The following is a 57,671-nucleotide window of genomic DNA, read 5'->3' as shown; positions in this document are numbered from 1 at the left end:
CCTGTTGTTATAACTTCTAGATGCCATTCTGGCCGTGTTTTAGATACTTATGGATATGCAGGTGCAGGCAGAAATTTAGTAGAACTTGGATGTATTCTAGGAAATGATCTTCCTGGGCAAAAAGCCAGAATTAAATTAATGCTAGCCTTAGGGAAAACTAACAATATTAAAGAAATTAAAGAAATATTTGAAAGTGGAGTGTATTAATAAAACAAAATCTTTCTTTGAAAGATTTACAATCTATTAAAGTGCATAATGCCCTATGTGTTATGAAAAAATACCTTAGTAATTACTAAGGTATTTTTGTTGACTATATCTCATTTATATTGTAAAATTATAATATATAGATATTAAATTTGAAAGGAGTGTATTTCTATGTTTAATTTTAATAATAAGATCGAAAATATATCTGTAGATCAAATTGAACAAGAGCTTCAAAATGGAGCTATTTTGATAGATATAAGAAATGAAGACGCCTACAGACAAGGTCATATAAAAGGAGCTATAAATATTCCTATGAAACTTTTACCATTTAAAATCCAAGAACTTGATAAAGATAAAACTATTCTTGTTGTATGTTATATCGGCGGAAGTAGCGTAGTTGCTTGTAAAGCTTTAAGTAAAGCAGGTTTTAAAGTGAAAAATGTAGTTGGAGGTATGAAAGCATTTAGAGGTAATTTAACAGTGGGGAATTAATCCTCATTGTTAAATTTAAAATACTAACTCTAATTTTAATAATCTATTTTTCACCTCATTTATTATTCTTTTTTCATCCTCATAACTATCTGCCTCAAAAGTTACACTAAATCTTAAAAAAGATCCTGCATCATCCCACGGAACTGTAGATATAAATGCATTATTTAATATATAATTTGATGCATCTTGAGCGTTTTTAAATACAACTCCTGATTTTGTTCCTATTGGAATTGGTGCATAACAATAAAAAGTTGCTTTTGGCTTTTCTACCTTAAATCCTACTTCTTTTAGTGCCTCAACTAATAAATCATGTCTTCTTGAATATCTTTTACAATTTTCTTTAGTTATATCTGGATTGTTTAATGCACATATTCCTGCTTTTTGTATAGCTATAAATTGACCAGAATCAATAGTTGACTTCATATCTGCGTATACATCTATAAACCTTTTGTTTCCTACTATAAAAGCAAGTCGCCAGCCTGTCATATTAAAAGCTTTAGATAGTGAGTAAATTTCTACCCCTACCTCCTTTGCTCCATCTATACAGAAAAAACTAAAAGGTTTATTATTATCAAATACTAATGCACTATACGAAGCATCTGATACTACAAGAATATCATTTTTGTATGCAAATTCTATAACTTCTTTATAAAACTGTTCACTTGCAATTTGTCCTGTAGGGTTATTTGGATAATTTATATATAAAAGTTTAGCCTTTTTTAATATATCCTGTGGAATACTAGTAAAGTCAGGATAGTAATTATTTTCTTTGTATAAAGGCAAATTATATACATATCCACCTAAATATCTAGTATGATTTGCTATAACAGGATATCCAGGAACTGTAGTTAATGTTATATCTCCTGGATTTATAAAACAAAGAGGAATCATCGATAATATAGATTTTGACCCTATTCCATGCATAACTTCTGTTTTTGGATCTAAATTAGATATTCCATATACATTCTCTAAATATTTAACAGCAGCATCTTTAAATTCTTGTATTCCATTATCTGCATACCATCTATTTTCTTTTTTTCCTGCTTCTAGTGATAATGTATTTACTACTTGTGAATCTGCCTGTATATCTGGTTCTCCAACTCCTAAGTCTATAATATCTGCGTTAGGGTATTTTTCTTTTAGATCAGTTTTTGCCTTTTTTATACTCATAAACTTGTAACTTTTTTTTGAAGGATCAAAATCCTTTCCTCCCATTCTATTCGCTATCTTTTCACCAATAAAATCCATAATATCCCCCTTTCCTTTTGATTAACTAATATATAGTATTCATGTTTTAGATTGTTTGTGAATTTAAGACAAAAAAAGAGATCTAACATGTGTTAAATCTCTTTTTTAATACCTTTATAATCAAAACAGCTAGTTTTACTTAGGAAAATTATAAACCAACTCGTAAGTATAATACCTTTAAATACACTACTCATACTAATGCTCCACCAAACACCATCTAATCCCAATAGATTTTCAGATGATAAAATATATGCAGCCGGAACTCGAAGACCTGTAAATACTATACTTACAATTGAAGGAGGTATTGTTTTTCCAAGACCATTGAATGCCCCCGCTGTTGTTATTTCTATACACATAAAAAATTGAGATAATCCTAAAATCTTGAGATATACAACTCCATAATTTAAGGCTTCTTGTTCAGATATAAATATAGAAAAAATACTTCTAGCTCCAAATATCAAAAGTCCAGTTGCAAGTAATCCTATAGTACCAACTATCGATAGTGCTGCAAAGTAACCTTTGTAAATTCTATCCCACTTTTTAGCTCCATAATTCTGGCCGATAAAAGAACTTAATGCAGTAGAGAAACCTCCTGCACTCATCCATGAAATAGCTTCTATCTGAGAGCCAACCTTTTGAACTGCTACAGGTACAGGACCCCAATTAGCTATAATTCTAGTTATAAGCATTGCAAATATTGTAAATAGCCCACTTTGAAGAGCTACTGGAAATCCTAGTTTTACTATATTTTTCGTCTTATCCTTATCTATTTTTTTTAGCAAATTAAATCCATCAAATAGTACCATTTTCCCTTTTATATTATATATAAATACCATAGAAACTATAAACTGTGCTGTTATTGTAGCAATAGCTGCTCCTTTAACTCCTAAGCTAGGAATTGGTCCTACTCCAAATATAAGCAATGGATCTAAAATCATATTCACAACCAGCCCTATAGCATTTATAGTAAATGGTGTTTTGCTATTTCCATATCCATTGAAAATACCAGTAAAAATAGGGTTTATAAAATGAAATATCATTCCCATAGATATTATAGTTAAGTAACTAATAGACATTTGTATAACACCATCATCACCCATATTGAAAAAGCTTATAAGGTGTTTTCTAAATAAAATGATAAAGATACTATAAGTTATTGATAGGGCTAAATTAAGTTGTATCCCTGTATTTGTATAACCTTTTGCAGAGTCTATATCTTCTTTTCCTACACTTTGAGCTACTAAAATTTCTGTACCTGTTTTTGATATCATTATAAGAGCCATTGAAAACCATACAAAAAATCCTGCAGCACCTACAGCTGCAACATGTCTACTTCCTATCTTGCCTATCCATATCATATCAGTCATGTTATATGCCATCTGAAGAAATGATGTCCCCATTATAGGAAGAGCTAATTTTATAAGTGCTTTAAATATACTCCCCTCTGTCAACAAACTATTCACCCCCTAACTACTTGAAAGACCATCTTTTAAAAACTTTATCAAATTGTTTATAGCCTCTTCATAATCAGTTATTTTTTCTAACTTTACTATTTCTGTTATATTAGTAAATAAATAAGAAATTACATTTTTGACAAATTCCTTTGGAAGATCATCTCTAATCTCCCCTCTTTCATAAGAAGCTTCTATTAGAGCATTCATGTAGTCATCATTTTGAAAATTAAACCTTTTTGTGACCTTGTTATATATACTGTTTCCTTTTTCTCTAATAAAACTTTCTGAAAATTTGCTTATGCTTGGATTTTCTTTAGCAAACTTTATACCTGCTTTTCCTAGTTCTATAAATATCGTAAATATATCCTTTGCAAAAACATTAGCATCCACATTTTCTATAAAAAATTTCTTTTTTTCTTGTATTAACATCTCAACTAAATAAATATATAATTCTTCTTTATTCTTAAAGTGGTAATAGAAAGTACCCTTACTTATGTTAGCTTTTTTTAATATATTATTTAAAGAGGCTTTATCATACCCATTTTCCCCAAACTCATCTATAGCTACCTTTATTAGTTCATCTCTTTTTTCAAAAGATTTGTCGCTCAAAAAATCACCTCTTTACTTAATCTTTATGTTTATTACACTTTTAGCTTTTGTATAAATAATTTATATACGATTATATTTAATAGTATAACATACACAAGACCTATAAAATAATACTGATTATATGTTAAATATAACGATCCATCTCCTCTTATTATACTACTTATAGCCTTTGCCGGATAAAATGCTGGAACAAAAGAAAAAAACAATTCTCTTTTATCTATAAAAAATAACGATATAATAGGAAAAACTATTAGTGTTCCTAACCCTTTCATTACAGCAAACCCTTCAATCTTGTTTTTAGAAAATAAATTTATCAAAAGCCCTATCATAGGAGCTGATAGTGAAGCTAAAAACGATATATAAACTATGTCTTTAAAAATTAAATTGCCTATGTCAGAAAATTTCATAACATAAATACATCCTAAAAAACTTAAGATAAATACTATTACTAACCTAAACGCTAAAAATCTATGGATATTGAGTGGGGTAACTTTTACTGACATTAAAATATTATCATCTCTATCGTCTAGTATAGAAAAACCTACTAAGGCTCCATAAATTTCAGGAATGAAAAGTGTTAATATAACAATTATTAAGTCTGCATAAATATTTATATTTAAACCTCTATTTTCTAAAGTCCACGGAAGAAAATATCTTCCTATTAAACCAAATACAATTGGATAAAAAAGCATAAATGTCATTAAAGGATCCCTCATATATTTTTTAAATTCACTCTTTATAAAATTTAGGTACATGTTAAACACCACTTTCCTTTATAGAAAATTCATCAAATTTTTTCAAAACTATCATATACAAAATAGCTCCTACTACAATCAAATATATATAAGATATGACTACTTCAAAACTTTCAGATAAACCACTCGAAGCTTTTAACAAAACCATAGCTGCCTTTGTTGGAATAATATATAAAATTTTCTTTATTACCTCACCCTTAATTAGACCTACTTCTTCAAGAAGTACTGGAATCATAAATATAAAAGCATATTTCATCATTCCTACTAAAAGTTGAGTAAAATCTTTACTGTAATAAGTTAAGATAAACCCTATTAATGAGTGTAAAAAACTAATAAGTATAATTGATACTAATAAACTACCTATATTAATATCTATTTCTTTAAATAGTTTGCAATATGAATATAAAACAAATAAGGTTATTATATTTGAAGAAATATTTGCAAAAGATTTTGCTAGTATATATTCAACCTTATTTATAGGACAAACCAATAAACTTTTTAATGTTCCTTCCTGTTTTTCAAAAAACATTGTAACACCAATCATTAGAATACTCATAGATGTTACATCTAAATAGATAAAAAGGGGAAATATATTACTTACATTTTCAACTTTTGTAAAATGTAAAAATCCTATCCAAATCAACGAAACCAAGACACTAGCGGTAAGAATATTATATCTTTTCATTCTATATATCTCGCCTTTGAATAATATTATCAAGTTATTCATTTTTCTCAACTCCTGTTATTTTTATAAATATATCATCTAAAGTAGTTTCTCTGCTGTGTATTGTGACTATCTCATTATGTTTTATTATATTTATAAATTCTTCGTTTTTCCCCAAATTATCAAGGCTAAACACTCTTTTTATCAATTCATTAGATTGTATATATTCTATATCCAATTTTCTCTGACCATATTTTAACTTTAAATTTTTAGGGGTATCTATCTCTGCTATTTTCCCATCAGCCATAAATGCTACTTTATCACAAAGCTCATCTACATCATTCATTAAATGTGTAGTAAGTATAACAGTTCCTCCACTGTTTTTAAAATCTTTTATCATATCTTTTACTATCCTTGCATTTTTAGGATCTAATCCATTCGTAGGTTCATCTAAAAATAAAATCTTAGGATTATTTATAAGAGCTCTTACAAAGTTTAATCTAGCTTTCATTCCTTTTGAAAATTCTCCAACTTTTTTGTCTTTATCTTCGTAAAGTCCTACCATTTTCAAAAGCATATCTATATCGCTATGTGATTTATAAAGCATTTTAAAAAAGTTTAGGTTTTCATAAGCTGTAAGTTTAGAAAAATGAACTGGCATTTCAAAACCTACACCAATTTCTTCATAAAACTCTTTTCCATAAGACTTTAAATCTTTGTTATTATACAAAACTTTTCCTTGATAATTATCTAAAAGCTTAGTTAGTATTTTTTGTGTTGTACTCTTTCCAACACCACTTGGGCCTAAAAGTCCAAAAATTTCTCCTTTTCTAATTTCGAAAGTAATACCCTTTATTGTGTTTTCTTTATTCTTTGGATATTTAAATGTTAAATCCTCTACTATAAACATCTTATTCCCTTCCACTCTTTTAGACTAACTAGTCTAGACTGATAAGTCTATATTATGTCATATTTGATTTTATGTCAATAGGTAAGTCTATATGCAAAAAAGAAGACCTATAAGGTCTTCTCATTTGCACTTAATCCAGCTAGATTTAGTAGATTCCAAGGTTTATTATAGTGAGGTTGAAAGAAAAAGTCTACAAATGCAAGCTCATCTATAGTCATATTATTTTGTATACAAACTGATATAGTATTTATAGACTGAGTTAAATCAGCTTTTGATATTATTTGTGCTCCTACAATTCTTCTAGATCCTTCTTCGTATACTACTTTTAATTTCGCTTCATCATAAGTTGGCATAAATTCTGGTCTATAATTATCAGTTACAACTACAGATTCTACATTCATTCCACGCTCTTTTGCATAGTTTTCTGTAATTCCTGTTGATGCTATATTGTAATCATAAATCTTAATACCTGATGTTCCTTGAGTTCCCATATATTTAGTAGTAGGCCTTACTAAATTTTTCGCTACTAAAGTTCCCATTCTAACAGCATTTGTAGCAAGTGGAATGTATTCATGAGTTCCTGTAGGATTATATATAACACTACAGCAATCTCCAGCTGCATAGACATCTTCTTTACTAGTTCTCATATATTCATCCACTATTATAGCTCCATTCGGTAGCATTTGAACTTTATCTTTAAATAAGATTGTATTAGGTCTAAATCCTATACAAAGTATAACAAGATCTGCACTATGCTCTCCCTTATCTGTTATAACTTTTGTAACTTTTCCATCTTTACCTTCAAACTTAGTTACAGTTTCTCCTAAAGCTAATTTTATTCCTTTATCTTTTAATGCACTTTCAGCCATATCTGTATATTCTTTATCTAAGTATTTACTTAATATTCTATCTTGTGTGTCTATTAATGTAACATTTTTTCCATTCATTTCAAATGCCTCTACAAGCTCTACACCTATATATCCAGCTCCTACCACAACTACATTTTTAGCATCCTTTGATTTTTTTATTATATCATTAGAATGATAGTAATTTTTAGATAAAACTATATTTTTCATATCTATTCCTTCTATATTAGGAACTATAGGCCATGAACCTGTCGTTATAATAAGTTTATCAAATGTATCTTCAACTTCCTCATTTGTTTTTAAATCTTTTGCTTTAATTTTTTTGTTATCTATATCTACGTCTATTACTTCATGAGACATTTTCGTATTTACTCCTATGCTTTGAAGATGCTCTGGAGATGAATAAAAGAGTTTTTTGGGATCTTTAACTATTCCTCCTACATAAAGTGCAATACCACATGACAAAAAAGATATAGTATCATTTTTTTCATATACAGTTATTTGTGCATTTGGATATAGTTTGTTTATATTTAATATAGCAGCAGTACCAGCATGTGTACAGCCTATAATAGTTACTTTCATAATAAAACCTCCTTAGTTTGAATTACCTATATATATAATACCCAATCTAAGATAACTCAAACATTAAGGAGGCTTTGCTAATCTAGCTTACTATAACTTTTCCATCTTGAAGAGATACCTTTATAGTATCACCTTCTTTAAACTTGTTTTGTAGATATTTTTCTGCTATTTCATCTTCTATATATCTTTGTATAGCTTTTCTTAAAGGTCTTGCTCCGTATTTTTCATCATATCCTTTATCTAAAACAAACTCTTTAACTTCATCAGATATTTCTATTTCCATTCCCTTTTCTTTAACTTCATCTTCAACCTCTTTTAGCATAAGATCTATAATTTTTCTTAGCTGCTTTCGAGTTAAACTAGTAAATACTATAATATCATCTACCCTATTTAAAAACTCAGGTCTGAAAATTTCCTTTAATGCATTTTTTGCTTTGTTTTCTAATGTTTCATAATTATCTTTACTAAACCCTATTGTATTAGATTTTACACTACTTCCAGCATTAGATGTCATTATAATAATTGTATTTTCAAAACTCACAGTTCTTCCCTGAGAATCTGTAAGTCTTCCTTCTTCTAATACTTGAAGTAACATATTAAATACATCTGGATGTGCTTTTTCTATTTCATCTAATAATATTACTGAATATGGTCTTCTTCTTACTTTTTCTGTAAGTTGACCTCCTTCATCATATCCAACATATCCAGGAGGAGCACCTATAAGTTTTGATACTGTATGTTTTTCCATATACTCAGACATATCTATAGATATCATAGCTTCTTCAGTTCCAAATAACTCTTTAGCTAATGCTTTAACTAATTGTGTTTTTCCAACGCCTGTAGGACCTACAAATATAAAAGAAGATGGTTTTTTCTTTTTTCTAAATCCTGAACGATTTCTTCTTATAGCTTTTGCTACACTTTCTACAGCCTTATGCTGTCCTATTACATGATTATGTAATATTTCTTCTAAGTTTAATAACTTTTCTGCTTCTTGCTGAGTTATTTTCTTAACAGGAATTTTTGTCCAAGACTCTATTACAGATGCTACATCTTCTATTGTAACTTCTACATTTACTGCTTTGTCTTCAAGAGCTTTTATTTTATCTTTTAATTCACATTCTTTCATCTTATATCTAGCAGCTGCTTCATAATCATTATTTATAGCTGCTTGTTCTTTCATATTTTGTATATTTTCAAGATCTTCTTTAAGATTTTGTATTTCTATAAGGTATTTATTTGCCAAGTTTACTTTAGACCCTGCTTCATCTATTATATCTATAGCTTTATCAGGCAAATATCTATCTTGTATGTACCTTTGTGAAAGCTTTACTGAAGCTTCTATTACTTCATCTGATATTTTAACTTTATGAAAATCTTCATAGTATTTTCTTATTCCTTTTAATATTTCTATACTTTCTTCTATATTCGGCTCTTTAACTTTAACTGGCTGAAATCTTCTTTCAAGTGCTGCATCTTTTTCTATGTGTTTTCTATATTCTTCTAAAGTTGTCGCGCCAATTATTTGTATTTCTCCTCTAGCTAATGCAGGCTTTAATATATTAGCTGCATTCATAACTCCGCCATGTACCTCTCCTGCTCCCATTATATTATGGACTTCATCTATAACTAAAATTACATTTTTACTTTCTTGTGCTTCTTTTATTATTGATTTCATTCTTCCTTCAAACTGCCCTCTAAATTGAGTTCCTGCAACTATTGCTGTCAAATCTAAAAGATATATTTTTGCATCATATAATTTAGGTGGAACTTGTTTTTGTACTACTTTTAGTGCTAATCCTTCAGCTATTGCAGTTTTTCCAACTCCAGGTTCCCCTAATAATATTGGATTGTTTTTATTTCTTCTATTTAAAATTTGTATTACTCTTTCTATTTCCTTTTCTCTTCCTATTACATTATCTATTTCATTATTTTTAGCTTTTTCTATAAGATTCGTTCCATACATTTCTAAATACTTATTCTTTTTTTCTTTTTCTTGTTTCTTTACACTTGATTTTTCATTTATGCTTGATTTTGTCTCTTTTTCATTTTTATAAAGACCTCTTAGATTTCCTAATAAATTATTGAATAAATCATCTTCAATTTCTTCATCAAACTCACTTTCTTCAAACGATGCACTCATATCTTTAGCTAAACTTTCAATATCTTCTTCAGACATGCCTGTTTGCTCTAAAATCTGATCCATAATTGGAAGACCCAATTTTTTAGCACATTCTATACATATACCTTTCATCTCTGTTTTTCCATTTTCAATCTTAGACACAAATGCTATTGCTATATTCTTGTTGCAAACTGAACATTTTTTCATACCGATCATCTCCATTTGTGTAGTAATAATTACATATTATATTATAATTTACCATAAATTCGTAACAAAGGAAAAGCCTCTTTAATATGGTTTTGTTAAAGAGGCCTTTTCTATATACTCGGAGTGTTTATTCCATAAAATATTTCTGTCATCTCTTTATCTAGCATTTGAATTATATTTTCTTTTTCTTGTTTACTCAAATCTTCTTCATTTTTCTCAAATAGATAGTTATCTAAATGTATATCCTTTACTTTCATCTTTGTATGGAATACATTTGACTGATATATATTCATATCTATTAAATTGTATCTGTTTATTGTTTCCTTAGAGATATAATTCTGAATAGAATTAATTTCATGATCTATAAAATGCTTTTTACCATCGACATCTCTCGTGAAACCTCTAACTCTATAATCTATTGTTATAATGTCTGAATCAAAACTGTCTATTAAATAATTTAAAGCCTTAAGAGGAGATATCGTTCCACATGTTGATACGTCTATGTCTACTCTAAAAGTACTTATTTCATTTTGAGGATGAGTTTCTGGATAAGTGTGAACTGTTATATGGCTTTTATCTAAGTGTCCTACTATATTCTCTCTAGTTGGAGTTATTATCCCCCTATTACACGATGTATCTAAGACATACAAAGGAACTTCTTCCTCTGATATTAGTATAGTTACACTTGCTCCCTGAGGATCATAGTCTTGTTTTGCTATATTAAGAACACTTGCTCCTATAATTTCTGTTACATTTTTTAGTATATTCGTAAGTCTTTCTGAGTTATACTGCTCGTCTATATATTCTATATATTTTTTTCTGTCTTCTTCAGTCTTTGTATAGCATATATCATAGATATTAAAACTTAAAGATTTGGTCAAATTATTAAAACCATAAAGTTTTAGTTTGTTTTCTTTTAACTTTTCCAATCTTCATTCCCCATTTCATTTTAAAGTATTCAATATTAGTTTTATTATAACCATTATATCATTTGTTATAACTTTTGTATTATATTGTTATCTAAACAAATATTGTAATCTAAATTTTTTAACTCATTTTCAAATTTTACCGTTATAATATTTTCTTTTTTGTCTATTACTTTTCCTACTTTAAATATATTGTGATATATAATATCTCCTTTTTTTATACATACCCTATCTGAAGATAATAATTCAGAAATTTCTTCTATAAATCTAGATACATATACTTTTTTTCCATATCTACTTTTTAATGATGATATGTATAATTCATCTTTTGCCCTAGTCATTGCTACATAAAAAAGTCTTCTTTCTTCCTCTATAAGCTCATCATCTTCTAATGATTTTTCATGAGGCATAACACCTTCTATAGCTCCGATTATAAACACATATTTAAATTCTAATCCTTTTGCACTATGTATTGTAGTCAAAATTACCCTATCATCATCTTTGCTATTTTTAATAGACAATTCTTGCTTTACTTTTTCTATGTGATCTAAATACTCATTAATTGTTTTAAAATTTTCTGATGAACTTTCAATTTCATCTAATATTTCAAATAAAGACACATTACTTATTTTTCTATTTAAGCAATAATCTATTATGTATCTATCATACTCTAGATTTGTTCTTATATATGATATTGCTTCTTTAGGTGATAAAAATTTCATATAATTTATGTCTATTTCTAAATCTTCTACGGTCTTTAACTGCCATGGCTGTAAATCTTTTTTTATGCTATCTATAAAATTATTATTTTCTAAAGCTTTTTTTATACTTTCTTTTGATATATATCTAAAAGGCCTATTTATTATCCTTGAAAATTCTTCTTTTAAATTTATATTTAGTGCAAGTTTCAAATAAGATATTATATCCTTTGATATCCAATGATCATATATAGTAACTATAGAATCTTTTACAACAAAAGGGATATTCATATCCATAAACACATCTATTATTGCTCTTGATTGCATATTTGTTCTGTATATAACAGCAAAATCTAAAAAAGATGTTTCCTCATTTTTGATTTTTTCTTTTATAATATTTGCTATCTTTTTTGCTTCTTGTTCAGAATCAGTATAAGTTTGAAATATTATAGGCTTATGACTTTGCTTTACTGGTTTTATATGCTTTTGATATCTTTTTTGATTATTACAAATTAATTTATTTGAAGCCTTTATTATTTCACTTGTACATCTGTAGTTTATGTCTAGTATTATTTTTTTTGTTGGATGAAAATATCTTTCAAATTCAAATAAAAAATCTGGTTTCGATCCTCTAAATCCATATATAGATTGATCTTCATCTCCTACAACGAATATATTTTTTTCCTTGTTTGTTATAATTTTTAATACTTCAAATTGAACTTTATTTATATCTTGAAATTCATCTATTAGTATGTATTTATATTTATTTTTTATAATATCTAGCGCGTACTTATCATTTTTTAAAAAATCGTAAGTATAAAGTAACATGTCATCAAAATCTATTTTTTTCATATCTAGCTTGTATTTTTCATACATATTGTAGACCCTTACAAATTCTTGTTTAGACAAATTGTTAGATTTAAAGTCTTCTAAATTTGCAAGGTCATTTTTTACGAAAGACACTTCAGACATTACAGAAAATATAAAATCGTCATCTTCACAGTTTTCTATCTGGCAAGTTTTTAGTATATTTTTAAAAATGTATTTTTTTTCTTTTTCGTCTAATACATTTTCCATTGTATACTTTTTGAAAGTTCTTAGAATATTAAAAAATACTGAGTGAAATGTTCCAAAATTGACTTTACTAACAGCATTTGTTTTAGATAATCTAATTGTTTTTTCTTTCATTTCTACTGCTGAAGCTTTTGTAAAACTTATAGCTAATATATTTAAAGGGTTTATATTTTTATTTTCTACTAAATTTAATATTCTATGTGTAATAACATTTGTTTTGCCTGATCCTGGGCCTGCTAAAACTATGCACGGTCCATCTATATGATTTATGGCTTGTAACTGTTTTTCATTTAAATTAAAACTCATTTTTAATCACCTATAATATAATATCACAAATTTATATCATTAATCTTTCTTTTCTTTTTATATGAGACTTTAAGGCATTTTTAGTATAATATACAAGATCCATATCTAATGCTTGTTTTGGATTTATCCATATATAATCTTCATGTTCACAACTTAAAGTTATATCTCCTTTTAAATATTTAGCTTCATATATCAAGCTTATGTATTGTATTTTATCGATCTCAAACGAAGTATCTACTGAAGCTATATCTAATATTTCTATATCTATTCCCGTTTCCTCTAATACTTCTCTTTTTAAACAGTCTATAGGATCTTCCTTAAATTCTAATTTACCCCCAGGTAGATCCCATTTGTAAGATGCAAAATTACTATTTGATCTTTTAATTAATAAAACTTCGTTTTCTTTAAATATTAAAGTTTTTATCAAAATAACAAACACTTGTCTCACTCCATTTTTAGTGTGATATAATAAGTCATGTTAATATTATAATACATAAAATAAGATTTATTTATTTTTAAGGAGGCTGCTATGGAAATTATTACGCATACAATAGATGAACTCCTTCCTATTCCAGAAAGTTTTTGCGTATTTGATATAGAAACTACAGGTCTTAGCTCTAAGTATAATTGCGTTATCCTTATAGGTCTTTTATATGTCAAAAATAATAAAACTATAATTCAACAATTCTTTGCTCATGATCCAACTTTTGAAAAAGAAATTTTGTTTTATTTTAAAGAGGTTTTTAAGACTTTCGATAAACATATAACTTTTAATGGTATTAGCTTTGATATTCCATTTTTAAATAATAGGTTTTCTTATAATGATCTAGATTTTTTTATCGATAAAAAAGATAATATAGACATATTAAAACTTATAAAGCCTCATCAAAAAAAACTTAATCTTGCTGATTGCAAACTTAAAACCGTTGAAAAATTATTAGGTATAAATCGAAAAGATACTATTTCAGGAAAAGAAAGTGTAAATCTTTATAAAGAGTTTGTTAAAACTAAAAATATAAATCTTAAAGAAAAAATACTCCTGCACAATTATGAAGATATATACTATTTAGCAAAACTTTTTAAGATAAAAGATATTATTTCCTCAAAACAAGATTTTATTGAGGTTAATATATTTGATAATAAATTTAAATTAAAACTAGACTCTTTTAAGGTTTTAAGAAATATTTTATATATTGAATATAGCTTAGAAAATAAATTACCTATTAACTTAGAAATATATAAGGACTGTTATAGTATAAATGGATCTGAAAACAAATTAATTATTAGTTTAAATTTAAAGAAAGGAAAAGATATAAATAGCAATACTGTACTGTTCTTTGAAGGAAAAGATAATATACCTATAAAAGTTGAAAAGTCTTTTGTTTATGAAAATATTAAATCTTTAGGTAAAGCTATAATTAACTATGAAAGTCATAATAACTTTATGTAAAAACGAATAATTTTCAATATATGAAAAAAAGGTAGCTTTAAAGCTACCTTTTTTAATTGGCGGAGAAGGAGGGATTTGAACCCTCGCGCCCCTTTCGAGACCTACTCCCTTAGCAGGGGAGCCTCTTCAGCCACTTGAGTACTTCTCCACGGAAAAATGGAGCGGGTGAAGGGGATCGAACCCTCGCAGCCGGCTTGGAAGGCCGGAACTCTACCACTGAGCTACACCCGCACATTTTTTTGACATGTATAATAATATCATACTTTATTATACATGTCAATATGTTTAAATTATATTCTCATTAATTTTAGTTGCTTTTATTATATTCTTAGCTAATATACTAGTTGTAACAGATCCTACTCCTCTTGGAACAGGAGTTATCATACAAGCTTTTTCTATACAGCTGTCGTAGTCAACATCTCCGCAGAGTTTACCTTTTTCGTCTACATTTATACCTACATCAATAACTATTGCTCCATTTTTTATAAAATCTTTATTAATCATTTTTGCTTTTCCTACGGCACATACTAATATATCTGCCGTTTTAGTTATACCAGATAAATTTTTAGTTTTAGAATGACATATTGTAACAGTTGCATTTTCGTTAAGTAGTAATATAGATAAAGGTTTACCAACTACATTGGATCTTCCCAATACCACGACATTTTTAGACTCAAGATCGATATTATAGTATTTTAATAATTCTATTACTGCTAAAGGAGTACAAGGACTAAAACCAGACTTATCACCTTCTAATAATTTTCCTAGATTTATTGTATTAAAACAATCTACATCTTTATTAGGTGATATTATATGTTTTATTTTATCTTCATTTATGTGTTTGGGAAGAGGTCTTAGTACTAAAATTGCATGAGTTAATTTGTCTTCATTTACATTTTTTATATTTTCTATGAACTTTTCTTCAGTAATATCTTTTTCAAAAACTTTTACATCTACATGTATTCCAATATCTTTACATCTTTTTAAAGCTGCTTTTTCATATGATATATCATCTTCTTTATTTCCTACTCTAATTATAGTTAACTTAGGGGTTATACCTTTTTCCTTTAAAGCATTAACATCTTTTATAAGATCTGTTGTAATTTTATCTGCAACCGGCTTTCCTAGTAAAGCTTCCATTTTTCCCTCCTTATACACAACCAGCTACAAAATATTTGTAGCTGGTTTTTAGCTATATTTAATTAAAACAATCCACTTATAACTCCATTTTCATCTACATCTATTTTTTCAGCTGATGGAACTTTAGGTAGTCCTGGCATTGTCATAATTTCTCCTGTAAGAGCTACTATAAATCCTGCTCCTGCCGATACTTTAACTTGTCTTACTGTGATTTTAAATCCTGTAGGTCTTCCAAGTTTTGTCTGGTCATCAGATAATGAGTATTGAGTCTTTGCCATACAAATAGGGAGTTTTCCAAATCCTAATTTTTCAAGGTTTTCAATCTCTCTTGTAGCTGCTGGTGTAAATTCAACATCATCAGCTCCATATACTTTCTGTGCTATTGCTCTTATTTTATCTTTTATAGGTATGTCAAGATCATACGCATAGCTGAAGTTATTTTCTCCTTCATCTATTAATCTTAAAACTTCATTAGCAAGCTCTTTTCCACCTTCTGATCCTTTTTCCCAAACCTCAGATAATGCTACATTAACTCCTAACTGTTGGCATTTTTCTTTTATCATTTGAATTTCTCTATCTGTATCAAACGGGAATTTATTTATTGCTACTACTGCAGGTAGCTTAAATACCTTTGTTATATTTTCTACGTGCTTTAGAAGATTTGGAATTCCTCTTTCTAAAGCTTCTAAGTTTTCTGTATTTAAATCCTGTTTAGCAACTCCCCCGTTGTATTTTAAAGCTCTTACCGTAGCAACTATTATTACAGCATCTGGTTTTAAGTCAGACATTCTACATTTTATATCTATGAATTTTTCTGCACCTAAGTCTGCACCAAATCCAGCTTCTGTTACAACATAATCTGCAAAATGCATAGCCATCTTTGTAGCTATAACTGAGTTACAACCGTGAGCTATATTTGCAAAAGGTCCTCCATGAACAAATGCAGGAGTTCCCTCTAGCGTTTGAACTAAATTAGGTTTTAGTGCATCTTTTAAAAGTGCAGCCATAGCTTTATGAGCATTTAGTTGTCCTGCTATTACAGGTTGTCCACTTCTTGTATATCCTATTATTATTTTTGATAATCTTTCTTTTAAATCCGATATATCTTTTGCTAAACAAAATACTGCCATAACTTCTGATGCAACAGTTATATCAAACCCATCTTCTCTTGGAACCCCATTTGCTTTTCCGTTTAATCCATTAACTATGTACCTTAATTGCCTATCATTCATATCAACTACTCTTTTCCAAGTAATTCTTCTTGTATCTATATCTAAACTATTCCCATGATATATATGATTATCTATCATAGCGGCAAGTAAGTTATTAGCTGCACTTATAGCGTGAAAATCGCCTGTAAAGTGAAGATTTATATCTTCCATAGGAACAACTTGTGCATATCCTCCTCCAGTTGCCCCTCCTTTTACTCCAAATACAGGACCTAAAGAAGGTTCTCTTAATGCTACTAATGTATTTTTTCCAAGACTTGATAAAGCATCAGCAACACCTATTGTAGTTGTTGTTTTTCCTTCTCCTGCTGGAGTTGGGTTTATAGCTGTAACTAATATCAATTTAGCATTTTTACCACTATTTTTCTTTAATAAATTGTAATCTACTTTTGCCTTATATTTTCCATAAAGTTCTATATCATCTTCTGTTAATCCTATTTTACTCGCTATTTCTCTTATATCCCTTAATTTAGCCTCTTGAGCTATTTCTATGTCTGACTTAAAACTCATTTTTTAGCCCCCTCTAATTTAGAATTTTATATTCAAACCTATATTCATTGTACCACTTTTATAAAATTCTTTCTATAGTATATTTTGAATATTATATTTCTTTAGAATATTTTTGTACATATAATTTGCCTAACTTTTTTACTGTTTTTAGTTTTAATGTTCATAATTTTATATAAAAACAAGATAGCTATTTGGCACAAGTATCTACCTTTTTTATAGCTATCTTGTTTTTTTAAATTATATCTGCATTCCTGTTTCTATAGCTTTTATATTTAAATCTACAAATTTTTCTTTTACATTTTCTCTAACTGCCTTTTGCCAATCAACATTTTCTATACCTAATGCTTTTATAAGTCCACCTAGCATAACTATGTTCTGAGCTTTTATGTTTCCAAGTTTTGTAGCTTCATCTGCAGCTTTTATTACTGTAACATCTTCACATAAAGATTTTATCTTTTCTATTACTCCTTCAGGATATCTTTCTTTTCCTGCTATTACTGTTGCAGAAGGTATTTCGTAATCATTTATAACTATTTTTCCATCAGGTTTTAGATAATCTATCCATCTTAAAGCTTCTATTTTTTCAAATGCAACTATAACATCTGCTTGACCTTTTCCTATTATAGGTGAATGTACTTTTTGACCGTATCTTACCTGAGTTGTTACACTTCCGCCCCTTTGTGCCATTCCATGAACTTCTGACATTTTAACATCATATCCTGCATCTATTAATCCTGTTGTAAGTATTTTTGATGCTAATATTATTCCTTGGCCTCCAACTCCTACTAATAAAACATTTTTTATATCTTTCATATTATTCACCTACCCTTTCTATCGCATCAAACGGACATACTTGAGCACAAACAGAACATCCAACACACATATCTTTATTTATTTTTACTGTATCAGTATAAGATAAAGCAGGACAACCTGTTTTTAAACATAACTTACACACTTTGCACTTATCTTGCACTACTTTATATAGTGAAGGTTTGCAACCAAATTCTCTAACATCTTCTTCTGAAAACTTCTTAAGAACGCAAGGATATTTAGTTACAATTACTGTAGGTTCAGTAGCCTCTAATGCTTTATCTAAAGCCTCTTGGGTTTGTTTAATATCAAGTGGGTTTACTACCATAACATTTTTTACTCCTATAGCTTCGCAAAGCTTAGGTATATCTATTGCTACTGTTTTTTCTCCCATCAAAGTATATCCTGTTCCTGGATTTTCTTGATGTCCTGTCATTCCAGTTATTCTATTGTCAAGAATTACTGTAACAGCATTGCCTTTATTATAAACAATATCTATTAAGCTTGTTATTCCAGAATGGAAGAATGTAGAATCTCCTATCACTCCTACTACTTTCTTATTTACACCATTAACCTCAAACGCCTTTTGAGCTCCATGTCCTGCACTTATAGATGCCCCCATACAAATACAAGTATCCATAGCATTAAGAGGTTCTGAAGATCCTAATGTATAACATCCTATATCCCCTGTTATCATTACATTTTTCTTTTTAGATAAAACGTGGAAAAATCCTCTGTGTGGACATCCTGCACATAGTGTAGGTGGTCTTGATATAATGTCTTCTTGAAGTTTATCTAGATTTCTTATCATAGTAGTTTCTTTTCCTAAAAGAGATTTAGCTATTATATCTGGATTTAATTCTCCTATTCTTGTTATTTTTTCTTTTCCTATACAGTCTATACCGTAAGCTTTTATTTGTTCTTCTATATAAGGTTCAAGCTCTTCTATTACATATAAAGTTTCTACTTGATTTCTAAATTCTTGTATCTTTTTAAACGGAAGCGGATGAGTAAATCCTAATTTTAAGTAAGAAGCATTATCTCCAAATACTTCCTTAGCATACTCATAAGCTACTCCTGAAGCTATGATTCCTATTTTTTTATCTCCCCACTCAATTCTATTTAGATGAGTATTGTTACTGAATTCTTCTAACTTTTTCAATTTGTCCTCTAAAACAACATGAAGCTTTTTACCATTGGCAGGAGTTGCAACAAATTTACTTATATTCCTTACATATGGTTTTATAGGTACATTTTCTCTTTCTTTTAACTCTACCATTCCTTTTGAGTGGCATATTCTAGTTGTTACCCTTAAAAGAACAGGAGTGTCAAACTCTTCTGATATTTTTAAAGCTTCTGCCACAAAATCTTTAGCTTCTTGGCTATCACTTGGCTCTAGCATAGCTATTTTTGCAAATTTTGCATAATATCTATTATCCTGCTCATTCTGTGATGAGTGCATTCCTGGGTCATCAGCTGAAACTAAAACTAACCCTCCATTTACACCCGTATATCCATATGTCATAAGTGCATCTGCTGCTACGTTAACTCCTACATGTTTCATTGCCGCAAGTGCTCTAGCTCCTGCTATTGATGCACCTATTGCCACCTCTAAAGATACCTTTTCATTTGGAGCCCACTCACAATAAACACTATCTTTGTATTGAGCCATATTCTCTAGTATCTCTGTTGAAGGTGTTCCTGGGTATGCTGATGCTACAGTTCCACCAGCTTCATAAAAACCTCTAGCAATAGCTTCATTACCTGTCATTAGCTTTTTCATACTATTTCCCCCTTATTTATAATTTGCAATTAATGCCCCTAAAGCTATAGAATAAAGTTTTGACTGAGCATCATCAGCTCTAGATACTAACACAACTGGAGCTTTAGCTCCCATTATTATTCCTGCTGACTTTGCATTTGCCATATATGTTAGGCTCTTTCCAACTCCATTTCCTACTTCTATATTTGGAACAAGTATTATATCAACGTCTCCCGAAACTTCACTTTTAAAATTCTTAATTTGAGCTGCCTCTTTTGAAACAGCTAAATCAAATGCAAGTGGTCCTTCAACTATAACTCCTTGACCAAACTCTCCATTTTGTCCTTTTTCTTCAAGAGCTGCTGCATCTACTGTTGCTACCATCTTTTCACTTACTTTTTCCTTTGCAGCAAGACAAGCAACTTTAACTTCTTCTAATCCTAAAGCTTTTGCTCCTTTTACTGCATTTTTTAGTATTTTTGCCTTTTCTTCTAGATTAGGACTTATATTCATTCCTCCATCTGTTAAGAAAAGAAGTTTATGATAAGTAGGAACTTCATACACCATTAAATGACTAAGTAAACTGTCTGTTCTTAGACCATATTCTTTATCTAATACAGCCTTTAACAATATAGATGTATCTAGTATACCTTTCATCACAAAATCTGCTTGGCCATTTGATACTAACATTACAGATTTTTGAGCAGCTAAAAAGTAATCCTTTTCATCTATTATACAAATGCCATCTAGACTTTCACCTAAATCATTTGCTATTTTATTTATTTTTTCTAAATCTCCTACTAATATAGGTTCAACTATACCTTGTTTTCTAGCACTAAATACAGACTCTAATACTTCTATATCTTCAGCTGCAGCTACTGCAAGTTTCATGGTAGGTAAATCCTTAACTTTTTTAATGATTTCATCTAGTTTTCTCACAACTACCACCTCTCTTAAAGTTGAAATTTGTCTTTTTATATCATCTTTATTTAATATATTCTATACAAGAAAACTTTTTCCTCTTATGAAATTGTTTTTTCATTCTACAATTTAAGTATATAATTTTTTAACAATTTTAGAACAAAGTCTTCCTTTACAACATGAAAAAAGTAGATTGGAAAACTCCAATCTACTCAAATTTACTTAACTCTTTCAAGCATGATATAGTTATTTCATCATTTGGATCTAGTTCATATGCTCTTTGTATATACTCACTTGCCTTTTCAATATTGTTAATTTGTAGATAAACCATACCTAAATTGCATAAAAGTTCAGATTGCTCCCCTAATATTTCTATAGATTTTTCGTAATATTCAATAGCTTTATCATACTTTCCTAGTACAGCATTACAAAGCCCTATCTCAGCTAGAGTATCAGCTTGGTTAGGGTTTATTGCCAATACTTTTTCAAAATATTCAATGGCTTTATTTATATCATTTAGCTGTCTATATGCAAGACCTATAAAAAATAGTAAATTCCACCAATCTGAATAATTCTGTGTTAATGGAAGTAATTTTTCAAGACCTCTTTGTGCTTGTCCATTAAGTACTAAATTATAGCCTTCTTCATAATCTACTTTGTATTGTATCTTATTAAGATGTTCTTTTAGTTCTTGAGTTTTGTCATCATCTAATCCGGTTTCAATGGCCTTTTCCCATGTAAGTTTAGCTTTTACATACTGTTTCTGATTGTGATAGTGATATCCTAGCTGATAATAAGCTAGAGAAAAATTTTCTTCTATATCTATTATTGTTTCTAGCTTATCTAGCGCTTCTAGTAAATAGTCATTCATTTTTTCTGTTTGCCTTGTTTTTTCATAGCTTCTAGCTATATCTTGACAAATTATCGCATAGTTATAAAGAGCATTTATATTTTCCTTATTTAGTGTTATTAATGCTTTAAAATATATTAAACTGTCTATAAACTTTTTATCATGGGCTTTTTTTACTCCTACATGCCCGATATAATCTTCTATTTTACTATCAAATGCGTATAAAAACTTTTTATATTCCTCATTATATCTAAAGCTGTGGTCTATACCTATTATATATATCATTCCCCTAGCTATTGAAGCTAGTGTGAGTGGCTCTTTTTTTTCTTTTATATTCTTTACGAGTTCTTCATTTAATATAGGTACATCTATACCTTCATTAGGAATCTTATATCCTTTTAAATTTAATTCTGCATTTGACTTTATAGTCAAAAATGATACATTTTGTGTATTTTTAAGCAAATACTTATCTATCCTAAACCTCATTTTCCACCTCCTAAATTTCTACTTTATATGATTTAGACTTTTCAAATACTTTTTTATCTACATCATAGACAAATAAAATAGTTGTTATATCTTCATTTAATTTTTCATATATGTTATCTTTTAGTTTTAAAATATTATACTTGAAAAGTTCAAAACTTACATTTTTAATTATAGATTTAGCCGGCAAACCTTTATATTTAGGTAAGAACTTGTGTACGTTTTCATCTGACTGCAAAAATTTGTGACATCTATCTTTAAAGTCTTCTATATTTATTTGTTCAAAAAAGCTAGGTATATTTGATGTTTTTCCTAAAGAAAGATAATCATACTTTAAAACTTCTTTAAATAGTTCTACATTTTTACCTATTTTTTCTCTGTAAAAGTAAAAAAATATTTTATATTGATCATTTTTTCCTTGGGAAGTTTTAAAATAATCATTTTCATTCCAATAATTAGATAAATCTTCAAAAAATTTAAAAGCATCGTCACCGTAATAATTTTTTATAACATACATTACAGATAAAATAAAGTTTTTCGAATTAAAATATATTTCTAGTATTTCCTCTATATCTTTTATTTTTAGAATCTTATCATATGTTATATAATTATTTGATAAAACCTCATATGGAGGATAATCCTTATATTTATATCCGTGTTTTTTAGCTTCTTTTCTTACTCCTGAACCTTTTAACATTTTTAAAAAACCTAATTGTAATTTTTCTATATCTAAATTAAAAACCATATTAAAAGATCTTTTAAAACTTTCATAATCTTCATAAGGAAGTCCAGCTATCAAATCCAGGTGTTGATGTATATTTTTAAAACTTGAGATTTTTTTTACTACATATGAGAGTTTTTCAAAATCGAACTGTCTTTGAATTTCTTTTAGTGTGTCTTTATTAGTAGATTGAACTCCTATTTCAAATTGAAATAATCCTTCCTTGCATTTAGATAAAAACTGTAGCATCTGATCATCTATAAGATGAGCTGTAACTTCAAAATGAAAGTTTGTATATCCATTATCATTTTCTAAAAGAAAATTCATTATATCAAGAGCATATTCTTTGTTTGCATTAAAAGTCCTATCTATAAACTTTACTTGCTTTACTTTCGCATCTATAAGAACTTTTAACTCTTTTTTTACCCTTTCTATATCAAAAAATCTAAGTCCCTTTATAGTAGATGATAAGCAATATTGACAGTTAAAAGGACAACCTCTTGATGTTTCATAATAAACTATTTTATTTTCATATTCTTTTTTATCTATATTTTTATATATAGTTGGTATTAAGTTAAGGTCTTTTAAAAGCTCTCTTTCTTTATTTATAATTACATTTTCCTTTTTTCTATAAACAATACCATCAATATCTTTTATATCTTTATCTTTTAAGATATATTTAACAAATTCTCTAAATGTTTCTTCTCCTTCTCCATATATTATATAATCTATAAAGCTATTGTTTTTCATTATTTCATCATAATCATAGGAAACTTCTGGTCCACCTAATAATATCTTGATATGAGGGCTTACTTTTTTTATTGAGCTAGCTATTTTTAATGTTTCCTCTATATTCCATATATAAGTTGAAAATCCTATTACCGAATAATCTTCTTTGTATATATCTTTTAATATATAATCTATAGTGTTATTTATCGTATACTCTTTTATGTCTACCTGTATCAAATCTTTAACATAAGCTTTTAAATACCTTATTGCAAGATTTGTATGAACAAACTTAGAATTTAGCGTTGTAAGTAGTATTTTCAAATAAATCATCCTTTCTTTTGCATCAATATATATTATCACAAAACTAAATATATATTCAACACAGTAATATTTATCCATTTGAAATACATTATCATGTATTGTAATATAAATATATCTTTTTATTTTCGGAGGCTAAATATGTTAGTTCAGACTCATAAAATAATATCTCATCACATTTATACAAATATAAAGAATGAGTTAAATATAGACCTTAACAAAAAATTTTTAATGTATGGATCTATGAAGCCTGATATAGCTTTAAGTTTAGCACTAAGAAAGCACTATAAAAATGAAAATTTAGACTTTGTTATTGATCAAATACTATCCTTAACTGAGGAAGGTCTAAATGAAAACTTTATTTCTATAAATAAGTTTTCTACTAAATTAGGAATTATAACTCATTTTTTATCTGATTTTTTCTGTCTCCCTCACTCTAATAGGGAATATTACCACGATAAGTTAATACAGCATTTAAACTATGAAAATAAACTTCACTCTAAATTTAAAAATCTTAATTTATTATATAAAATAAAAGTTCCTTATGTAAAAGATGTGAATAAAGAAAATATAAAACTAGTAATAGATGAATTATATGATGAATATATAAATAATTCACAAGGATTTGAAAATGATATTAAGCATTCAATCAATATATCTTCTGTCATAGGAATTATAATAATAAAAAATTCGATTGTATTGTCTCATGCTAATGCCTTAGCTTAAAAAGTTAAAATTTTAAGAAGGTTTTTATCTAATTTTATAGAAATTTATATTAATATATCAAACAATGACGGAAGGAGTTTTTTAAATGGATCAATTCGATAAAATATCTATAAATCAAATATCAAAAAGAGATATGCTTCTTATACTAAAAGCATTAGAATATACATTTGAAAATACTAAAATTGAAGAATTTAAAGATTTAAAAAATGATATTCTTCAAGAGTTATGCTTTTTATCTGAAAAAACAGAAGAGGAGTTTCTTAAATCTTTAGAATAAATTTAAAAGAGCCGCTAGGCTCTTTTAAATTTAAAACTATATTCTCCTGACTTTGAAAGTACTTTTATATATAAAATATCATTTTCTAATTTCTTATCGATTACTTTTATGTTGTTAAGTATCGGATTATATATAGTATCCCCTACATTTAGTTTTATTAAATCTTTTGGATTTACTTTTTCGTTGTATATTTTTTTATTTATTTCATATTTTCTAAGTCTTAATATATATTGAGAAAGTGAATTGATAAAAGAAAACCCTTCAATGTTTTTGTTATCAAGTTTAAATCCTAAAATCCCAAGTATAGAATTTTTTATACTTTTGAGTTCCTCAAGTTCCTCATTGTAATCTTGTATATACACTTGATATAAAACTCTTAAAATTCCATCTATTATATTTTCTTCTTTTATAAGGCTTATATCTTGTTTTAAAAATCTATCAAGCTTTTGCAGTACATATATTTTGCATTTATTAAAATTTATAATATCAATATCATCTATATTAAATTCTATAATATACTCTTTCAGTTTAGATATAATATCACTAATATTACTATCTTTATCTTTTATTATACTGTGAATTATATAATTATATATAATCCCTGAAAATACATATTCGTATTTATCAGTATAAAACCTTATATTATTTATAACTTCTTCTTCACACTTTTTAAAATTTGTGTTGCAAAGTATTATTGGAAGTATATAGTTAAGATTATATATAGATTTATTATTTTTTTCTCCATAATATTTATAAAGCAATAATTCATCTTTAAGTCTATTGTAATCTATATAGTTTAATTTGTTGCTTTTATCATCAATTATTGACTTTGTATTTAAAACTATCATATCTTTAAGATATTTACTTTCACATAAAAAAGCATATATAAAAGAATTCCTTATTCTTTCTTCCATAAACAATTCTCCTATTCATATGAAAATGAAAAAAAAATAGCAGCTCATAGCTGCTATATGATGGGGGGGTAATAACACTGTAGCGTTTACTACAATGTTTTACATTTTATTTCATGACTTTATTATATAATATTTGTTTTTTAGATGTAAACACTTATTTTTCGACAAACTACATTCTTTCAGGTGCAGCTATACCTAATAATGAAAGAGCATTTTTTATAGTTTGCTTAGTTGCCTTAACTAATGCAAGTCTTGCTTTTCTTATGTTTTCATCTTCTACTATTATTGCATTATCGTGATAGAATTTATTGAATGCTTGAGATAAATCTACAACATATCTAGCTACTATATGAGGTTCATTTTTTCTCATAGCATCTACTACTGCTTTGTTAAATCCAGATAATATAGTTATAACATTTATAGCATCATCATCTGTTAGTAAGTCAAAGTCTATATCTTCTGTTACTTGTTCATTCGCTTTTCTTAATAAAGAGCAAGTTCTAACATGCGTATACTGAACATATGGCCCTGTCTCTCCATCAAAGTTTAGCGTTCTTTCCCAAGAGAATGTGTAATCTTTTATTCTGTTGTTAGATAGTTCTTGGAATACAACTGCTCCTATTCCAACTTGTTTTGCAACTTCATCTATATTTTCAAGATTAGGATTTTTTTCTTTTATGATATCTTTAGTTGTTTGTATAGCTTTATTTAATACATCTTCTAAGAATACTACTCTTCCTTTTCTTGTAGCTATTGTTCCTTCTTCTAAACTTACAAGTCCAAAAGGAACATGAATACAATCTTTTGCCCAATCAAATCCCATAAGTTCTATAACTTTGAACCATTGTTGGAAATGAAGGTTTTGCTGAGATGCCACTACATATATGTTTTTATAAAAATCATAGTGTTCTTTTCTGTATAAAGCAGCTGTAATATCTCTTGTTATATAAAGCGTTGATCCATCACTTTTCTTTATTAGTGCTGGAGGCATTTTGTAATCCTCAAGATCTACTATTAATGCTCCTTTTGATTCTTTTAGTATATTTTTTTCTTTCATTATTTCTATTACCCTATCCATCTTGTCTGAATAGAAACTTTCCCCTGCATACGAATCAAATTTTATGTTTAGCATATCGTAAACTCTATTGAATTCTTCTAAACTAACATCTCTAAACCATTGCCATAATCTAGTAGCTTCCTCATCTTTTTCTTCTAACTTCTTAAACCATTCTCTTCCCTCATCTTCTAAAGAAGGGTCTTTTTCTGCTTCTTCATGGAACTTAATGTATAGCTTTAAAAGAGTAGGTATTGGCTCTTTCTTAACTTCTTCTTCACTTCCCCATTTTTTAAATGCTACTATTAATTTACCAAATTGAGTCCCATAATCTCCTAGATGGTTTATACTTATAGTTTCATATCCTAAAAATTTATATATTTTTTCTAGTGAGTTTCCTATTACTGTACTTCTTATATGTCCTATATGGAATGGCTTTGCTATATTAGGAGATGAAAATTCTACTATTACTTTCTTACCTTGTCCTATATTGCTACTTCCATATTGATCTTTTTTGTCTAAAATTTCTTTTATAACTGTTTGCGCTAGCTGTTTTTTATTTACGAAAAAGTTTATATATCCTCCTAAAACATTTATACTTTCTATAGACTCTGTATTTTGTAATTTAGATGATATTTCTTGAGCGATTATATTTGGAGATTTTCTATATACTTTAGCTAATTTAAAACAAGGGAAAGCATAATCTCCCATTTCTTTATTTGGTGGAACTTCTATTAGAGAAATAATCTCTTCTAAAGTCATTTCTTGAACTTGACTAGAAATATTTTCAGCAATTTCTAATTTAAAGTCCTTCATATATATACCTCCTAGTTATTTAATTTACATCTATATTATTTTGAAACAAAAAATCTCGTCTCTAAAGTTAAGAGACGAGATTTTATCCCGTGTTGCCACTCTTATTGGCTATAAAGCCCTCTCATAAACCTTTAACGCAGGTAAATACGTATTTTCTTACTACTACTTCAGAAAATATCCTCAAGAGTTCTTTTCTGTATAGACTACTACTAGACTCACACCAACTCTAGCTCGCTGAAAATAGTTACTATACATACTCTCTCTTTCATAGGATTTTGTATATTTTCATTCATATATGTTAGCATACATTTTAAATATTGAAAATACCTTTGTTTAAGTTTACTATTTTGTTTTTATCTATAGATTTTATATCTTTACAGCCTGTTAATATCATAGCTTGTTTTAACTCATTTTTAAAGTTATCTATAATCAACTTAACTCCATCATCATATCCTCCATAAGCTCCCCATATTATAGGTCTAGCACAAAGAACGGCATCTGCACCAAGAGCTATATACTTTAATATATCTGCTCCTTCTCTTACATTACCATCAGCTAATATAGTTACTTTGCCTTTAACCTCTTTAGCTATATCCTCAAGAACATCAGAAGGTGCTAAACAATTATTAAGTACTCTTCCCCCATGATTAGAAACAACTATAGCTGATGCTCCAGCTTCAACTGCTAAAACCGCATCTTCTACACACATTATTCCTTTTATTATAAATGGAAGATTTGTAGATGAAGTTAATTCTTTTAATTCTTCTAATGTCTTTGGACCCACTGGCTGTCCATTCAAAGCCATAGTTATAAGTCCTGCTCCATCTATGTCTATTCCTACAGCCAACGCACCAGATTCTTCTGCTTTTTTTATATTTTCTATAATCTTACTGTTTTCTCTAGGCTTTATTATAGCTATTCCTTTTCCATTTGCCTTTTTTATACTGTTTAATCCTGCTATATAAAAATCTGGATTTGCACTATCTCCTGTCATAGCTATTGTCCCTGCTTTTATACTCCCCATAACTGCTGCATCTGAGTATTCTTGTTCAGTTAAATATCCACCCATATTTATTGAACTTCCCGTTACAGGAGCAGTTATCAAAGGTAAATCTATTTTAGTTTTAAATATCTCAACAGATGTATCTGGATCTTTAGCATCGTGTATAGTCTTTAGTACTAATTTTATATTTCTTAAACTTTCATAATTTCTTTTGAAGGATTCTCCACTTCCACATCCTCCCATTCCAGGTACTTCTCCTGCACAAGCTACTCCATTACATTCCTTACAAACTCTACAATACCCTTTCATTCTTTCTCTTGCTAAATTTTTTACATCTTTTAGATTCATAACTATGTCTCCCCCTTAAAAATCATTCTCATTTTTTAAGTTTATTCCTTTACTTTTTAAAATAAATGCTGTAACTCCACATCCATCTTTTAAATTTCCACTAAATGTTCCGTCATAAATCTGTCTTACTCCACAAGATGGACTTTTTTCTTTTAGTATAGCTTCTTTGCAGTTAAAATCTTGGGCTATTTTTAGTGTTTCATATGCTCCTTTTATAAAATTTTCTGTTACATCTTCACCATTTTTATTTAATACCTTAGATTTGTTTTCGAGTACATCTTGCCCACATCCACTAATTATTTCACATGCAACTCTAGGAGTTGTAAGCCCTCCTAACTGTTCTGGACAAACCATTATGAACCTTTTATCTTTTAGATAATCAATAATCTTTTGATTTTTGTTATTTTTCCCATTATATTTACAGTTAACCCCTAAAAGACACGCTGATACTAATATCAACTAAATCACTCCTATTTTAATTGTACTATTGTAACTCCAGCGCCACCTTCACCATATACTCCATCTCTAAAATCTTTTACATGCTTATGTTTTTTTAACATTTGTTTTATTCCATTTTTTAAAACACCTGTACCTATCCCGTGTATTATAGTTACTTTATCAAGCCCTGCAAGGTACGAATCATCAAGATATTTATCAACACATTCCATAGCTTCATCTAAATTCTTACCTCTTAGATCTATTTGAGTTTTTATATTAGAAGATTTAGATTTTAATATTTTTCCTGTACCAGTCTTTAACAATTCATTTTTCTTTGTATCTATTTTTTCTAAAGAAGTAAAAGGTAAATTCATCTTCATTATCCCTATTTGAACTAAAGCTTCTTTTTTGTTATTATCTATTGATAATATTGTTCCTTGCTGATTTAATGTTACAACTTTAACTTCATCTCCTATCTTTATATCTTTTAATTCTTTTTTAGATACTTTAGGAACTATCATATCTTTAACACTTGTTTGAACACCTTTTAGGGATTGACTTAATTTAGCTTTAATATTTTCTATTTCTTTATTTGTATCCCTATTATATTCTTGTTCCTGTAATTTTTTCATTTGTTTTATTATATTATTTACTTCTTCTTTTGCACTGAGTATTATCTTTTGGGATTCTTTCTTAGCTTCTTGTATCATTTTTTCTTTATTTTCAGCTAATGCTTGTACTTTTTCTTCATAATCTTTTTTGAGATTTTCTAGTTCATCTCTTAATTTTTCTGCTTCTAATCTTTCTTTTTCTAATCTTATTTTATTTTCTTCTATATTCTGTAAAACTTCTTCAAATTCTATATTTTCCCTGCTTATTAGTTTTTTAGCATTTTCTATTATATATTCACTCAGTCCTAGCTTTCTAGATATTTCAAATGCATTAGACTTTCCTGGAATACCTATTAAAAGCTTATAAGTTGGACTTAAAGTTTCCACATCAAATTCAACTGAAGCATTTTCAACTCTAGGCTTTGTAAGTGCATAGTGCTTTAATTCACTGTAGTGAGTAGTTGCTACTGTTTTTACATTAAAATTATGTAAATAATCTAGTATGGCCATAGCTAGTGCTGCACCTTCAACTGGATCTGTTCCTGCTCCAAGTTCATCAAAGAGTACTAATGACTTATCTGTAACTTCATTTAATATATTCACTATATTTGTCATATGTGATGAAAAAGTAGATAAGCTTTGCTCTATACTCTGCTCATCTCCTATATCAGCAAATATGTTATCAAATACACTCATAATAGTCCCACAGTCTGCAGGTATATGAAGTCCACTTTGAATCATAAGTTGAAATAGGCCAACAGTTTTTAATGTAACAGTTTTTCCACCTGTATTTGGACCTGTTATTACTAATGTATCAAAGTCTTTACCTAACCATATATTTGTAGGTACTACTGACTGTTGGTCTAAAAGAGGGTGTCGCCCATTTTTTATATTTATATAACCTTTAGTATCTATTTTAGGACATATAGCCTTCATACTTATAGAAAGCTTACCTTTTGCGAATATAAAATCTAATTTACCTAATATTTCTTGGTTGGATATAAGGTTATCTGCAATAGACCCAACTTTATCTGATATTTCCTTTAATATTCTTTCTATTTCTTCTTTTTCTTTTATTTTAAGTTCTCTTAACTCATTGTTCATATTAACTATTACCATTGGTTCTATAAACAAAGTAGCTCCTGATGCTGACTGATCATGAACTATTCCTTCAACATTTGATCTGTATTCTTGCTTTACAGGAATTACAAATCTATCTGCCCTTATAGTTACTATGTTTTCTTGTAAATACTTTTGATAAGAACTTGAAGATATTATCGAATTAAGTTTTGATCTTATAGCTTCATTTTTTTGAACTATCTGCCTTCTTATACTTTTTAGCTGTGTGCTTGCATTATCTGATATTTCATTTTCATTTTCTATACTACTATATATTAAATCCTCTATGTCTTTAAATATATACAAAGATTCTATTAATGAATGTATTATCTCATAATTTGATTGTTCTTGTTCAGCTTTTATAAAGTTTTTTATAAGTCTTGCACATCTTATTGTATCTGCTACCATTAAAAGCTGTTTAGGATCTAAGGTAGATCCTATACTTGCTTTTTTTACTATAGTTTTTATGTCATGTAACCCTTCTAGAGGGACTGATCTTTTTTTTATAAGAATACTTTCTGCTTGACTAGTTTCATCTAGCATTGATAATACTTCATCATAACTTGAAGAAGGCTTTAAATTTTCGATATAATTTAAACCCAAGGAAGATACTACTTTTTCTTTTAACATATCCATTATTTTGTTATACTCTAAAACTCTTAGTGTTTTCTCGTTCATAACTCCCTCCAAAAACTAAATATAGAAAAAGAAAGTCCTTAGGCTTTACATATATTCTACTAATAAAACTGCTAAATCATCTTTTCTTTTATTTGTTATGAAACTATTTACTTCCTTTTCTATATTCTGTATTGTATTTTTACTATCTTTTTTTATAATGTCTATTAATCTATTTAGTCCAAACTCTTCACCTTTATTATTTCTATTTTCTATTAAACCGTCCGTATAAAACAGTATTTTATCTCCTTTTGATATATTTATAGTGTTATCTTCGTACTCGACTTTATCAAAAAGAGGAGATATTAAATTTCCACTTGTCTTTAATAGTTTTACATCTTTTTCATTAAAAAGTATAGGAAATGTATTGTGTCCTGCATTAGCATATTTCAATGTTCCATCTTTTTTATCTAAAATTGCAAAAAATATAGTTACATACTTATCATAATCTAATTTTAGCTCTAAAAAATTCTTATGCAATCTTTCTAATGCTTTACTTGGAGTTAAACTGCTTTTACAACCACACCTCATCATTTGTCTTACAAACATCGTAAGCATTGAAGCTTCAATTCCATGTCCTACTACATCACTTATATACATTCCTATTTTATTGTCATCTATTTTAAATATATCAAATATATCTCCCCCTAAATCTTCAGAAGGATTATATATATAGTCTATATTGACATTTTCGAAATTTCCCTTATCTGGAAGCATATTTTTCTGAATAGTCCTAGCAAATTCTAAGTCTTTGTTTATCTTATTATTTTTCTCTATTATCTGTTTTTTCAATTTTTTATCTTCAGTTATATCTCTAAATACTTCAACTACTGCATATATATTACCATCTATATCTTTAATAGGAGAGCTTATAACTGAGAAAATTCTATCTCCTACTATTTCTTCCTTTACATTTGTTGCTCCTGTTTTTATAGTTTTTTGAGCAACACAGTCTTCACACATACATTTTCTTCCTAAAGAGTAATAACAACTAGATCCTATTAGTTGCTCTCCTACAGCTTCTTTCATATGTTTATTTGCATAAATTACAGTTCCGGTGTTATCTATAACCCTTACCCAATCTATCATACCATTTAATATATCTTCTATAAAATTTTTATGAAACTTTACACTAGATATACCTAAAGTCTTAGCTAACATATACTCTCCTCCTTTTAAAGGAAATCATACTATTATTATATCACTTCTAGCCAATGCATACAAATTTACTCTACCCCCCTAAAATAATGTCCATTTGTTATTTGAAGTTGCTTTAAATTGTTATATATATTTTCACATTCCTTTGTAAGTTTAAAATTATTTTTTAATAAAACTGTATACATTCTTACTATATCTTTTGCAGTTTTTTCATCTTCATTTGTAAAATCTATTCTAAAAACATTTACTCCACTATTTTGTATCTTATCAACATCATTAACAACACATAATATCTTTGAATTATATATTATACCTCTTTTAAATTCATCTTCAGATATTGGAAATACCTCTCCTTTTTGATCTTTTAATCCATATGAGTGTTTATCACATTTATCACAATCTATTAAATTTCTTCCTGGACAATACTCTGAAATCATAAGAGGTATTCTTGCATACACTAATCCTTCTATATCAATATTAAAACTGCTATTTAAAGATTGTTTTATTTCACTTATATTAAGCTCTGGAGATATACATATAGACTTTACATTTTCAGATTCTAAATATTTTATGCAGTGTGAGTTAAATATGTTTAAGAAATAATCTGCATGTATATTAAATTTTTGTTTAAATTTATTAATACTTCCTAGATTGCTTACCTGAATATCACTTATGTCTATATTTAAAAGTTTATTTATAGTACTATATTGATCATTTCTTATAATTCTAGGTAAACTATATGCTATTTTTTTATCTTTTGCTTTGCAAATTTCTATAGCTTTTTGTATATCTTTTAAATTATCAAAGTATATAAGATCTATATCTTCATCTATTATAGCTTTTAACTGATTTATAGTTTTTACTTTCACTCTAAGTTTTGTATCTTTTGTATAGTTTTTGTATTCACTATCAAAATTAAAATTTATATTTATATCTTTTCTTTTGTTTATGTTAGCTCTTTTCTCATTTAGCTCTTTTATAGCTACTCTTCTCATTTCATTTAATACACTTATAGGTATTGCTACATCTTCATCTTTGTTAATATCTATCTTTTGTGCATAATAAGGTGTATTTTTAAGCTTTGATAATTGATTTTTTATTTTTTCGTTACTTATAGGCACATTAATAGCTTTTTCAGCCTTCTTTTCTGAAGTAATTGTAACTTTATTTTTTCTATTATCCACTACTGTAAGTTTAACATAATCATCTATATTTATATTTATATCGATATAAATAGGAATTTTTTTATTTTCTATATCATTTTCATAACTTTTTCTAGCCTTATCTAAAAGATAACTATCAAGAGTTTTATAAACTTTCTCACCTTTTTTAACATTTGTAATAAAATCAAGTTTTACTATACTACCAGCATAAGCTTTATCTACAACCTTATCTCCTAATATAATTCTCCCTATATTTCCGCCACCTAAACTTATTCCATCGCCTTTTCTTAATGTATTTTCAAGCTTTATAGTAACCTTTTTAGCTTTTTTATCATAATCTAATACCTTTCCTATATATAAACCTATATTATTAGGTTTTTTAGTGTTCATAATATCTTTACTAGTTTGTTTAAGGATATACCCTTTAGTAAATTCTCTATTAAATATAGAGTATAGATCATCCTTAATTTCATCTTTTATATATAATTTATTATCTTTAATATAATTATCTATAACTTGTCTGTATGCACTAACTACTATTGCTACATACTCTGGTCTTTTCATTCTTCCTTCTATTTTTAAAGATACTGCTTTAGAATTTATTATTTTATCTATATTCTCTATTGTATTTAAGTCTTTAGGACTTAATAAATATTTTCCTCTACCATGATCTATTCTTTTTAATGTTTTTAAATTTACAAGGTCATACTCTTTTCTACATGGCTGTGCGCATCTTCCTCTATTGCCTGATCTTCCTCCTATCATACTACTCATCAAACACTGTCCAGAATAACACACACATAAAGCTCCGTGGACAAATACCTCAAGTTCTATAAAGCTATTATCGCTAATGTATTTTATTTCATCTACTGTAAGTTCTCTTGCTAGTACTGCTCTAGAAAAGCCCATTTTTTCTAAATACTTAATATCTTCTATAGAATGTGCTACCATTTGAGTACTGGCATGAATTTCAAGATCAGGAAAATTATCTTTTATTATAGATGCAATACCTATATCTTGGATTATTAGAGCATCTACATCTATGTTATGTAAATACTTAACATAATCGATACACCTTTTTATTTCATTTTCTTTTATTAAAGTATTTAAAGCTACATATACCTTTACATCTCTTATATGAGCATACTCTATTGCCTCTTTTAAAGTTTTTCTATCAAAATTAGATGCATATGCCCTTGCACTAAATTCTTGCCCTCCTAGATATACTGCATCTGCTCCATTTTGTACTGCAGCTTTTAAAGCATCAAATGATCCTGCTGGTGCTAGTAACTCTATATTTTTCAAGATACCATCTCCTAAATCTTTCTTTTTATTTTTTCTACTTCTCGTCTTAGGTTTATTAATTCTTGTTTTATTTCGTTAAATTTATCATCTAGGTACTTAGGACTTTGACCCTCTTTTATTATACCTAAATCTTTTCTTTTTAAAGGTTCTTCTTCTTCTTTTAATAGTACACTAAACTTTCCACATGCTTCAATTATAGCTTGATCTACTTCTTCTTCTTTTCTTATTCCTTTTTTTCTAAGTTCCTGAAGTAAATCTCTTTCATTAAACTTTTCCTTTTTCATATTATCAAATAAAAGTTTTCCATCTCTTATAAGATGCATAGGCTTTCCTTCTATTAACTCGCCTAGTTTTCTGCTTTTTAGTGCTATATAGGATACTATATTTTCAAGAAGTACTAGTATCATTAAAATTAATACAGCATCATGAAATGGAACTTCTTTATCGAGTGCAACAGTACTCATTATATGACCTACTCCTGTCATTAAGACTAAGTCAAATACTCCCAATTCTCCTACACTTCTTTTGCCCATAAGTCTTGCTACTGTAAGTGCTACAGCATATCCTCCCAATATCCTTACGGCATACATAATATCTGAATAAAAATCTTTCATATCATACATAACAAAACCTCCAGGTTTTTTTTTATTTTTCCCTGGAGGTATTTTCTTTTATTCTCTTTTTTCTAGCTCTACTATCTTCATTTGATAGTCATAAAGCCTATTTTGAAATACGCTTACAATTTCTTCTGCTTCTTTAATCCTTTTATCTTTTTCTTTTAACTGTTCTTCGAGTTGCTTATTCTTTTCTTCTAATTCACTTATTTGCTTGTTATACTGTAAAATTTGTTTTTGCATGTTTTCTATTTGTTCTTGTTTTAGTCTCACTTCTTCTTTCAAAGACTTTACTGTTGTATTAGCATCTTCAAGATTTTGAAGCGGTTTTTCTAGCTGTGCTTTTACATTGTCAAGTTCATAACTACACTTAAAAAGTTCATCCCCTATATTTAAACTAGTAAGTACAGCTATCATAGCAGTACTAAGTTTGGGGTTTATTCTAGCCACTTCCTGCATTTTTTCATCTACATAATTTGCTACTGTCAACAAATATTCTTTGGGTTCTGATCCGACCATAGTATATTCATGGCCATTTATCTTTACAGTAACCTTATTCACATTATCAGCCCCTCAGCTAATCCTATTTAATAGTATTGTATATTTTTTTTATCTTTTTTACAACCTTAATTTAGCATCTAATTTTTCTTCAAGATCTTTAACTATATTATTGTGAACTAAATTTATTTCATCATCTGTAAGAGTCTTATTTTCACTTCTATATGTTATAGAATATGCTACCGATTTATATCCCTTTTCTATTTGACTTCCCTTGTACACATCAAATAGTTTAAAACTTTCTATTATTCCATTAGAGTTTTCTTTTATAATATCCTCTATTTGTTTTACGAATATATCATCTCTAACAACAACTGCTAAATCCCTACTACTAGCTGGATATTTTGGTAAAGGTTTATATGTTTTATTATCTCTTGAAAGAAGTAATAAAAGTTCAAAATCAAGTTCTGCTACATAAGCTCTTTTATTTAGATCATAATTTTCTAAAACATCAGGGTGAATTTCTCCAAATACCCCTATTATATTATTATTGTATATTATATTTGCACATCTTCCTGGATGGAAAGTTGGATGATTTTTTTCTGGAATTATTTCATATTTATTAAATCCTATATTTTCAAATAATTCTTCTAATATACCTTTTAAATCAAAGAAATCATAACTTCCATAAAGCCCTACAACTATCGATTTTTTCTCAACAGGTATTATATCTTGCATTGGTATAAATATATTTCCTAATTCAAATCCGGCAAACTCAGAAACTTTATAAGAATTATTTCTGCTCATTACATCCATTATATTAGGAATTAACGTGCTTCTCATAACACTTGTATCTTCACCAAGAGGATTAATTATTTTTATTAGTTTTCTCTTGATTGAAGTTTCAGGTAATTTTATCATATCTAGACCTTTAGGGCTTACAAAAGAATATGTAAGTATTTCATTTATGCCCATAGATATTAATGATTGTTTTATCTTTTCTTCAAATAATTGTCCTATAGTTTTAAGACCCATCGTAGTCTGACCGAATATAGGATTTGAAGATATTTTGTCATAACCATAAATTCTAGCTACTTCTTCTAAAATATCTGCTTCTTGATGTATATCTAGTCTGTAAGAAGGAACAGTTATACTTATCTTTTCATCTTTATATTCGCATACAAACTCTAAGCTTTCTAGTATTTGTATTATCTGATCTACTTTTAAGTTTTCTCCTAGTAATTTATTTATTCTATTAGGGTCTACAACTAAACTTTTTGGAGTATAGACTTGTTTATAATTGTCTACATATCCTTTAAGTACTGTTCCTGAGTTTGTTTGCTCTATTAGTTGGCATACCCTATCTAACGCTGTTTTTACTAAATTTATATCAATTCCTTTTTCAAATCTAGAAGAAGCTTCTGTTCTAAGACCTATCTTTTTCGATGCATATCTTACTTTATCTGAATTAAAGTTTGCACTTTCTATAAGTATCTGTTTTGTATTTTCATCTACTTCAGAATTAAGTCCACCCATTACTCCTGCTAGTGCTATAGCTTTTTCTTCATCAGATATAACAATCATTTCTTCATCTAATACTCTATCTATACCATCTAGTGTTTTTATTGTTTCTTTATTTTCAGCTTTTCTTACTATTATTTTTTCACCTTTGATTTTAGATAAATCAAATGCATGTATAGGTTGACCCATTTCTATCATAACATAATTTGTTATGTCTACTATATTATTTATAGGTCTTATTCCTGCCTCTATAAGTCTTCTTTGCATCCAATATGGAGATGGCTTAATGATTACATCTTTAACTATTCTTGCTGCATATCTTTTACATATATCTTCATCTTTTATCTCTACTTTAAAATCGATATTTTCATCACTTTCTTTTATATTTATTTCAGGATATTTTATTTTTTTTCCTAAAGTAGCACAAGCCTCTCTTGCTATACCTATTATAGATAAACAATCTGGTCTGTTAGATGTTATCTCAAACTCTAGTATTGAATCATTTATTCCCAAAACTTCCCTTATATCTTTTCCAACTTCTTGACATGAATCTAGTATATATATTCCATCTTTCTTAGAATCATCTACCATATTTGCTGGAATGCCTAGTTCTTCATGAGAACACATCATTCCTTCAGATACTTCTCCTCTTAGCTTACCTTTTTTTATTTTTATTCCACCTGGAAGTTTTGCATTTACTAAAGCTACTGGGACATAATCCCCTACCTTTATATTTTTAGCTCCTGTAACTACTTGAATTATATTTTCTTTAACATCAACTTTTGTAATTAAAAGCTTATCTGCATTAGGATGGCTAGTAATTTCTAGTATTTTTCCTACAACTACATTTTCTATATCTTTACCTAGCGTTTCTATTTTTTCTACTTTTGATCCAGTCATTGTCATTTTATCAGCAAATTCTTTTACATCTATATCTATATCTACATAGTCTCTAAGCCATTTTAAAGGTACTAACATAGTTTACCTCCTTTAGAATTGATTTAAAAATCTCATATCATTTTCAAATAATAATCTTATATCATCTATTTCATACTTTAACATAGCAATTCTATCTATTCCCATACCGAATGCAAATCCACTATATTCATTAGGATCTATTCCACAATTTCTTAAAACATTAGGATGAACCATTCCAGCTCCTAATATTTCTATCCATCCTTCACCTTTACACATAGAGCATCCTGTTCCTTTACATTTAAAGCACGTAACATCTACTTCTGCACTAGGTTCAGTAAATGGAAAATTATGTGGTCTAAATTTAGTTTTTGTAGATTCTCCGAAAAACTGTTTTACAAATGCATCTAAAGTTCCCTTTAAATGAGTCATATTTATATCTTTATCTATAACTAATCCTTCTAATTGATGAAACATTGGAGAATGTGTTGCATCTGGTGCATCAAATCTAAAGCATCTACCTGGAGATATTATCTTTATAGGAAGAGGCATAGCTTTCATAGCTCTTATTTGTACTGGTGAAGTTTGAGTTCTTAAAAGTAAATTTTCATTTATATAAAATGTATCGCTCATTTCTCTTGAAGGATGATTTTTAGGAGCATTTAAAGCATCAAAATTATTGTATACAGTTTCTATTTCTGGTCCTTCAGCAACTTTAAATCCCATTCCTGTGAATATATACTTAAGTTCATCCATTATCTGAGTTATAGGATGTTTTTTCCCTATGCTTCTTTTTCTTGATGGCATTGTAACATCTATAGTTTCTAATCTTAATTTCTCATATTTTTCATTCTCTTTTATATGATCTTTTTTAATACGTATACTTTCTTCGAGTTCTTCTCTTACAGTATTAACTATTTTTCCTATAATAGGTCTTTCATCTTGTGATAATTTACCCATTCCCTTTAATATATTTGTAATTTCTCCCTTTTTACCTAGATATTTTACCCTTACATTTTCTATATCTTCTATTTTAGTACACTGATTTATTTCTAATAGGGCATTTTCCTTTATAGATAATAATTGCTCTTTCAAATATACCACCCTTTCTAGATTTATATAAATGTTAAGTATTTTTAAACTAAAAAAACTTTCATCCCTGTAGGGACGAAAGTTAAGCTCCGCGGTACCACCCTAATAGTCTTTAAAAGACCTCTCTAATGAATTAACGCATCATAACGTTAAGGCCTACTCTAACTTTTTCGACCTTAAAGCTCCGGAGTGAACTTCCTTTGTCATTTTATAGGATACTCTCAGCTAATAATATCCCTCTCTGTGATAAAATAGATCAAAGTACTTTTCTCCATCATAGCATTTAATTATCTACTTTTTAAACCAAATTATAACATAATAAAGGTTTATTTACAATACAATGAATTTTTTATTTCATACATCAAAAGTGCAGATGCTATAGCTGCATTTAAAGATTCAGCCTGTCCATATATAGGTATTTTAACAAGCTCATCTGATAAATCAATAATTTCTTTACTTACTCCATTAGCCTCATTTCCTACAACCAATGCTATTTTCCCTTTGTAATCAATCTTGTTATAGTAATTATTTGTATTAAGTGTACTTGATATTATTTTAAATCCATTTTCTTTTATATAGGTTAATACACCTTCATCTTCAGATTCTATTATATTTGTATTAAATATTGACCCCATAGTAGATCTTATAACTTTCGGATTATATATATCTACACATCCTTTTAGTAAAACTATAGCATCTACTCCTGCAGCATCTGCAGTTCTAATTATAGTTCCCATATTCCCTGGATCTTGTATTCTATCTAGTATCAATACAAAATTTAAATCTTTACTTGAAATAATCTTTCTTAAATTTTTAATTTCATACTTTACAACAGCTAGTATTCCTTGAGGATTATCTGTATCTGAAATTTCTTTAAATAGTTTATCACTAACCATGTAAATACTTACATTCTTATTTTTTATTTCCTCTATAAAATCGCTATATTTTTGATCAAAATTATCGCTTAAAACTACACAATCTATAGCTACACTTTTATAAAAGGCATCTTTGACTATTCTATATCCTTCTATTATATATTTTTTCTCTTTAACTCTATTTTTCTTTTTCAAAAGAGATTTTATATATTTTATTTTTTCATTTTCTTTACTAGTTATATTTACAACCATAGTTATCTATCCCTTTTTTTCAATTTTATTTATATCTTGATTTTTACCTATAACTATTAATATGTCATTTTCTTGTAAGGTATCTTCAGCTGCTGGAGATATATTTATATTAGCTCCTTGTTTTATAGCCATAACATTTATACCATAGCTTGCCCTTAAATTTAATTCTTTTATGCTTTTTCCTATCCAAGTTTGTGGACATGCTATCTCAACTATAGAATATTCAAGATCTAATTCTATATAGTCTATAACATTTTTAGATACTAAATTGTGAGCAACTCTAACTCCCATGTCTCTTTCAGGAAATACTACTTTATCTGCTCCTATCTTATATAAAACTTTTGCTTGTAGTTCATTTTGTGCCTTACATAAAACATATTTAACTCCTAATTCTTTAACTATCAAAGTAGCCATTATAGATGATTGTATATCTGTTCCTATTCCTATAACAGCTACATCAAAATTTCTAATTCCAAGTGATTTAAGTGCATTTTCATCTGTTACATCAGCTTGTACTGCATGGGTTACAAAATTTGATATATTTTGGACTTTTTCTTCTGATTTATCTATGGCTAATACATCATTTCCGTATCCATACAAAGTCGTAGCAACTGATGAGCCAAATCTTCCACATCCAATTACAACAAACTGCTTCATAATTTTAGCTCCTTTCTATCCAACTAATATTTTATCCTCTGGATATCTTACTATACTTTTCTTTTGTCTAGCTGCAAGAGCTATCAATATAGTTAATGCTCCAACTCTACCAGCAAACATTGAAAAAATTATAAGAATCTTTCCTATATTTGAAAGTTCAGATGTTATTCCAAGACTTAATCCTACTGTTCCAAATGCTGATACAGATTCAAAGAATACATTGATAAATTCAAAATTATGCGTAAAACTTAAGCCCATAGTTACAAATATAATAAGTGTAATCCCTATAGCAACTACTGCTAACGCCTTATTTACAGCTGTATATGATATTCTTCTATTAAAAGCTTCTACATCTTCTCTACCTCTTACAAGAGCTATAACTGCAAATGCAAGAACTGCTAGGGTTGATGTTTTTATACCTCCTGCTGTTGATGCAGGTGAACCCCCTATAAACATTAATATAATAGTTAAAAATTTAGATGTATCTTCTAAACTAGCTAAGTCTATTGTATTAAACCCAGCTGTTCTAGGTGTTACAGCTTGAAATAAAGCTGCTAATATCTTTCCCTTCAAAGATAGGTTTCCTAATGTATCTGGATTATTAAATTCAAAGATAAAGAATAATACAAATCCTATAGATATTAAAATGAGTGACATTGATAAAACTATCTTAGAATGAAGAGTAAGTCTTGATAACTTCCTCTTTTTTAGTATGTCCATTATTACAGTAAATCCTATTCCTCCACATATAACAAGGCTTATTATAACTATATTTACAATTAAGTTGTCTACATACGGAGTAAGAGATTTTCCATTTCCTATTATATCAAATCCTGCATTACAAAAGGCTGATACTGAATGAAATATTCCATACGCTACTCCTTTTAAAAAGCCCATTTGTGGAACAAACACAAAAGACAATAATAATGCTCCTATCCCTTCTATAATAAATGTTCCCGCAAGGATATGTCTTGTTAGTCTTACAAGACCTTCAAGTTCATTTTGATTTAAAGATTCTTGAATAATAAGTCTTTCTCTAAGAGATATCTTTTTTCCAATTAACATTGAAAACAGCGTGGCCATAGACATAAATCCTAGCCCACCAACTTGTATAAGAATAAGTATAACTAGTTTTCCAAACTTACTCCAGTAAGTACCTGTATCTACAACTACTAATCCTGTAACACATACTGCTGATGTAGATGTAAATAAAGCATTTAAAAAACCAACACTCTCTCCACTATTTGTAGCTATAGGTAAATTAAGTAATAATGCTCCAACTAGTATAATAGCTGCAAACCCTGCTACTATTATTTGAGAAGGGATATATTTATACCTTTTCTTTCTGGTATATCTTAACATTTTGTTCACCTCTTTTGTATACCTTTGAAAAATTTCAAGTTATATATTATCAAATAACACATTAATTTTAAAGGGAAAAAATAAAAAAGTCTTCCTTTAGATTTTTAAAGGAAAGACCTTTTAAAACTTACCTTCTATTTATAATTGTACTAATATTTTTAGATGCATTCTTAATATCATCTTTTCCTAATATTGCTGATACAACTGCAATACCATCTACATTTGTTTTTTGTATGCTTTTTATATTCGTTTCATTTATTCCGCCTATAGCTACAACAGGTATATTTACACATGATTTTATTTGTTTTAGCACATCTAACGAAACTTTGTTTGTATTTTTCTTTGTATTTGTGTTAAATACTGCTCCAACACCTATATAATCAGCTGTGTCCTTTTCAGCTTTCAATGCAAGCTCAAGATTCGATACTGAAATTCCTAAAATCTTATTTTTACCTATCAAGTTTCTAGCTACTATAGCAGGAAGATCTTGTTGTCCTAGATGTACTCCTGATGCATCAACTGCAATAGCTATGTCTATTCTATCATTTATTATGAGTGGAATATTATATTTATCAGTTACCATTTTAGCTTTTTTAGCTATATTGTAAAATTCTAGACTCGATATATTCTTTTCTCTAATTTGTACAATTGTAACTCCACCTATTATAGCATCTTCTATACTTTTAAATAAATCTTTACCTTTAAGTATATCTCTATCTGTTACTAAATAAAGAGAATAATTAACATTCATTTTTAAATTCACCAATCTCTTTGAGCATATTACATTTTTTATAAATACTATAAAAATGATTTGTAGGGCCAATACCTTTACCAATAGATAATGAATTTTGTATAGCTATAGTTATGTATTCTTTAGCTTTTACTATAGATTTTTCAACAGAATATCCTTTTGCCAAGTTCGAAGCTATTGCAGAAGATAGGGTACATCCTGTTCCATGTGTGTTTTTTGTATGTATCCTCTTACCTATAAAGTACTTGAAACCTTTTCCATCAAATAAAATGTCTACTGGATCTGTGCTCAAGTGTCCACCCTTTATTAATATCATTTTAGCTCCCATTTCAAAAATAACCTTACAAGATTTTTTCATATCATTAATAGAATTGATCGTAACACCTGTTATAACTTCAGCCTCAGGAATATTTGGTGTAACTATAGTGCATAATGGTAGTAACTCTTTCAGTAATATGTCTTTTGCATCTGGGCCTAATAATGTATGTCCACTTTTAGAAACCATTACTGGATCTAAAACTATATTATCTGGTGAATATTTTTTCAACTTTCTACTTACTGATTTTATTATGTCTCGATTTGAAAGCATACCTACCTTTACTGCATCAACTTTTATATCTGTAAATATTGCATCTAGCTGTTTTTCAACCATATCAGCTGAAATATTTTCAATTCCTATAACTCCCTTTGTATTCTGAGCTGTTACTGCCGTTATAACACTCATTCCATATACTCCGTGTGCGTAAAAGGTTTTTAAATCTGCTTGAATACCAGCTCCTGCACAGCTATCCGATCCAGCTATCGTTAATGCTGTTCTCATTATATAATGCTCCTTTCAATTCTTTTACAGTTTTAGATACATTTTCTGCTTGCATTATTAAAGACATAACTGCTGCTCCACTTGCACCAGATTCATATACCTTCCTTATATTATATTTATTTATTCCTCCAATACATATTATTGGAATATCTATGTTTTTTCTTAATTCTCGTATAAAATCTATTCCTTTTGGATCAAGATTAGGCTTACATGTAGTATTAAATATGTGTCCTGCTAATACATAGCTAGCTCCTAATCTTTCTGATAGTATTGCTTCATTTATACTATGTATTGATACTCCTATTTTTCCATTGAAATTTATATTTTTATTTAAAAAATCTACAAAACTTACTTGAATTCCACTCGCATTTAGTCTATTTGCTACTTCTATGTTACTATTTATTATCAAAGGTATATTATTTTTAGAAAGTATTTTCTTTATATACATTCCCATTTGGTAAAGCTCATCAGAGCTTAAATCCTTCTCTCTCAATATAACAGCATCTATTCCTGCTTCTGTTGCATCTTGTATTATGTTGTATATATTATTTTTGCCTATTAATTTTCTATTTGTTACTAGATATAACACTATTCATCATCCCTTAAAATATTTATATCCTTTCCTGATAATATTTTATTCATATTTCTCATTGAGCACATCTTACCACACATACTACAACTATCTTCATGTTTAGGTTTAGATTCTTCTCTATATCTTTTAGCTTTCTCAGGATCTATCGCAAGTTTAAACATTTCTTCCCAGTCTAAGTTTCTTCTAGCCTCACTCATTTTGTAATCCCAATTTCTAGCTCCTTTTATTCCCTTAACTATATCACCTGCATGTGCAGCTATTTTAGATGCTATAATCCCTTCCTTTATATCATCAAGTGTAGGAAGTCTAAGGTGTTCTGCTGGAGTTACGCAACATAAAAAGTCAACTCCGTTAGCTGCTGCAATAGCTCCACCTATAGAGCTTGTTATATGATCGTATCCTGGAGCAATATCTGTAACTATTGGTCCTAGTACATAAAAAGGAGCACCATGACAAAGTTTCTTTTGTATAAGTACATTAGCTTTTATTTCATCAAGTGACATATGTCCTGGACCTTCTATTATTACTTGTACATTTCTTTCCCATGCTCTTTTTGTAAGCTCTCCAAGTATTATAAGTTCTTCTATTTGAGAAGCATCTGTTGAGTCATTTATACTTCCAGGACGACAAGCATCCCCTAAACTTATAGTAACATCATACTTTTCACATATATCTAAAACCTTATCATAATACTCATAGAACGGATTTTCCTTGTTATTCAACTCCATCCAAGCAAAAAGTAGGGACCCCCCTCTAGATACTATATTTGTAAGTCTTTTATTTTTTTTGAATGTTTCACACGTTCTTTTTGTCAATCCCGCATGTATTGTCATAAAATCTACGCCATCTCTAGCATGTTTTTCTACTACATCTAAAAACTCATCTGCTGTTATATCTTTAAGTTCTTTATCGTAAAATCCAATAGCGTCATATATAGGAACTGTTCCTATCATAGCAGGAGATATTTGTATCAATCTTTTTCTGAACTCCTCTGTTTTTCCAAATGAACTTAAATCCATTATTGACTCTACCTTTAGATCTAGTGATTTTTTTACTTTCTCAATCTCATTTTCTATATCAGGACAGTCTTTTGAAATTCCTACATTTACATTAATTTTTGTTCTTAGTCCTTCCCCTATTCCTTCTGGATCTAACGATTTATGATTTTTATTTGCACATATTACAACCTTTCCCTTAGCTATCAAATCCATCAATTTCTCTACATCTATTTGTTCTTTTCTAGATACAATCTCCATTTGTTTTGTAACAATACCCTTTTTAGCTGCATCCATTTGAGTTGTATAATTCATTATAATATCTCCCCCTTTTTATATAATCATCCAATCTTTAAATACTGGCTGGTATCCTGCTGATATAATGGCTTTTTTTACTTGTTCTACACTTCTTGTATCACAAATATCAAATTGACTAACTCCTTTATTATCTAATGAATAACCGCCAACCTGCGTTGAAACTCCTGCTGACATTTTTGTTACGCCAAGTGGAATAATCTTATCTCTAAATAAAGCATTTTCTCTTGTAGAAATATTAATCCCTGCTCTTGGAATATACAATCTTAAAGCAAGTATCGACTGAACCAGATTTTTATCTGTTACCTTGTATGGTTTAAAATTACTTCCAATAAAAGGTCTAATTCTTGGAAAAGAAAAACTTATTTCTACATGAGAATACTTATTTTGAAGATACTTGCCATGAAGTCCCATAAAGAATACTTCACTTCTCCAGTCATAAAGTCCAAGTAATACACCTAAATTTACAAATCTAATATTTTGCCTACAAGCTCTTTCTGGAGCATCTAACCTATATTTATAATTTTTCTTATCTCCAGATATATGTACTTTGCTATACATCTGTTCGTTATATACTTCTTGATATATAGTTAAGCCATCTACTCCTTCATTAATAAGTTCTCTATATTCTTTTTCATCCAGAGCATATATTTCTATTGAAATAGAATCGAAATATTGTTTTAAAACTCTTATACAATCCTTTAAGTACGATATATGTGTTTTAATTTTGTCCTCACCAGTCAAGATTAAAATATGCCTAATCCCATTTTCATAAATAGCCTTAGCTTCTTCTTTTATTTCATCTAAAGTCAACTGTTTTCTATCTATCTTATTTCTTAAACTAAAACTACAATAAGAGCATACGTTCCTACAGAAATTCGATATATATATGGGTGTGTAAAGCAATATAGTCTTTCCAAACTGCTTAACAGATATTTCATTGGCTTTTGTAGCTATTTTTTCTAAGTACTTCTCTGCAGACGGAGAAAGTAATGTTAATAAGTCTATTTCATTTAACTTATCCTTACGTAACACATTTTCTATGTCTGAATCTTTTACATTTATATAAAAATTTTCAAAGTTAAAGTTTTTATATAGACTGTATTTATCGTAAAAGCCCATTAAATGTCCCCTCCATCTAGAAACCCTGTCAACGGAGAAGATGCTTGAGCATATTTTTTTACTGCACCTGTTTTAGCTAAGAAAGCTTTTCTCCCTGCTACTACAGCATGATAAAACGCCTCTCCCATCATAACTGGATCATCAGATGTAGCTATAGCAGTATTTACTAAAACGGCATCAACCCCCATTTCCATTGCTTTTGCAGCGTGAGATGGTTTACCTATACCTGCATCTACTATTATAGGTATATCTATCTCTTCTATTAATATTGAAATCATCTCTTCTGTTTTTAACCCCTTATTAGTTCCAATAGGTGCCCCTAAAGGCATTATAGATGCTGCCCCAGCGTCAACTAACCTCTTTGCATCCATAAGATCAGGATTCATATAAGGAAAAACTACAAAACCTTCCTTAGCTAAAATCTCTGTAGCTTTTATAGTTTCATAATTATCAGGAAGTAAATACTTGTTATCCGAGATTACTTCTATCTTAATCCAATTCCCGCAACCTGCTGCCCTTGCAAGTCTAGCTATCCTTACAGCTTCTTGAGCATTTCTTGCTCCAGAAGTATTTGGCATTAAAATACAATCCTTATTTATATATTCTAAGATATTGTCTTCTTTAGAAGTTAAATCAACTCTCCTCAATGCAACTGTTACAACATTAGTTTTAGATGACTGTATAACTTTTGGAAGAATATCATTAGAAGAAAATTTCCCTGTTCCTATAAACAATCTGCTCTTTAAGATTTTTCCATCTATTATAAGATTATCCATGTAAATCCCCCCTTAAGCTTCATCCTGAGAAAGTAAAATCCTTATTACCATATTGGCTTGATGACTAGCAGCAATTGACACCCTCGGAGCCATAAGTCCTAGGCCCGGTCTTGCTTGCGAAAATCCATCTCCTACAAGATAAAAATTCTCTGTAACTCTCTTTGTTTTAATAAGATTAGATGAGAAATACCCTCCTACACCAGAAGATGCTACTATTTTTTTACTCGACATTTGTATAAGCACTTCATTAACTAAAGTTGCTTTAGATTTAGGATTATCAAATGCTTCAACTATTACATCTACATCTGAGAATATAAACTTTATATTATCTCGCTCTACGAAAACGTTTTTTGTCTGAACAGTAACAAATGGATTAATATCAGCTATGATTTGAGCTAGAGCATCAGTTTTCCTCATTCCAATATGCTTTAGAAAATATTGTTGTCTATTCAAATTACTAGGCTCTACAACATCATAATCTACTAATACTAACTTTCCTATACCCATTCTAGCCAAAAGTACAGCCACATTTGATCCAAGCCCGCCAAGTCCTGCTATTGCTACTTTAGCATTTTTTATTTTTTCATGTACCTCAGGAGAGTGTCTTGAAACTAAAAGGTATTCTAGCTCTTGCTTAGTTGGAATTTCTCCTCTTTTTATCAAAACAATCTTATCATTATCTTTAAGAGCAATATCTTCCTTTATAATAAAACCATTAAAGATTATAATATCTGCATCTTTTTTTATAGCATCCCTAACTTCAAATGCAGTCACTTCATGCTCAAAAGAGTATATATTTTCATTCACATATATATTCAAATTAACCTCCCCCTACAAACCTAACTATTTCAACTCTATCTTCATTATTTAAAACTTTAGACTTATATTTTTCTTTATCAATTATTTGTAAATTCACTTCAACTACTACAGTATCTGGATCTAAGTTTAAATCTATAAGTAATTGATAAACTGTAATTTCTTCATTTATATCAAATTGTTTTCCATTTATAACCATATACTTCACCTCCTTTTGCGATGAATTTTTTTGCAAATAAAAAACACAAACCCAAAGTAGGGTTTGTGTACACAAACAAAAAACGATGCACTATACACTTCCCTACGCTGGTATTACCCAGATCAGGTTAAAGGGTCAAAGATTAACGGATCTTTTTCTCAGCTGGCCATTATCCAGCTCCCCTAGTGGTTTCTATGTAATCATAGATAAATGGTAACATGTACAAATTAATGTGTCAATGCTCAATTTTTGCTCTATAATATTAACTTAAGATAACATCTGCCATGAGCACTCCAATTATATTGCTTTTTTCATCTTTTATAGGAACAGAAATAGCTACACAATAATTTCCTGTATCTGTAGAAATATATGGCTTTGATCTAAATTCCTTTCCAATAATACCTTCTTTAAAATATTTTCTATGTTTAAAGTTTTGCACAAAATCTTCTTCATCTAAATTTGAAACAGCACTATACCCTTCTTTATTCAAAGCACAAATTACCTCAAAATAAGATTTTGATTGTATTATTTCCTTTAGTTTTCTTCTAAAATTAGCTCCATACGACTTTTCTAAAATGTTTTTGTTTTTAGATATATCTTTTAGAACTTTAAAAGCTTCTTTTATTCTTTCTTCCATTTCGTTAGTAATCTTAAAGCTATCTAGATATCTTCTCATATATTCAAATGTATCCTGAGACATATTTTCAAGTTCTGAAATCGATGACGCAATAGATTGTATAGCTGAAGAATGTTGCATACTTCTTTCGCTTATCTCTAAAGAAACTTTATTTGTTGTATCAACTACATAAGTAAAATCTTTTATAATTTTATTTACATTTTTAGCTAGTTCTAATTGTTGTACGGATTTGTCATATATATTTTTGACATCCTCTATTACCTGTTCAGACTTATTATATATACTATCTAACGAAAGTACAGATTTATCTGCTATATCTATATCTTTGTTTATAAGATTTATTTCATCTTGAAATTTATTTGATATGCCCATTATTTTTTCTGTTACAGAGTTTATTATGTCAGATATTTTCTTTACAGAATCAGATGACTGAACTGCAAGTTTTCTTATTTCTTCTGCTACAACAGCAAATCCCTTTCCTGATTCTCCTGCTCTTGCTGCTTCTATGGCTGCATTTAGCGCTAAAAGGTTTGTTTTCTTTGAAATGTTTTCAACTTCACTTGTTATATTGTATATGTCTTTTATTTGATAAGTAAGGTTTACTATTTCATTTGACATATCATTTCCAACATCTTTACTATACTTTAAAAGCTCTATAACCTTTATAAAAACTTCCTTGCTCTTTTCTACAGTTTCATTCATATTCTCAACTTCATTTATAGCCCTTTGAGAATTATCTTTAGACATATTTGCAAATTCAAATAGCTTATCAGATGCATCTTCTACTTTCTTAATTTCTTCTGTTTGAGACTCAATTGTTTTTGATAAATCTTCTATAGATGTACATATTTCTTCAAAAGTTAAAGAATTATTATATATATTTTGGGATATTACATTTGTATTTTCGCTAAGTCTTTGCGAAAAGGAATATACATTTCCTATTATTATTCTTACATCATGTAAGAAAGCATTTAGGTTCTCTCCTAACTTACCTAATTTATCTGTAAATTTTTGATTGAGATTTCTTTGCTTTAGCATCTCAGATTTTATTAGATCCTCGCTATTTTCTTTAAATTTAATATTGAATGCTATATTTGCTAACAAAAGGATTATAAATACAGCTAAAGCAAAATATATTCCTTCAAAATTCTTTAAGAAATAAATAATAACTGTACACAATAATGAACCTAACAAAATACTTACATTTTTCACTACCTTATCCCCCTGTCCATAAGTTTAAAAATTCATTAATATAAGTTTAGTTTAATTTTATATCTTTCTTATATAAATTTCAACATAGTCTATATAGAAAAAGGCTCTATCCAATAGCTAGACAGGATTACAATGAGTCCAATCTAATCTGTTGATAAAGAGCCAAAATAATAATTATTATCCCCCTAAAGTTATATCTTGTTTGCCATACCATTTAAGAGCATCATAAAAGTGATCAGGTTTGAAATCAGGCCAGTAGTCATCTACCACATAAAAGTCAGAATATACAGTTTGAACCGGAAGAAAACCACTTAATCTTCTTCTACCACCCCATCTTATTACTAAATCTATTCTAGATACATCAGATGATTTTAGATAGTTATGGAGTTCACCTTTGCTACTTACTTTCTCATTATTTACATTATTAAGATCCCAATGCCATCCATAATTAACTAAAAAATTAACCTTTATTTGTCCACTTCCAAATTTTCTTCTTTCAGTATAGGGAAGTAATTCTTTTGGAAACATAGGAGATTCTGAATTTCCAACTACAAGAAGCTGCGCATCTTCTTTAGATAACATATTAACTGCATCTACACATGCCTTAGTAAATGCCATTACCTGCATTTTAGGCCTTTTAGTATTATCTGTAGTAAATCCATAGTATGTAATTTCCTTTACCCCTGCATCTTTACATAGTCTAAACAACTCAAGCCCTGGATCTAATCCTTTATCATATCCCATTTCCTTTGTCATCCCATTATTTACTGCCCATCTTCTGTTTCCATCTGGTATAACCCCTATATGTTTAGGAATTCTCATATAAACACCTCCTTATTTATTCAAATTATTATTGCCATGTAAAGAGGTGTACATACACAAAAAAAGATTATGTGGCTACGTCCTACTCTCCCAGGAGGCTTCCCTCCAAGTACCATCGGCGCAAAGGAGCTTAACTTCTGTGTTCGGAATGGGAACAGGTGTATCCTCCTTGCTATAGTAACCACATAATCTTTTAATTTACTTTGTACTTTTATATTAGCACATTCAAAACTGCATAGCATTTTTGGTCAAGTCCTCGACCTATTAGTACTCATAAGCTAAACACATTACTGCGCTTACACCTTGAGCCTATCAACCAAGTAGTCTTCTTGGGGTCTTACCTTAAAAAGTGGGAAATCTTATCTTGAGGGTGGCTTCGCGCTTAGATGCTTTCAGCGCTTATCCAGTCCATACATAGCTACCCAGCTGTGCCACTGGCGTGACAACTGGTGCACCAGAGGTATGTCCATCCCGGTCCTCTCGTACTAAGGACAGCTCCTCTCAAATTTCCTACGCCTGCGACGGATAGGGACCGAACTGTCTCACGACGTTCTGAACCCAGCTCGCGTACCACTTTAATGGGCGAACAGCCCAACCCTTGGGACCTACTACAGCCCCAGGATGTGATGAGCCGACATCGAGGTGCCAAACCTCCCCGTCGATGTGGACTCTTGGGGGAGATCAGCCTGTTATCCCCAGGGTAGCTTTTATCCGTTGAGCGATGGCCCTTCCACTCGGTACCACCGGATCACTAAGCCCGACTTTCGTCCTTGCTCGACCTGTATGTCTTGCAATCAAGCTCCCTTTTGCCTTTACACTCTATGCACGATTTCCGACCGTGCTGAGGGAACCTTTGGGCGCCTCCGTTACTTTTTAGGAGGCGACCGCCCCAGTCAAACTGCCCACCTGACAGTGTCCCAAGACCGGATTCACGGCCTGTGGTTAGAATCCCAATACTACAAGGGTGGTATCCCAAGGATGGCTCCACCGAAACTGGCGTCCCGGCTTCTTGGCCTCCCACCTATCCTGTACATGTAGTATCAAGATCCAATGTCAAGCTACAGTAAAGCTCCATGGGGTCTTTCCGTCCTGTCGCAGGTATCCAGCATCTTCACTGGAATTACAATTTCACCGAGTCCCTTGTTGAGACAGTGCCCAAATCGTTACGCCTTTCGTGCGGGTCGGAACTTACCCGACAAGGAATTTCGCTACCTTAGGACCGTTATAGTTACGGCCGCCGTTTACTGGGGCTTAAGTTCAGTGCTTCGCAAAAGCTAACACATCCCCTTAACCTTCCAGCACCGGGCAGGCGTCAGCCCCTATACATCATCTTTCGATTTAGCAGAGACCTGTGTTTTTGGTAAACAGTCGCTTGGGCCTATTCTCTGCGGCCTCCTCGGGCATACACCCTAACGAGGCACCCCTTCTCCCGAAGTTACGGGGTCATTTTGCCGAGTTCCTTAACAAGGGTTCTCTCGCTGGCCTTAGGATTCTCTCCTCACCTACCTGTGTCGGTTTGCGGTACGGGCACCTCTTACCTCGGTAGAGACTTTTCTTGGCAGCATGAAATCAGCTACTTCGCTACTTAAATTCGCTCCCCATCACACCTTAGGATATGTTAAGACGGATTTGCCTATCTTAACTCCCTTGATGCTTGGACCTACGCGACCAGCGGTAGGATAGCCTATCCTTCTGCGTCATCCCATCCCTCAAACGGTAATTGGTGGTACAGGAATCTCAACCTGTTGTCCATCGCCTACGCCAATTGGCCTCGGCTTAGGTCCCGACTAACCCTGAGCGGACGAACCTTCCTCAGGAAACCTTAGGTTTTCGGCCCGTGGGATTCTCACCCACGTCTCGCTACTCATGCCAACATTCTCTCTTCTCTAAAGTCCACTAATCCTTACGGTTTAGCTTCAGCCCTTAGAGAATGCTCCCCTACCCATCCTTACGGATGCCGTAGCTTCGGTGATGAGTTTTAGCCCCGGTAATTTTCGGCGCAGGATCACTCGACCAGTGAGCTATTACGCACTCTTTAAATGAATGGCTGCTTCTAAGCCAACATCCTGGTTGTCTGTGCAATCCCACATCCTTTTCCACTTAACTCATACTTAGGGACCTTAGCTGACGGTCTGGGCTGTTTCCCTCTTGACTATGAATCTTATCACCCATAGTCTGACTCCCGAGCAAAAGAATAAGGCATTCGGAGTTTGATAGTCTTCGGTAACCCAAAGGGCCCCTAGGACAGTCAGTGCTCTACCTCCTTTTCTCTAAGCTCGAGGCTAGCCCTAAAGCTATTTCGGGGAGAACCAGCTATCTCCAAGCTCGATTGGAATTTCACCGCTACCCACAGCTCATCCCCGCACTTTTCAACGTGCGTGGGTTCGGACCTCCACGAAATTTTACTTTCGCTTCATCCTGTCCATGGGTAGGTCGCCTGGTTTCGGGTCTACGGCAAGTAACTAAAACGCCCATTTAAGACTCGCTTTCGCTGCGGCTCCAGACCTTAAGTCCTTAACCTTGCTACTTACCGTAACTCGTTGGCCCGTTCTACAAAAAGTACGCGGTCACACTAAAAATGTGCTTCCACAGCTTGTAGGCACAGGGTTTCAGGTTCTATTTCACTCCCCTCCCGGGGTTCTTTTCACCTTTCCCTCACGGTACTATGCGCTATCGGTCACCAAGTAGTATTTAGCCTTGGGGGGTGGTCCCCCCTGCTTCCCACAGGGTTTCACGTGTCCCGTGGTACTCTGGAGTATGCTCAAAAGGTTTCGTGTTTAATCTACAGGACTGTTACCTTCTGTGGTGGGCCTTTCCAGACCTCTTCGACTACACTACTAACTTTCTAAAGAGCATATCCGCAACCCCTACAAAGCGAAGCTTTATAGGTTTGGGCTAATCCCCTTTCGCTCGCCGCTACTTAGGGAATCGAATTTTCTTTCTCTTCCTCAGGGTACTTAGATGTTTCAGTTCCCCTGGTTCCCCTCCTTAGACTATGTATTCATCTAAGGATACCTAGACATTACTCTAGGTGGGTTTCCCCATTCGGAAATCTCCGGATCAAAGGTTGCTTGCACCTCCCCGAAGCTTATCGCAGCTTACCACGTCCTTCATCGGCTCTTGGTGCCAAGGCATCCGCCCTGCGCCCTTAATAACTTGACCAGCTATAATGCTATGCAATTTTCAAAGTGCTAAAGCACTTTAACTAAGTGCTAATTGGTGGAGATGAGGAGGATCGAACTCCTGACCCCCTGCGTGCAAGGCAGGTGCTCTCCCAGCTGAGCTACATCCCCACGTTTTCAGCAATGAACGCTGAAAACTAAACAGCAGGTAAAACTCCTTAGAAAGGAGGTGATCCAGCCGCACCTTCCGATACGGCTACCTTGTTACGACTTCACCCCAGTCATCGATTTCACCTTCGGCAGCCCCCTCCTTGCGGTTAGGTAGCTGACTTCGGGTGCCCCCGACTCCCATGGTGTGACGGGCGGTGTGTACAAGACCCGGGAACGTATTCACCGCGGCATTCTGATCCGCGATTACTAGCAACTCCAGCTTCATGCAGGCGAGTTTCAGCCTGCAATCCGAACTGAGACCAGCTTTAAGGGATTAGCTCAGCCTCACGACCTTGCAGCCCTCTGTACTGGCCATTGTAGCACGTGTGTAGCCCTAGGCATAAGGGGCATGATGATTTGACGTCATCCCCACCTTCCTCCGAGTTATCCTCGGCAGTCCCTTTAGAGTGCCCAACTTAATGCTGGCAACTAAAAGTAAGGGTTGCGCTCGTTGCGGGACTTAACCCAACATCTCACGACACGAGCTGACGACAACCATGCACCACCTGTCACCTCAGTCCCCGAAGGGAAGGCTCCGATTAAGGAGCTGCCTAAGGGATGTCAAGCCTAGGTAAGGTTCTTCGCGTTGCTTCGAATTAAACCACATGCTCCGCTGCTTGTGCGGGTCCCCGTCAATTCCTTTGAGTTTCACTCTTGCGAGCGTACTCCCCAGGCGGAGTGCTTAATGCGTTAACTACGGCACCGAGAGGGGTAACTCCCGACACCTAGCACTCATCGTTTACGGCGTGGACTACCAGGGTATCTAATCCTGTTTGCTCCCCACGCTTTCGTGCCTCAGCGTCAGTTGCAGTCCAGAGAGCCGCCTTCGCAACTGGTGTTCCTCCCAATATCTACGCATTTCACCGCTACACTGGGAATTCCACTCTCCTCTCCTGCACTCAAGCCCAACAGTTTCAAAGGCTTACTACGGTTGAGCCGTAGCCTTTCACCTCTGACTTGAAGGGCCGCCTACGCACCCTTTACGCCCAGTAATTCCGGATAACGCTAGCCCCCTACGTATTACCGCGGCTGCTGGCACGTAGTTAGCCGGGGCTTCCTCCTTGAGTACCGTCAGAATTCTTCCTCAAGGACAGAACTTTACGACCCGAAGGCCTTCATCGTTCACGCGGCGTTGCTGCATCAGGCTTTCGCCCATTGTGCAATATTCCCCACTGCTGCCTCCCGTAGGAGTCTGGACCGTGTCTCAGTTCCAGTGTGGCCGATCACCCTCTCAGGTCGGCTACCCATCGTCGCCTTGGTAGGCCGTTACCCCACCAACTAGCTAATGGGACGCGGGCCCATCCTGTACCGCAAAAGCTTTGATCAAAAGAAGATGCCTTCCTTTGATATCATCTTGTATTAGCACACCTTTCGGTGTGTTATCCAAGTGTACAGGGCAGGTTACCCACGCGTTACTCACCCGTCCGCCGCTGAGGCAATACTTAACATTCAATACTCATCATGTGTTATGCTTTATTTTGCGTAAAGCTCGCTATCGCGTGCTTGACGCGGCTAGCTGATAATCTTTTTAGATAAATACTCAATGTTAAGTATTGCCTCCGCTCGACTTGCATGTGTTAGGCACGCCGCCAGCGTTCATCCTGAGCCAGGATCAAACTCTCAAATATAACTTTTATATTTAGTAACTGGCTTAATTACCTGCTGTTTAATTTTCAAAGTTCATTTTCGTTTGTCTTAGCGACAAGTAATAATATATCATCTTTTCAAATGTGAGTCAACACTTTTTTTATTGTTATTTTTTGGAGCGGGTGAAGGGGATCGAACCCTCGCAGCCGGCTTGGAAGGCCGGAACTCTACCACTGAGCTACACCCGCATATTCTCTTGTGT

At 30.5% G+C, this 57,671-nt stretch carries 47 protein-coding genes, 4 tRNA genes, 3 rRNA genes, 1 riboswitch and 2 other annotated features (1 of these 57 only partly in view); of the genes, 5 read left to right on the top strand and 49 right to left on the bottom strand.

The genetic code is table 11. From position 1 onward, the window contains the following. Positions 1-207, top strand: the 3' portion of a protein-coding gene (locus JWYL7_RS02485; RefSeq protein ID WP_066068441.1) for an asparaginase. It extends 780 nt beyond the left edge of the window; the window shows 207 of its 987 coding nt (coding positions 781-987); the start codon falls outside the window, past its left edge; the stop codon is at positions 205-207. A gap of 168 nt (positions 208-375) precedes the next feature. Then, on the top strand, positions 376-696 hold the full coding sequence (locus tag JWYL7_RS02480) for a rhodanese-like domain-containing protein (RefSeq protein WP_066068438.1): 321 nt from the start codon (positions 376-378) through the stop codon (positions 694-696). 15 nt (positions 697-711) lie between these two features. Here the strand turns inward: JWYL7_RS02480 and JWYL7_RS02475 are convergent, their stop codons facing one another. The 11 genes from JWYL7_RS02475 to JWYL7_RS02425 form a co-directional block, all read right to left on the bottom strand. Beyond that, a complete protein-coding gene (locus tag JWYL7_RS02475) occupies positions 712-1,944 on the bottom strand; it encodes an LL-diaminopimelate aminotransferase (protein ID WP_066068435.1) in 1,233 nt (410 codons plus the stop codon). A 92-nt stretch (positions 1,945-2,036) separates the two neighbouring features. Then, positions 2,037-3,407: an MATE family efflux transporter gene (locus JWYL7_RS02470; RefSeq protein ID WP_066068432.1), complete on the bottom strand. Its 1,371-nt coding sequence runs from the start codon at positions 3,405-3,407 to the stop codon at positions 2,037-2,039. A gap of 3 nt (positions 3,408-3,410) precedes the next feature. Continuing rightward, entirely contained in the window at positions 3,411-4,007 is a 597-nt protein-coding gene (locus JWYL7_RS02465; protein WP_066068429.1) for a TetR/AcrR family transcriptional regulator, read from the bottom strand. 32 nt (positions 4,008-4,039) lie between these two features. After that, entirely contained in the window at positions 4,040-4,723 is a 684-nt protein-coding gene (locus JWYL7_RS02460) for a hypothetical protein (protein ID WP_331722102.1), read from the bottom strand. 40 nt (positions 4,724-4,763) lie between these two features. Beyond that, a complete protein-coding gene (locus JWYL7_RS02455) occupies positions 4,764-5,489 on the bottom strand; it encodes a fluoroquinolone export ABC transporter permease subunit (protein WP_066068423.1) in 726 nt (241 codons plus the stop codon). Next, complete coding sequence (locus JWYL7_RS02450; RefSeq protein ID WP_066068421.1) at positions 5,482-6,336, bottom strand: ABC transporter ATP-binding protein; 855 nt, start codon at positions 6,334-6,336, stop codon at positions 5,482-5,484. The genes JWYL7_RS02455 and JWYL7_RS02450 overlap by 8 nt, the downstream gene beginning before the upstream one ends. 107 nt (positions 6,337-6,443) lie before the next feature. Then, a complete protein-coding gene (locus tag JWYL7_RS02445) occupies positions 6,444-7,784 on the bottom strand; it encodes an FAD-dependent oxidoreductase (protein ID WP_066068418.1) in 1,341 nt (446 codons plus the stop codon). Positions 7,785-7,866: 82 nt separating this feature from the next. Then, a complete protein-coding gene (locus tag JWYL7_RS02440) occupies positions 7,867-10,113 on the bottom strand; it encodes an ATP-dependent Clp protease ATP-binding subunit (protein WP_066068415.1) in 2,247 nt (748 codons plus the stop codon). A 110-nt stretch (positions 10,114-10,223) separates the two neighbouring features. Further along, on the bottom strand, positions 10,224-11,042 hold the full coding sequence (gene speD, locus JWYL7_RS02435) for an adenosylmethionine decarboxylase (RefSeq protein ID WP_066068411.1): 819 nt from the start codon (positions 11,040-11,042) through the stop codon (positions 10,224-10,226). Between the two features lie 65 nt (positions 11,043-11,107). Continuing rightward, positions 11,108-13,117: an ATP-dependent helicase gene (locus JWYL7_RS02430; RefSeq protein ID WP_066068408.1), complete on the bottom strand. Its 2,010-nt coding sequence runs from the start codon at positions 13,115-13,117 to the stop codon at positions 11,108-11,110. Positions 13,118-13,148: 31 nt separating this feature from the next. Beyond that, positions 13,149-13,556 carry an NUDIX domain-containing protein gene (locus JWYL7_RS02425; RefSeq protein ID WP_066068405.1) on the bottom strand — a complete coding sequence of 136 codons (408 nt, stop codon included), beginning with the start codon at positions 13,554-13,556 and terminating at the stop codon, positions 13,149-13,151. 90 nt (positions 13,557-13,646) lie between these two features. Here JWYL7_RS02425 and JWYL7_RS02420 point away from each other — a divergent pair, with 90 nt between their 5' ends. Further along, a complete protein-coding gene (locus JWYL7_RS02420; RefSeq protein WP_066068402.1) occupies positions 13,647-14,567 on the top strand; it encodes a ribonuclease H-like domain-containing protein in 921 nt (306 codons plus the stop codon). A gap of 57 nt (positions 14,568-14,624) precedes the next feature. Here the strand turns inward: JWYL7_RS02420 and JWYL7_RS02415 are convergent. From JWYL7_RS02415 to JWYL7_RS02375, 9 genes are all read right to left on the bottom strand, one after another. After that, positions 14,625-14,715 (bottom strand) — tRNA-Ser (locus JWYL7_RS02415). 9 nt (positions 14,716-14,724) lie between these two features. Then, positions 14,725-14,798 (bottom strand) — tRNA-Gly (locus JWYL7_RS02410). A gap of 54 nt (positions 14,799-14,852) precedes the next feature. Further along, positions 14,853-15,707 (bottom strand): bifunctional 5,10-methylenetetrahydrofolate dehydrogenase/5,10-methenyltetrahydrofolate cyclohydrolase, encoded by an 855-nt coding sequence (locus JWYL7_RS02405; protein WP_066068399.1) that lies wholly within the window; start codon positions 15,705-15,707, stop codon positions 14,853-14,855. A gap of 62 nt (positions 15,708-15,769) precedes the next feature. Further along, on the bottom strand, positions 15,770-17,446 hold the full coding sequence (locus JWYL7_RS02400) for a formate--tetrahydrofolate ligase (RefSeq protein WP_066068396.1): 1,677 nt from the start codon (positions 17,444-17,446) through the stop codon (positions 15,770-15,772). Positions 17,447-17,683: 237 nt separating this feature from the next. Beyond that, a complete protein-coding gene (locus tag JWYL7_RS02395; RefSeq protein WP_066068393.1) occupies positions 17,684-18,259 on the bottom strand; it encodes an indolepyruvate oxidoreductase subunit beta in 576 nt (191 codons plus the stop codon). Between the two features lies 1 nt (position 18,260). Then, positions 18,261-20,039, bottom strand: a complete 1,779-nt coding sequence (gene iorA / locus JWYL7_RS02390) for an indolepyruvate ferredoxin oxidoreductase subunit alpha (protein ID WP_066068389.1) — start codon at positions 20,037-20,039, stop codon at positions 18,261-18,263. A gap of 12 nt (positions 20,040-20,051) precedes the next feature. Continuing rightward, positions 20,052-20,984, bottom strand: a complete 933-nt coding sequence (locus JWYL7_RS02385) for a bifunctional enoyl-CoA hydratase/phosphate acetyltransferase (protein ID WP_072280155.1) — start codon at positions 20,982-20,984, stop codon at positions 20,052-20,054. Between the two features lie 163 nt (positions 20,985-21,147). Then, positions 21,148-22,275 carry a tetratricopeptide repeat protein gene (locus JWYL7_RS02380; RefSeq protein WP_066068386.1) on the bottom strand — a complete coding sequence of 376 codons (1,128 nt, stop codon included), beginning with the start codon at positions 22,273-22,275 and terminating at the stop codon, positions 21,148-21,150. Positions 22,276-22,285: 10 nt separating this feature from the next. Then, positions 22,286-24,121: a B12-binding domain-containing radical SAM protein gene (locus JWYL7_RS02375; protein ID WP_331722101.1), complete on the bottom strand. Its 1,836-nt coding sequence runs from the start codon at positions 24,119-24,121 to the stop codon at positions 22,286-22,288. A gap of 60 nt (positions 24,122-24,181) precedes the next feature. On the opposite strand from JWYL7_RS02375, the gene JWYL7_RS02370 reads away from it, so the two are divergent. Together JWYL7_RS02370 and JWYL7_RS02365 are read left to right on the top strand one after the other, a co-directional pair. Beyond that, complete coding sequence (locus JWYL7_RS02370; RefSeq protein WP_066068381.1) at positions 24,182-24,766, top strand: zinc dependent phospholipase C family protein; 585 nt, start codon at positions 24,182-24,184, stop codon at positions 24,764-24,766. A gap of 85 nt (positions 24,767-24,851) precedes the next feature. After that, entirely contained in the window at positions 24,852-25,043 is a 192-nt protein-coding gene (locus JWYL7_RS02365) for a hypothetical protein (protein WP_066068378.1), read from the top strand. Between the two features lie 14 nt (positions 25,044-25,057). On the opposite strand, the gene JWYL7_RS02360 is transcribed toward JWYL7_RS02365, so the two are convergent. The 29 genes from JWYL7_RS02360 to JWYL7_RS02220 form a co-directional block, all read right to left on the bottom strand. Beyond that, entirely contained in the window at positions 25,058-25,957 is a 900-nt protein-coding gene (locus JWYL7_RS02360) for a hypothetical protein (RefSeq protein WP_066068375.1), read from the bottom strand. Between the two features lie 169 nt (positions 25,958-26,126). Next, positions 26,127-27,827: an arginine--tRNA ligase gene (argS, locus tag JWYL7_RS02355; protein WP_066068372.1), complete on the bottom strand. Its 1,701-nt coding sequence runs from the start codon at positions 27,825-27,827 to the stop codon at positions 26,127-26,129. 67 nt (positions 27,828-27,894) lie between these two features. Then, positions 27,895-28,105, bottom strand: a binding site (T-box leader). A gap of 32 nt (positions 28,106-28,137) precedes the next feature. Further along, positions 28,138-29,178, bottom strand: a complete 1,041-nt coding sequence (locus tag JWYL7_RS02350) for an alpha-hydroxy-acid oxidizing protein (RefSeq protein ID WP_066068369.1) — start codon at positions 29,176-29,178, stop codon at positions 28,138-28,140. A 15-nt stretch (positions 29,179-29,193) separates the two neighbouring features. Then, a complete protein-coding gene (locus JWYL7_RS02345) occupies positions 29,194-29,637 on the bottom strand; it encodes a 2-thiouracil desulfurase family protein (RefSeq protein ID WP_066068366.1) in 444 nt (147 codons plus the stop codon). 11 nt (positions 29,638-29,648) lie between these two features. Continuing rightward, on the bottom strand, positions 29,649-32,024 hold the full coding sequence (locus JWYL7_RS02340) for an endonuclease MutS2 (RefSeq protein WP_066068361.1): 2,376 nt from the start codon (positions 32,022-32,024) through the stop codon (positions 29,649-29,651). Positions 32,025-32,069: 45 nt separating this feature from the next. Further along, the gene (locus JWYL7_RS02335) at positions 32,070-33,182 is read right to left on the bottom strand and encodes a SpoIIE family protein phosphatase (RefSeq protein WP_066068358.1); all 1,113 of its coding nucleotides are present in this window, start codon (positions 33,180-33,182) and stop codon (positions 32,070-32,072) included. A gap of 65 nt (positions 33,183-33,247) precedes the next feature. Beyond that, entirely contained in the window at positions 33,248-35,647 is a 2,400-nt protein-coding gene (locus JWYL7_RS02330; RefSeq protein WP_066068355.1) for a U32 family peptidase, read from the bottom strand. 11 nt (positions 35,648-35,658) lie between these two features. Next, on the bottom strand, positions 35,659-36,270 hold the full coding sequence (locus tag JWYL7_RS02325; RefSeq protein ID WP_066068351.1) for a DUF421 domain-containing protein: 612 nt from the start codon (positions 36,268-36,270) through the stop codon (positions 35,659-35,661). A 48-nt stretch (positions 36,271-36,318) separates the two neighbouring features. Then, a complete protein-coding gene (locus JWYL7_RS02320; RefSeq protein WP_066068347.1) occupies positions 36,319-36,822 on the bottom strand; it encodes a cell division protein ZapA in 504 nt (167 codons plus the stop codon). A gap of 57 nt (positions 36,823-36,879) precedes the next feature. Next, positions 36,880-39,258 carry a phenylalanine--tRNA ligase subunit beta gene (pheT, locus tag JWYL7_RS02315; RefSeq protein ID WP_066068344.1) on the bottom strand — a complete coding sequence of 793 codons (2,379 nt, stop codon included), beginning with the start codon at positions 39,256-39,258 and terminating at the stop codon, positions 36,880-36,882. 12 nt (positions 39,259-39,270) lie between these two features. Then, the gene (pheS, locus tag JWYL7_RS02310; protein WP_066068340.1) at positions 39,271-40,290 is read right to left on the bottom strand and encodes a phenylalanine--tRNA ligase subunit alpha; all 1,020 of its coding nucleotides are present in this window, start codon (positions 40,288-40,290) and stop codon (positions 39,271-39,273) included. A 65-nt stretch (positions 40,291-40,355) separates the two neighbouring features. Further along, positions 40,356-40,574 (bottom strand) — a binding site (T-box leader). Between the two features lie 39 nt (positions 40,575-40,613). Further along, positions 40,614-41,414: a 23S rRNA (guanosine(2251)-2'-O)-methyltransferase RlmB gene (rlmB, locus tag JWYL7_RS02305; protein ID WP_066068337.1), complete on the bottom strand. Its 801-nt coding sequence runs from the start codon at positions 41,412-41,414 to the stop codon at positions 40,614-40,616. Between the two features lie 6 nt (positions 41,415-41,420). Continuing rightward, on the bottom strand, positions 41,421-42,071 hold the full coding sequence (locus JWYL7_RS02300) for a potassium channel family protein (protein WP_066068334.1): 651 nt from the start codon (positions 42,069-42,071) through the stop codon (positions 41,421-41,423). Between the two features lie 15 nt (positions 42,072-42,086). After that, positions 42,087-43,433, bottom strand: a complete 1,347-nt coding sequence (locus tag JWYL7_RS02295) for a TrkH family potassium uptake protein (RefSeq protein ID WP_066068331.1) — start codon at positions 43,431-43,433, stop codon at positions 42,087-42,089. A gap of 127 nt (positions 43,434-43,560) precedes the next feature. After that, the gene (gene thiE / locus JWYL7_RS02290; protein WP_066068328.1) at positions 43,561-44,184 is read right to left on the bottom strand and encodes a thiamine phosphate synthase; all 624 of its coding nucleotides are present in this window, start codon (positions 44,182-44,184) and stop codon (positions 43,561-43,563) included. Beyond that, a complete protein-coding gene (thiD, locus tag JWYL7_RS02285; RefSeq protein ID WP_066068325.1) occupies positions 44,174-45,004 on the bottom strand; it encodes a bifunctional hydroxymethylpyrimidine kinase/phosphomethylpyrimidine kinase in 831 nt (276 codons plus the stop codon). The genes thiE and thiD overlap by 11 nt, the downstream gene beginning before the upstream one ends. Then, positions 44,970-45,593, bottom strand: a complete 624-nt coding sequence (locus JWYL7_RS02280) for a thiamine phosphate synthase (protein ID WP_066068321.1) — start codon at positions 45,591-45,593, stop codon at positions 44,970-44,972. The genes thiD and JWYL7_RS02280 overlap by 35 nt, the downstream gene beginning before the upstream one ends. Continuing rightward, a complete protein-coding gene (thiC, locus tag JWYL7_RS02275) occupies positions 45,593-46,906 on the bottom strand; it encodes a phosphomethylpyrimidine synthase ThiC (RefSeq protein WP_066068319.1) in 1,314 nt (437 codons plus the stop codon). The genes JWYL7_RS02280 and thiC overlap by 1 nt, the downstream gene beginning before the upstream one ends. 18 nt (positions 46,907-46,924) lie before the next feature. Then, entirely contained in the window at positions 46,925-48,028 is a 1,104-nt protein-coding gene (thiH, locus tag JWYL7_RS02270) for a 2-iminoacetate synthase ThiH (RefSeq protein ID WP_066068316.1), read from the bottom strand. Further along, entirely contained in the window at positions 48,028-48,804 is a 777-nt protein-coding gene (locus tag JWYL7_RS02265) for a thiazole synthase (RefSeq protein ID WP_066068314.1), read from the bottom strand. The genes thiH and JWYL7_RS02265 overlap by 1 nt, the downstream gene beginning before the upstream one ends. Before the next feature lie 12 nt (positions 48,805-48,816). Then, positions 48,817-49,623 carry a sulfur carrier protein ThiS adenylyltransferase ThiF gene (gene thiF / locus JWYL7_RS02260; protein ID WP_066068311.1) on the bottom strand — a complete coding sequence of 269 codons (807 nt, stop codon included), beginning with the start codon at positions 49,621-49,623 and terminating at the stop codon, positions 48,817-48,819. Between the two features lies 1 nt (position 49,624). Then, entirely contained in the window at positions 49,625-49,819 is a 195-nt protein-coding gene (gene thiS, locus JWYL7_RS02255; RefSeq protein WP_066068308.1) for a sulfur carrier protein ThiS, read from the bottom strand. A gap of 82 nt (positions 49,820-49,901) precedes the next feature. Then, a riboswitch (TPP riboswitch) is annotated at positions 49,902-50,013 on the bottom strand. Positions 50,014-50,081: 68 nt separating this feature from the next. Then, positions 50,082-51,668 (bottom strand): methyl-accepting chemotaxis protein, encoded by a 1,587-nt coding sequence (locus tag JWYL7_RS02250; RefSeq protein WP_066068302.1) that lies wholly within the window; start codon positions 51,666-51,668, stop codon positions 50,082-50,084. Positions 51,669-51,845: 177 nt separating this feature from the next. Continuing rightward, on the bottom strand, positions 51,846-52,490 hold the full coding sequence (gene uppS, locus JWYL7_RS02245) for a polyprenyl diphosphate synthase (protein WP_066068300.1): 645 nt from the start codon (positions 52,488-52,490) through the stop codon (positions 51,846-51,848). Between the two features lie 69 nt (positions 52,491-52,559). Further along, positions 52,560-52,676, bottom strand: a 5S ribosomal RNA gene (gene rrf / locus JWYL7_RS02240). 58 nt (positions 52,677-52,734) lie between these two features. After that, a 23S ribosomal RNA gene (locus tag JWYL7_RS02235) occupies positions 52,735-55,652 on the bottom strand. Between the two features lie 55 nt (positions 55,653-55,707). Further along, a tRNA-Ala gene (locus JWYL7_RS02230) sits at positions 55,708-55,783 on the bottom strand. Between the two features lie 51 nt (positions 55,784-55,834). Continuing rightward, positions 55,835-57,450, bottom strand: a 16S ribosomal RNA gene (locus JWYL7_RS02225). Together the 16S, 23S and 5S rRNA genes with 2 tRNA genes alongside form the textbook arrangement of a ribosomal RNA operon. 133 nt (positions 57,451-57,583) lie before the next feature. Next, a tRNA-Gly gene (locus tag JWYL7_RS02220) sits at positions 57,584-57,657 on the bottom strand. Positions 57,658-57,671 lie beyond the last annotated feature (14 nt).

Source organism: Alkalithermobacter thermoalcaliphilus JW-YL-7 = DSM 7308, from assembly GCA_001584565.1.
GTDB lineage: Bacteria > Bacillota > Clostridia > Peptostreptococcales > Peptostreptococcaceae > Alkalithermobacter > Alkalithermobacter thermoalcaliphilus.
Note: the sequence above shows the minus strand (reverse complement) of the source record. Positions and strands in the feature narration are given on the sequence as shown.

Coding starts and splice junctions, on each gene's coding strand:
- JWYL7_RS02325 (WP_066068351.1), bottom strand. CDS start 36,270: ATGTATGATATGAAAGATTTTTATTCAGATATTATGTATGCCGTAAGG.
- JWYL7_RS02370 (WP_066068381.1), top strand. CDS start 24,182: ATGTTAGTTCAGACTCATAAAATAATATCTCATCACATTTATACAAAT.
- JWYL7_RS02475 (WP_066068435.1), bottom strand. CDS start 1,944: ATGGATTTTATTGGTGAAAAGATAGCGAATAGAATGGGAGGAAAGGAT.
- JWYL7_RS02405 (WP_066068399.1), bottom strand. CDS start 15,707: ATGGAAGCTTTACTAGGAAAGCCGGTTGCAGATAAAATTACAACAGAT.
- thiD (WP_066068325.1), bottom strand. CDS start 45,004: ATGAGAACAGCATTAACGATAGCTGGATCGGATAGCTGTGCAGGAGCT.
- JWYL7_RS02445 (WP_066068418.1), bottom strand. CDS start 7,784: ATGAAAGTAACTATTATAGGCTGTACACATGCTGGTACTGCTGCTATA.
- JWYL7_RS02335 (WP_066068358.1), bottom strand. CDS start 33,182: ATGTTAGCTAAGACTTTAGGTATATCTAGTGTAAAGTTTCATAAAAAT.
- rlmB (WP_066068337.1), bottom strand. CDS start 41,414: ATGGTTGTAAATATAACTAGTAAAGAAAATGAAAAAATAAAATATATA.
- JWYL7_RS02360 (WP_066068375.1), bottom strand. CDS start 25,957: ATGGAAGAAAGAATAAGGAATTCTTTTATATATGCTTTTTTATGTGAA.
- uppS (WP_066068300.1), bottom strand. CDS start 52,490: ATGAGAATTCCTAAACATATAGGGGTTATACCAGATGGAAACAGAAGA.
- JWYL7_RS02455 (WP_066068423.1), bottom strand. CDS start 5,489: ATGAATAACTTGATAATATTATTCAAAGGCGAGATATATAGAATGAAA.
- JWYL7_RS02295 (WP_066068331.1), bottom strand. CDS start 43,433: ATGTTAAGATATACCAGAAAGAAAAGGTATAAATATATCCCTTCTCAA.
- JWYL7_RS02380 (WP_066068386.1), bottom strand. CDS start 22,275: ATGAGGTTTAGGATAGATAAGTATTTGCTTAAAAATACACAAAATGTA.
- iorA (WP_066068389.1), bottom strand. CDS start 20,039: ATGAAAAAGCTAATGACAGGTAATGAAGCTATTGCTAGAGGTTTTTAT.
- JWYL7_RS02400 (WP_066068396.1), bottom strand. CDS start 17,446: ATGAGTTTTAAGTCAGACATAGAAATAGCTCAAGAGGCTAAATTAAGG.
- JWYL7_RS02395 (WP_066068393.1), bottom strand. CDS start 18,259: ATGAAAGATATAAAAAATGTTTTATTAGTAGGAGTTGGAGGCCAAGGA.
- pheT (WP_066068344.1), bottom strand. CDS start 39,258: ATGTTAGTACCTTTAAAATGGCTTAGAGACTATGTAGATATAGATATA.
- thiH (WP_066068316.1), bottom strand. CDS start 48,028: ATGGGCTTTTACGATAAATACAGTCTATATAAAAACTTTAACTTTGAA.
- JWYL7_RS02450 (WP_066068421.1), bottom strand. CDS start 6,336: ATGTTTATAGTAGAGGATTTAACATTTAAATATCCAAAGAATAAAGAA.
- thiC (WP_066068319.1), bottom strand. CDS start 46,906: ATGAATTATACAACTCAAATGGATGCAGCTAAAAAGGGTATTGTTACA.
- JWYL7_RS02350 (WP_066068369.1), bottom strand. CDS start 29,178: ATGAATCTAAAAGATGTAAAAAATTTAGCAAGAGAAAGAATGAAAGGG.
- JWYL7_RS02365 (WP_066068378.1), top strand. CDS start 24,852: ATGGATCAATTCGATAAAATATCTATAAATCAAATATCAAAAAGAGAT.
- JWYL7_RS02420 (WP_066068402.1), top strand. CDS start 13,647: ATGGAAATTATTACGCATACAATAGATGAACTCCTTCCTATTCCAGAA.
- argS (WP_066068372.1), bottom strand. CDS start 27,827: ATGAAGGACTTTAAATTAGAAATTGCTGAAAATATTTCTAGTCAAGTT.
- JWYL7_RS02340 (WP_066068361.1), bottom strand. CDS start 32,024: ATGAACGAGAAAACACTAAGAGTTTTAGAGTATAACAAAATAATGGAT.
- JWYL7_RS02460 (WP_331722102.1), bottom strand. CDS start 4,723: ATGAGGGATCCTTTAATGACATTTATGCTTTTTTATCCAATTGTATTT.
- JWYL7_RS02265 (WP_066068314.1), bottom strand. CDS start 48,804: ATGGATAATCTTATAATAGATGGAAAAATCTTAAAGAGCAGATTGTTT.
- JWYL7_RS02480 (WP_066068438.1), top strand. CDS start 376: ATGTTTAATTTTAATAATAAGATCGAAAATATATCTGTAGATCAAATT.
- JWYL7_RS02430 (WP_066068408.1), bottom strand. CDS start 13,117: ATGAGTTTTAATTTAAATGAAAAACAGTTACAAGCCATAAATCATATA.
- JWYL7_RS02300 (WP_066068334.1), bottom strand. CDS start 42,071: ATGAAGCAGTTTGTTGTAATTGGATGTGGAAGATTTGGCTCATCAGTT.
- JWYL7_RS02375 (WP_331722101.1), bottom strand. CDS start 24,121: ATGGATAAATATTACTGTGTTGAATATATATTTAGTTTTGTGATAATA.
- thiS (WP_066068308.1), bottom strand. CDS start 49,819: ATGGTTATAAATGGAAAACAATTTGATATAAATGAAGAAATTACAGTT.
- JWYL7_RS02440 (WP_066068415.1), bottom strand. CDS start 10,113: ATGAAAAAATGTTCAGTTTGCAACAAGAATATAGCAATAGCATTTGTG.
- thiE (WP_066068328.1), bottom strand. CDS start 44,184: ATGAATGTTAATTATTCTCTTTATTTAGTAACAGATAGAGATATACTT.